The sequence below is a fragment of the Gardnerella sp. C0684A1 genome, from assembly GCF_055326835.1.
The window spans coordinates 1-57,671 of the sequence record NZ_JBLTSX010000002.1 but is presented as its reverse complement, the minus strand read 5'-3'; the positions used below and the strand labels follow the sequence as shown (position 1 = coordinate 57,671).

General features: G+C 39.9%; 43 protein-coding genes and 1 pseudogene (1 of these 44 running past the window's edge). 26 read left to right on the top strand and 18 right to left on the bottom strand.

Annotated features, from left to right (window positions below; translation table 11 throughout):
• Window positions 1-668: the 5' portion of a 4-hydroxybutyrate dehydrogenase gene (locus tag ACNEUN_RS01900; RefSeq protein ID WP_463630467.1), read on the bottom strand. Its footprint begins 463 nt before the window's first position; only the first 668 of its 1,131 coding nucleotides appear in the window; its start codon is at window positions 666-668; the stop codon falls past the left edge of the window.
• Between the two features lie 156 nt (window positions 669-824).
• Window positions 825-2,165 carry a H2O-forming NADH oxidase gene (gene nox / locus ACNEUN_RS01895; RefSeq protein ID WP_463630465.1) on the bottom strand — a complete coding sequence of 447 codons (1,341 nt, stop codon included), beginning with the start codon at window positions 2,163-2,165 and terminating at the stop codon, window positions 825-827.
• Window positions 2,166-2,520: 355 nt separating this feature from the next.
• On the opposite strand from nox, the gene ACNEUN_RS01890 reads away from it, so the two are divergent.
• The gene (locus ACNEUN_RS01890; protein WP_463630463.1) at window positions 2,521-3,126 is read left to right on the top strand and encodes a pyroglutamyl-peptidase I; all 606 of its coding nucleotides are present in this window, start codon (window positions 2,521-2,523) and stop codon (window positions 3,124-3,126) included.
• A gap of 46 nt (window positions 3,127-3,172) precedes the next feature.
• Window positions 3,173-5,380, top strand: coding sequence for a DEAD/DEAH box helicase (locus tag ACNEUN_RS01885; protein ID WP_463630462.1), 2,208 nt, complete (start codon window positions 3,173-3,175; stop codon window positions 5,378-5,380).
• Window positions 5,381-5,390: 10 nt separating this feature from the next.
• On the opposite strand, the gene ACNEUN_RS01880 is transcribed toward ACNEUN_RS01885, so the two are convergent.
• Entirely contained in the window at window positions 5,391-5,834 is a 444-nt protein-coding gene (locus ACNEUN_RS01880) for a toxin-antitoxin system HicB family antitoxin (protein ID WP_463630460.1), read from the bottom strand.
• A 345-nt stretch (window positions 5,835-6,179) separates the two neighbouring features.
• Here ACNEUN_RS01880 and ACNEUN_RS01875 point away from each other — a divergent pair, with 345 nt between their 5' ends.
• The 6 genes from ACNEUN_RS01875 to ACNEUN_RS01850 all read left to right on the top strand — a co-directional run bounded on the left by ACNEUN_RS01875 (window position 6,180) and on the right by ACNEUN_RS01850 (window position 13,760).
• A complete protein-coding gene (locus ACNEUN_RS01875; protein ID WP_463630459.1) occupies window positions 6,180-7,472 on the top strand; it encodes an ATP-binding protein in 1,293 nt (430 codons plus the stop codon).
• Window positions 7,473-7,632: 160 nt separating this feature from the next.
• Entirely contained in the window at window positions 7,633-8,337 is a 705-nt protein-coding gene (locus ACNEUN_RS01870) for a hypothetical protein (RefSeq protein WP_463630797.1), read from the top strand.
• Window positions 8,327-10,933 (top strand): HAD-IC family P-type ATPase, encoded by a 2,607-nt coding sequence (locus ACNEUN_RS01865; protein ID WP_463630457.1) that lies wholly within the window; start codon window positions 8,327-8,329, stop codon window positions 10,931-10,933. The genes ACNEUN_RS01870 and ACNEUN_RS01865 overlap by 11 nt, the downstream gene beginning before the upstream one ends.
• Window positions 10,934-11,051: 118 nt before the next feature.
• Entirely contained in the window at window positions 11,052-12,569 is a 1,518-nt protein-coding gene (locus tag ACNEUN_RS01860) for an L-serine ammonia-lyase (protein ID WP_463630795.1), read from the top strand.
• A gap of 180 nt (window positions 12,570-12,749) precedes the next feature.
• Window positions 12,750-13,157, top strand: coding sequence for an FKBP-type peptidyl-prolyl cis-trans isomerase (locus ACNEUN_RS01855; protein ID WP_463630455.1), 408 nt, complete (start codon window positions 12,750-12,752; stop codon window positions 13,155-13,157).
• Between the two features lie 123 nt (window positions 13,158-13,280).
• Window positions 13,281-13,760, top strand: a complete 480-nt coding sequence (locus ACNEUN_RS01850) for a GreA/GreB family elongation factor (RefSeq protein ID WP_427876662.1) — start codon at window positions 13,281-13,283, stop codon at window positions 13,758-13,760.
• A gap of 223 nt (window positions 13,761-13,983) precedes the next feature.
• Here ACNEUN_RS01850 and lexA read toward each other — a convergent pair whose 3' ends face one another.
• Window positions 13,984-14,703, bottom strand: a complete 720-nt coding sequence (lexA, locus tag ACNEUN_RS01845; RefSeq protein WP_463630454.1) for a transcriptional repressor LexA — start codon at window positions 14,701-14,703, stop codon at window positions 13,984-13,986.
• A 164-nt stretch (window positions 14,704-14,867) separates the two neighbouring features.
• Between lexA and ACNEUN_RS01840 the strand changes: the two genes are divergently transcribed.
• The 3 genes from ACNEUN_RS01840 to nrdR all read left to right on the top strand — a co-directional run bounded on the left by ACNEUN_RS01840 (window position 14,868) and on the right by nrdR (window position 16,202).
• Complete coding sequence (locus ACNEUN_RS01840) at window positions 14,868-15,194, top strand: LysM peptidoglycan-binding domain-containing protein (RefSeq protein WP_427876666.1); 327 nt, start codon at window positions 14,868-14,870, stop codon at window positions 15,192-15,194.
• Between the two features lie 118 nt (window positions 15,195-15,312).
• Window positions 15,313-15,588, top strand: coding sequence for a hypothetical protein (locus tag ACNEUN_RS01835; protein WP_463630452.1), 276 nt, complete (start codon window positions 15,313-15,315; stop codon window positions 15,586-15,588).
• 143 nt (window positions 15,589-15,731) lie between these two features.
• Window positions 15,732-16,202 (top strand): transcriptional regulator NrdR, encoded by a 471-nt coding sequence (nrdR, locus tag ACNEUN_RS01830; RefSeq protein ID WP_427876670.1) that lies wholly within the window; start codon window positions 15,732-15,734, stop codon window positions 16,200-16,202.
• Between the two features lie 62 nt (window positions 16,203-16,264).
• Here the strand turns inward: nrdR and ACNEUN_RS01825 are convergent, their stop codons facing one another.
• Both ACNEUN_RS01825 and ACNEUN_RS01820 read right to left on the bottom strand, forming a co-directional pair.
• Window positions 16,265-18,535 (bottom strand): HelD family protein, encoded by a 2,271-nt coding sequence (locus ACNEUN_RS01825; RefSeq protein ID WP_463630450.1) that lies wholly within the window; start codon window positions 18,533-18,535, stop codon window positions 16,265-16,267.
• Window positions 18,536-18,733: 198 nt separating this feature from the next.
• Entirely contained in the window at window positions 18,734-19,654 is a 921-nt protein-coding gene (locus ACNEUN_RS01820) for a hemagglutinin (protein WP_463630449.1), read from the bottom strand.
• 261 nt (window positions 19,655-19,915) lie between these two features.
• Between ACNEUN_RS01820 and ACNEUN_RS01815 the strand changes: the two genes are divergently transcribed.
• The gene (locus ACNEUN_RS01815) at window positions 19,916-21,358 is read left to right on the top strand and encodes an MFS transporter (RefSeq protein WP_427876676.1); all 1,443 of its coding nucleotides are present in this window, start codon (window positions 19,916-19,918) and stop codon (window positions 21,356-21,358) included.
• 97 nt (window positions 21,359-21,455) lie between these two features.
• On the opposite strand, the gene hrpA is transcribed toward ACNEUN_RS01815, so the two are convergent.
• Together hrpA and ACNEUN_RS01805 are read right to left on the bottom strand one after the other, a co-directional pair.
• Entirely contained in the window at window positions 21,456-25,598 is a 4,143-nt protein-coding gene (gene hrpA / locus ACNEUN_RS01810; protein ID WP_463630793.1) for an ATP-dependent RNA helicase HrpA, read from the bottom strand.
• Window positions 25,599-25,635: 37 nt separating this feature from the next.
• Window positions 25,636-26,340 (bottom strand): class I SAM-dependent methyltransferase, encoded by a 705-nt coding sequence (locus ACNEUN_RS01805; RefSeq protein ID WP_427876678.1) that lies wholly within the window; start codon window positions 26,338-26,340, stop codon window positions 25,636-25,638.
• A gap of 68 nt (window positions 26,341-26,408) precedes the next feature.
• Here ACNEUN_RS01805 and hflX point away from each other — a divergent pair, with 68 nt between their 5' ends.
• The 3 genes from hflX to ACNEUN_RS01790 all read left to right on the top strand — a co-directional run bounded on the left by hflX (window position 26,409) and on the right by ACNEUN_RS01790 (window position 30,789).
• Window positions 26,409-27,923, top strand: coding sequence for a GTPase HflX (gene hflX, locus ACNEUN_RS01800; protein WP_463630447.1), 1,515 nt, complete (start codon window positions 26,409-26,411; stop codon window positions 27,921-27,923).
• 274 nt (window positions 27,924-28,197) lie between these two features.
• Window positions 28,198-29,160, top strand: a complete 963-nt coding sequence (locus ACNEUN_RS01795; RefSeq protein WP_427876682.1) for an L-lactate dehydrogenase — start codon at window positions 28,198-28,200, stop codon at window positions 29,158-29,160.
• Window positions 29,161-29,304: 144 nt separating this feature from the next.
• Window positions 29,305-30,789: a sensor histidine kinase gene (locus ACNEUN_RS01790; RefSeq protein WP_427876684.1), complete on the top strand. Its 1,485-nt coding sequence runs from the start codon at window positions 29,305-29,307 to the stop codon at window positions 30,787-30,789.
• 160 nt (window positions 30,790-30,949) lie between these two features.
• On the opposite strand, the gene ACNEUN_RS01785 is transcribed toward ACNEUN_RS01790, so the two are convergent.
• From ACNEUN_RS01785 to ACNEUN_RS01770, 4 genes are all read right to left on the bottom strand, one after another.
• Window positions 30,950-31,216, bottom strand: coding sequence for a WhiB family transcriptional regulator (locus tag ACNEUN_RS01785; protein WP_427876686.1), 267 nt, complete (start codon window positions 31,214-31,216; stop codon window positions 30,950-30,952).
• Window positions 31,217-31,360: 144 nt separating this feature from the next.
• A complete protein-coding gene (locus tag ACNEUN_RS01780) occupies window positions 31,361-33,190 on the bottom strand; it encodes an FtsK/SpoIIIE domain-containing protein (protein WP_463630444.1) in 1,830 nt (609 codons plus the stop codon).
• Between the two features lie 98 nt (window positions 33,191-33,288).
• Complete coding sequence (locus ACNEUN_RS01775; protein WP_463630442.1) at window positions 33,289-34,788, bottom strand: LCP family protein; 1,500 nt, start codon at window positions 34,786-34,788, stop codon at window positions 33,289-33,291.
• A gap of 53 nt (window positions 34,789-34,841) precedes the next feature.
• Window positions 34,842-36,284 carry an LCP family protein gene (locus tag ACNEUN_RS01770; protein WP_463630440.1) on the bottom strand — a complete coding sequence of 481 codons (1,443 nt, stop codon included), beginning with the start codon at window positions 36,282-36,284 and terminating at the stop codon, window positions 34,842-34,844.
• Between the two features lie 300 nt (window positions 36,285-36,584).
• On the opposite strand from ACNEUN_RS01770, the gene ACNEUN_RS01765 reads away from it, so the two are divergent.
• Both ACNEUN_RS01765 and ACNEUN_RS01760 read left to right on the top strand, forming a co-directional pair.
• Window positions 36,585-39,872 carry a glycosyltransferase family 2 protein gene (locus tag ACNEUN_RS01765; protein WP_463630439.1) on the top strand — a complete coding sequence of 1,096 codons (3,288 nt, stop codon included), beginning with the start codon at window positions 36,585-36,587 and terminating at the stop codon, window positions 39,870-39,872.
• Window positions 39,872-41,461, top strand: coding sequence for a DUF5719 family protein (locus tag ACNEUN_RS01760; RefSeq protein WP_463630437.1), 1,590 nt, complete (start codon window positions 39,872-39,874; stop codon window positions 41,459-41,461). The genes ACNEUN_RS01765 and ACNEUN_RS01760 overlap by 1 nt, the downstream gene beginning before the upstream one ends.
• 25 nt (window positions 41,462-41,486) lie before the next feature.
• On the opposite strand, the gene ACNEUN_RS01755 is transcribed toward ACNEUN_RS01760, so the two are convergent.
• The gene (locus ACNEUN_RS01755; RefSeq protein WP_463630436.1) at window positions 41,487-41,915 is read right to left on the bottom strand and encodes a metallopeptidase family protein; all 429 of its coding nucleotides are present in this window, start codon (window positions 41,913-41,915) and stop codon (window positions 41,487-41,489) included.
• Between the two features lie 105 nt (window positions 41,916-42,020).
• Between ACNEUN_RS01755 and ACNEUN_RS01750 the strand changes: the two genes are divergently transcribed.
• Together ACNEUN_RS01750 and ACNEUN_RS01745 are read left to right on the top strand one after the other, a co-directional pair.
• Entirely contained in the window at window positions 42,021-42,836 is an 816-nt protein-coding gene (locus ACNEUN_RS01750) for an HAD-IIB family hydrolase (RefSeq protein ID WP_463630434.1), read from the top strand.
• Between the two features lie 137 nt (window positions 42,837-42,973).
• Window positions 42,974-43,927, top strand: coding sequence for a ComF family protein (locus ACNEUN_RS01745; RefSeq protein WP_463630433.1), 954 nt, complete (start codon window positions 42,974-42,976; stop codon window positions 43,925-43,927).
• Between the two features lie 3 nt (window positions 43,928-43,930).
• Here the strand turns inward: ACNEUN_RS01745 and ACNEUN_RS01740 are convergent, their stop codons facing one another.
• The 3 genes from ACNEUN_RS01740 to glgB are packed head-to-tail and all read right to left on the bottom strand — an operon-like array spanning window position 43,931 to window position 48,179.
• On the bottom strand, window positions 43,931-45,082 hold the full coding sequence (locus tag ACNEUN_RS01740; protein WP_463630431.1) for a sensor histidine kinase: 1,152 nt from the start codon (window positions 45,080-45,082) through the stop codon (window positions 43,931-43,933).
• Between the two features lie 50 nt (window positions 45,083-45,132).
• The gene (locus tag ACNEUN_RS01735) at window positions 45,133-45,888 is read right to left on the bottom strand and encodes a response regulator transcription factor (RefSeq protein ID WP_427876705.1); all 756 of its coding nucleotides are present in this window, start codon (window positions 45,886-45,888) and stop codon (window positions 45,133-45,135) included.
• 17 nt (window positions 45,889-45,905) lie between these two features.
• Window positions 45,906-48,179 carry a 1,4-alpha-glucan branching protein GlgB gene (gene glgB / locus ACNEUN_RS01730; protein ID WP_463630428.1) on the bottom strand — a complete coding sequence of 758 codons (2,274 nt, stop codon included), beginning with the start codon at window positions 48,177-48,179 and terminating at the stop codon, window positions 45,906-45,908.
• A 134-nt stretch (window positions 48,180-48,313) separates the two neighbouring features.
• Between glgB and ACNEUN_RS01725 the strand changes: the two genes are divergently transcribed.
• Window positions 48,314-48,910, top strand: coding sequence for a CarD family transcriptional regulator (locus ACNEUN_RS01725; protein ID WP_427876709.1), 597 nt, complete (start codon window positions 48,314-48,316; stop codon window positions 48,908-48,910).
• Window positions 48,911-49,037: 127 nt separating this feature from the next.
• Here ACNEUN_RS01725 and ACNEUN_RS01720 read toward each other — a convergent pair whose 3' ends face one another.
• Window positions 49,038-50,108, bottom strand: coding sequence for a metal ABC transporter solute-binding protein, Zn/Mn family (locus ACNEUN_RS01720; protein WP_463630791.1), 1,071 nt, complete (start codon window positions 50,106-50,108; stop codon window positions 49,038-49,040).
• A 150-nt stretch (window positions 50,109-50,258) separates the two neighbouring features.
• Here ACNEUN_RS01720 and ACNEUN_RS01715 point away from each other — a divergent pair, with 150 nt between their 5' ends.
• The 6 genes from ACNEUN_RS01715 (at window position 50,259) to ACNEUN_RS01690 (ending at window position 56,657) form a co-directional block, all read left to right on the top strand.
• Window positions 50,259-51,143, top strand: a complete 885-nt coding sequence (locus tag ACNEUN_RS01715; RefSeq protein WP_427876711.1) for a bifunctional methylenetetrahydrofolate dehydrogenase/methenyltetrahydrofolate cyclohydrolase — start codon at window positions 50,259-50,261, stop codon at window positions 51,141-51,143.
• Between the two features lie 117 nt (window positions 51,144-51,260).
• Entirely contained in the window at window positions 51,261-52,763 is a 1,503-nt protein-coding gene (gene rpsA, locus ACNEUN_RS01710) for a 30S ribosomal protein S1 (RefSeq protein ID WP_463630427.1), read from the top strand.
• Between the two features lie 134 nt (window positions 52,764-52,897).
• Window positions 52,898-53,620: a dephospho-CoA kinase gene (gene coaE, locus ACNEUN_RS01705; protein WP_463630425.1), complete on the top strand. Its 723-nt coding sequence runs from the start codon at window positions 52,898-52,900 to the stop codon at window positions 53,618-53,620.
• A 22-nt stretch (window positions 53,621-53,642) separates the two neighbouring features.
• Window positions 53,643-55,757: an excinuclease ABC subunit UvrB gene (uvrB, locus tag ACNEUN_RS01700; protein WP_463630423.1), complete on the top strand. Its 2,115-nt coding sequence runs from the start codon at window positions 53,643-53,645 to the stop codon at window positions 55,755-55,757.
• A 349-nt stretch (window positions 55,758-56,106) separates the two neighbouring features.
• Window positions 56,107-56,379, top strand: coding sequence for a type II toxin-antitoxin system RelB/DinJ family antitoxin (locus ACNEUN_RS01695; RefSeq protein ID WP_004137333.1), 273 nt, complete (start codon window positions 56,107-56,109; stop codon window positions 56,377-56,379).
• Entirely contained in the window at window positions 56,376-56,657 is a 282-nt protein-coding gene (locus ACNEUN_RS01690; protein ID WP_119527408.1) for a type II toxin-antitoxin system YafQ family toxin, read from the top strand. The genes ACNEUN_RS01695 and ACNEUN_RS01690 overlap by 4 nt, the downstream gene beginning before the upstream one ends.
• Window positions 56,658-57,099: 442 nt before the next feature.
• Here the strand turns inward: ACNEUN_RS01690 and ACNEUN_RS01685 are convergent.
• A pseudogene (locus ACNEUN_RS01685) lies at window positions 57,100-57,671 on the bottom strand (hypothetical protein); the annotation flags it as partial.

The window sequence follows — 57,671 nt, the reverse complement described above, 5'->3', positions numbered from 1 at the left end:
CTACTGCCTTCCTTCACAACTCGCATATAACTTTGCAAAATAAGTCCGCAAGCTTTGTAACTAAACATTTTTGTAAGCTCGGTTGCAATAGGGGAAAGTGCGGATTCAATCGAGTGCGTAAGAGCGTCGATAGAGCTGGTTGCAAAAACGTAATCCGGTAGGCTCTTTAATAATTCCGGAATAAGAACCGCGTCCGTAGCGTAGCAGGCGTCGTTTGCCAAGCCCTTCTTTGTGTTGCGCTTAGTAAGCGAGAATACGGCAACGTTCGTAACTTCGGAGCCTGTGCCGCAAGTAGTTGGAACAAGAATAAGATTAGCGCCTTTTTGTGCATGAATCTTTCCGTCAACTAAATCCTCAAGTGGGCTTGTTTGCTTCAAAGCGCAAACCTTGGAAATGTCCAAAACAGTGCCGCCGCCGATGCCAATCACGCGCTTTGGAGTAGTGTGAATGTCGCTAACAATTGCGTCAACCATTGCGTCGCTAGGCTCACCTTTGCCGTATTTCTCTTGGAAAATAACGTCGCAATCAAGATTCAAATCGCCAAAATAAGGCTCCCAAATGTACTGGTTTGTGATAACCAGATCGCCCTTGCTGAGCTTGAATTCTTGCGCAAAATCGCGCGCGTGCTCGAACTTGTGAATAGTTGGTTTAATAGAAAGCTGCTTCATCCCAGACTCCTTTGTTTTAATCTGCATGTCTTACGCTAATATGCGCGTTGTGTGCGCGCTTTTGTGCGCGGATGATTAAAAAACCAAGCAACTGCTACATTATAGAACAGATTGCTTGGTTTAATAAATGCGATTTAAGCTAATTGCAGAAGCTAATCATCCCTTCAACAAAGCCGTGTAAGCTGCCATCGTAATGTAATTGTATGGCTGGTTGAAGTGAGGCATAAAGAAGATGTCGCACAAAGCAAGCTCCTTAATCGTGACTTTCTTCTGAATGGCCAGCGAGAACAGGTGAATTGCTGCAGACATATCGTAGTTAGAAGCCAATTGGCATCCAACAATAACCTTCGTATCCTTCTTGTAAACGATGCGAATCTTCACCTTTGGATTCTCAACTTCCATAAACGCAGGCTTTTGAGTATCCTCGAAATCAACGTAATCAACATCCATGCCCTCTTTTTGAGCGGCAGTCAAGCTCAAGCCAGTGCAAACAAGCTTGTAATCGTAGATCATCATTGCACTAGAGCCTTGCACGCCCTCGGTTTCTACAGGAGTTCCGCAAACGTTGTGACCTGCAATCAAGCCACTTCTAACGGCGTTAGTGGCGAGAGCAATGTAGTTTACGCGGTCTCGAGCGTTGTCGTAGATTGTAGCGCAGTCGCCGATTGCGTATACGTCCGGGTCGGAAGTTTGCTGCTTCTTGTCAACTAGGAAAGCGCCGTTAGCATATTGCTTTAAGTGATCTTTGCCAAGCGCAACGTTTGGATGGAAGCCAATAGCGCAAATCACCATGTCTGCATCGTAAGTGCCTTTGCTTGTTTTAACAGCCTTGACTTCAGTTTCGCCAACAATTTCTTCAACGGTTTGACCAAGCTCAAACTTAATGCCTTTATCTTCCATAATTTTCTTCAAATTATCGGAAAACTCTGGGTCAAAGTAGCCGTTAAGAATATGATCTTCCATATCGATAAGAGTTACATTCTTGCCAAGTCGCTTAAAAGCTTCCGCAAGTTCAACGCCAATGTAGCCGCCGCCAAGAACCACAACATTATGGAAATCGCGCTCTTGAAGCTTTGCAATAACAGTTTGAGCATTCTGGAAAAGCTTTACCATTTGCACGTTTTCCAAATCAATGCCCTTAATGCGTGGTTTGTTTGGAAGGCTACCAGTAGCGAGAACCAGCTTGTCGTAAGAATCGTGAATAACAGTGCCGTCTTTAAGCTCGACTGTTACTTCTTTCTTTGCGTAATCAATGTCTAAAACTTTACTTTCGAGATTTACCTTAGCGCCTTTTTTAATGAAATCTTCTGGCTTCTGATAGAACAGTCCGTCGCTGCTTTGAATCTGCTTTCCAATCCACAAAGCCATGCCGCAGCCAAGGAAGGAAATATTGCTATTTTGATCGTAAATTGTAAGATCGTTTCCTGGGTAGCTCAAAATAGTGTTAGCGCAGGCAGTGCCGGCGTGATTTGCGCCAATCTGAATGATCTTCGTCATCGGTAATCTCTTTTCGTCGTTGAATCTAGTTTTATTTTGTTTATTTCTGCTGAAATTATGGTATGTGCTGCATTAACTACTTTGTTTAATTTACGCTGCGGCGCGAACGCACATCCAATGCATAATATTATTACATGAATGTGAGTCTTACCAATTTTGATTTTGTGCGTGTTGTGTGTGGAGTGTGTGATTATTTCACAATCTGACTATAACTAATCTTTTTGCGAACATGAATTACGTAGTAGAATCCTGAAGTTTGTATACTGTTTATATACAGTGACATTCACATATGTACAGTTTTTGTGATGCGTTTTAATGTTTTAATAAAGTGAGAGTTGTATGAGGTGGTATTGTAATGCGTATTTTGATTACTGGTTTTACGCCGTTTGATAATGAGTCTATAAATCCGTCGTGGGAGATTGCGCAATCAGTGCATGCACCTGAGGGCGTGGAACTCGTTCGTTTGCAGATTCCTACGGAGTTTAACAAAGGTGCGCAAAAAGTTATTGAGAAAATAGAGGAAGTTCACCCTAATGCTGTGCTTTCGTTAGGGCAATTTGGCGGTTCTGCTTGTTTTAACGTTGAGTATGTTGGAATTAACTGTAGAGCTGCGCGCATACCGGATAATAGTGGATATAAGCCTTGGTATGAGCCTGTTGTACAAGATGGTGATGTGGCGTATAAAGCGACTTTGCCAGTTGTGAATATAGTTGAGGCTTTGAATAAGGCAAAATTGCCGGCGTCTGTGTCTTTTTCTGCGGGCGCGTACGTGTGCAATGATGTGCTTTACAGTGTTTGTCATTATTGCCAGACTAGGAAATTGCCGATTAAGAGCGGTTTTATTCACGTTCCGTATTTGCCTGAGCAAGTTCTTGATAAGCCGAGTACGAGTTCTATGAGTTTAGCTGATATGCTTTGCGGTATTGAAATTGCGCTGCAAGTAATTGCGAGTGATTGCTAGTAGTTGAAGTAAAATTAGTTAAAATGTTGCAGATTTAAGGAGAAACATGAGAAGAGAATTTTCGTTTTCAGATGCTAGGAATCTTATAAGGCTGCATAAAAATTTGCAATACAATCTTGTTTCTTTAAATAATAAACAAGATGAAGCTAGGGCGCTTCTTGAGCATGTTGCACAAAAATATATATCTAATCAAGCTATCAGAATGGCAGAAAATGTTTCGATTGTAGAAGTTAATCGTGAGAAAAAAGGTATAAGAGTATCAATTCTTAAGAATGCTGGTTTTAATAATTTTGCTGATGTATTTAAAGCATCAGTGTATGAATTATCGGCTATTAGAGGTATTAGTGAGAATGGTGCAATTGAAATAAAAAGAATTGTCGATGAAACTGTAGAAGAATTAAAAAAGAGAGTTAAACTGAAGCTTAGTTTAAGCAATAAAAGTAAAGATGTAGAAGATATCATTCGCTTTGCGTTTCTTTATAGGTATACTAGTCGGTTTACGAATGTTAGTAATAGTTTAGCTGATAAGTATTTTCCTGTTATAGAGTTAGCTTTCGAACAAGCTAAACCAGCAAAGGGATTTTTGCGATGGGCTTTTGCGTCAGATGAAAATAGACAGCGCGCAATTGAAGCTTGTAAGTTTCTTAGTGATACATTAGCTGGTGAATATGGTCAACAAGCTTATCATTCTTTAGAAAATTTAGATAAGATACGTAATTTTAGCTGTGATCCGTGGTATGAATTGCAGAAGAATCCGATTCAATGTGCGAATGTTATTGAAGATCTCGTTCCTGGGCTATTGGGAAGTGTCGACGATTTTTATGGTTTACCTGAAGGACTTGCTGGTGAAGTTAAGAAACAGCCTATATTGTCAGATGGTTTATCATGTCAACTTAGACGATACCAACAATTTGGTGTGAAATATATTCTCCACCAAAAAAGAGTGTTGCTTGGTGATGAAATGGGACTTGGTAAAACTGTTCAAGCTATTGCAGCAATGGTTTCTTTAAGAAATGAAGGTGGTACTCACTTCATTGTCATATGTCCTGCAAGCATTATTGTGAATTGGTGCAAGGAGATTAAAAGATTTAGTAATTTAAGAGTAGTTAAGGTACATGGTTCTCAAAGAGATAGAGAATTTTCGTTACAAGATTGGATAAGTAATGGTGGTGTTGCTGTTACGACTTATGAAATGACATCATATTTTAACCTACCAGATAATTTTGAATTCTCAATGATTGCTGTAGATGAAGCTCACTATATAAAAAATCCAGAAACAAAACGCTATCAGAATACAAAATTAATTCTTAATCATGCTAACAATATTCTTTTTATGACAGGAACTGCTCTTGAAAATAAAGTTAGTGAAATGGTGAAACTTATAAAATTATTGCAACCGGATATTGCTGCAGAAATTGTTGGTACAAGAAGTTTTGTTCTTTCAGATCTTTTTAAAGAGAAAATAGCTCCTGTTTATTACCGTAGAAAACGAGAAGATGTTTTATTTGAACTTCCTGAGTTAATTGAGAATAAATCTTGGTGTCAGCTTAATGCAGAAGAAGAATCTGAATACGAAAAAGCTTTGATGAGTGGTAATTTCCATGCTATTAGGCGAGTTTCGTGGAATGTTGATGATATGCGCAACTCTAGTAAGGCAAAACTATTAAAAGAAATAGTCGAAGAAGCAAAATTAGAGGAGAGAAAAGTACTTATTTTTTCTTTCTATTTGGATACTTTGCATAAAGTAGTTGATGTGTTCTCAAACAAATGCATTGGTTTGATAAATGGTTCGGTTTCACCAGAAAAAAGAATAAAGATTATTGAAGAATTTGATAATGCACCAGCTGGAAGTGTGTTGGTGTCTCAAATCATGTCTGGTGGTACCGGTCTTAATATTCAATCCGCCAGTGTGGTAGTTATATGTGAGCCACAGCTTAAACCGTCTACTGAGAATCAAGCAATTTCCAGAGCATATCGTATGGGTCAATCTAGGGATGTGATTGTCTATCATCTTTTAGCTGAAAAAACTATCGATGAAGGAATTACAAAAGTTCTTGAAAATAAGCAGGAAATCTTTAATAGATTTGCTGATGAATCTGTTGCGGCTCAAAAAGTTGAAATTGATGAGAAAACATTAGGAAAACTCGTTTATGATGAAGTTAATCGTATTAGTAAGAGCAAAGATAATGTAAAAAATGTTTCCGAAGAAATCGAGAGTAATGTCGAAAATAATACTAAGAATGAATTAGTATAAGTATTTGTTTTTATGCTCGCTCAAGTACGCGCTCAATAGCGTTATTTTGTGAAAGAAGATACACGCAATACTGGTTCATGCTTATGCCTTCAGCTTGAGATTGTTCAGCCAACTGCCTGTGTAATTCTTTAGGAAGACGTAACTTGAATTGTCCGGAATAGTCATTTAATTCATGGTAAGACGGCTCTTTTATATTGATTTTGCTTGTAAGAGCTGCTTCAAACCAAGAATGCTTAGCGTCCTGCGCATTTGCTGCTGCTTCCTGTTCGGTGTCTCCTGAACTTATGCATCCTGGCAAATCAGGGTAGTAGGACACGAATCCGCCTTCATCGGGATCCTTTACAATCTCCAGCTTATACGGTAGTGACATGTAGTAGCTGAGTGTTTTATTTGTAAGTGTTTTGGCGTTGTTTTTGTGAGTGATATTTTTGCTAATTTTATTTGTTTTAGTCATATTTGATTTCATATTTTGCTGATTTTTTAAAAGTTTTATAAAAGTATAAGTGGTGTTATATGTGGTGTCAATTGTTGATAAATGAATGTTTCTTTACTGTAAAAAGGTGGATTTACGATTGGTCTTTATGTGACGCTTCTTCTTTTGTTAGAGAATTTGGATGATAAGTCGAGTGTGCGTAGGAAGTGACACATTGATGTGCGTGTGATAATAAAAACATTAGTACATTTAAATTACACGTAATATTCGGAATTTAGTCGACATGACGATTGAATACCGATTATAGATATTATATAATCTAATCGGAATTTAGTTGATAAGACGAGTAACTTGCGGAGACGGTCTATGATTTTTAATAGAAATAGATATACAGATGCCATTATTAGAAAAAAGTGGAACGGAAGAATTAAAATAATTACGGGAGTAAGAAGGTGTGGCAAAAGCACGATATTATTTGAGCTTTTTCAAAAGCATCTGCTTGAAACAGGAACGCCTCAAAGCAATATTATTTCTATAGCGTTGGATGACGATTTAAATAAGGAGTTTCGCGATCCATATAAACTTTCGGAATATGTTCGTAATATTTGCAGTAATACCAGTGAAAAATACTATCTTCTTCTTGATGAGATACAGTTTGCAATTTCGAGTGATGAACTGAAAAAAGGCAACGAGCCAATCAAGCTGTACAGTGTTCTGAATGGTTTTCTTCACATGAAAAATGTTGATGTGTATGTTACGGGTAGTAATTCCAAGTTGCTTTCTAAGGATGTCTCCACTGAATTTCGTGGGAGAGGAGACACGATTCATGTGTATCCTTTGTCGTTTTCTGAATATTTAACATTTTCAGGTAAAGATATGCATGATGCCTACGATGAGTATATCATGTACGGTGGCATGCCTTACATGCTTAGCTTAAGTAGTGATGAAGAAAAATATTTGTATCTTAATGAGCTTTTCGAAGAAATTTATTTTAAGGATATTGAAGAGCGCTATGATATTCGTCTTCCAGGTGTACTTAGGGAACTTACGAGTAGTCTTTGTTCATCTATCGGTTCATTGACAAATGCAAGTAAAATAGCAAGAACAGTGAACAGCAGGAAGGGAATCAAAACAGACTCAGAGACAATCAGCACATATCTTTCCTATCTGACGGATAGCTTCCTATTTTCTAAGGCGGAAAGATATGACATAAAGGGTAAACGGTATTTTGATTATCCGTCAAAATTCTATTGTAGTGATGTTGGTCTTAGAAATGTTAGGCTTGGACTAAGGCAGCAAGAAGAGACGCATATTATGGAAAATGCTATATATAACGAGTTATGTGTAAGGGGATTTCTTGTTGATGTCGGGAATATAGATGTTGTAGAAGAACATAAAAATGGAAAGCGAATGCAGAAGAATTTGGAAGTAGATTTTATTGCCAGAAAAGGGAGTAAAAAATATTACATTCAATCTGCACTAAATATGGATGATGAGAACAAGGAAGCCACCGAACTCAGGCCACTAAAGGCAATAGATGATTCCTTTAAGAAAATAATAGTTTCCAAATCTTACGGGAAAAGTTGGACTGACGAAAGTGGAATACTTAGGCTGGGAATAATGGATTTTCTTATTGATGAAAATAGTTTGGACAAATAACAAGGAATAGTTGTGAACAAATATAAATTATTTTTTCTAGGATTTGTTACGCGTTAAGTAATTATTGAATAGAAAATAAAGATGAAGAATTGATTTCATTTTGATGAGCAGTTTTACCTCAAAACAGCCACTTATGTTGAAGGTGTGGTATAAAAGTCTTATGTTTTCTAAACGCGCTGTTACCATTTTTGCGGCTGCTCTCGTAACTGCTTTAGCGCTAGGTACGTTGAGTGCCTGCGAGCCGAAGGGTAAAGCCGTTGGGGATACTGGACGAGCTGGAGACATAATCCACGATGGTGTGGATATTAACGATATTCATTTACTGGTGATTGGTTCTAAGTCTGAAGCTCTTGATGATGAGCTTTTAAGACAGTGCAAAATGTACGGAATCAGTGCAGCTTATGTGTCAGTTTCAGATATTAATAATCCTAATGAGGCAGCTCAGCAAGCTATTCGTTCTGCAAGTGAGCAGCCTGTGTCAATGATATTCATAAATTCTCTTGACGTTACAAAATTAGATTCAAATTCTCAAGTATCTAAAAAATCTAAAGAAAGTGCTGTAAACAAATCGGGTGAAAGTAAAGCGTGGATTTCTGCACTGCAATACGCGCGGTATGCTGGAGTTCCAGTTGCGCTAGTTAACCCTATAAAAGCTCCTAAAGACGAAACTTTATACGCTGCAACATTGCATATGAACGATGTTGCTAACGGCATTATTTATGAAACTGATTCGTCGAATCACAATGAACATTCAGATAGTAAAAACACTAAACTTTATCCAGAACGTTCATCTTTGCTCAGCATTGTTCGCGCAATAATCGACAATACGCCACACAGTAGGGAAGTGATTGTAAATGACAAGTAGCAAGCACAACTTAACCGCAAGTTCCGTTGAAAAAGTAAGTAATTCTTGTGTCTCACTTCCTGAAGTAGAAGTTTCTGGATTGAGTGACAAAGAAGTTGCAGAGGCGGTTTCTCGCGGAGATGTGAATATTACTTCTAAGCAAACTTCGCGTTCGGTAATAGATATTATTCGCGCAAATGTGTTCACGTTATTTAATGCAATCATTTTTGTGGCGATGATAGTTGTTCTTGCCACAGGTTCATGGAAAGACGCTGTTTTTGGAGTAGTAATTTTAGTAAATACTGGTATTGGTGTTGCAACTGAGCTAAAAGCTAAACGTACGCTCGATAGTCTTTCTATATTGATCGCTGCTCGCGCAATGGTTCGTAGAGGTGGAGAAAATATCGAGATTGCGCACAAAGATATTGTGCTTGGGGATGTTTTGTGGCTTAGAGCCGGTGAGCAGGTTCCAGCTGACGTAGAAGTGTTGGAATCGTGGGGATTGGAAATGGACGAGTCCATGCTCACGGGCGAGTCTGCTACAGTACGAAAAGCGCAAGGCGATAACGTTTATTCCGGGTCTACTGCAGTTTCTGGCATGGCCTTAACGCGTGTTACTGCCGTAGGAGAGTACAGTTACGCAGCAAAATTAGCAGCACAAGCAAAGGTGTATTCTAAAACGATTTCCGATTTAAGTCGTGGAATTAATACGATTTTGAAGTATATGACTATGGTTGTGGTGCCTTTGTGTGTGTTACTTGTGTGGTCGCAAATGCATAAGGTTGGCGGATTTGTTGAAGCATGGCAGACTGGCGCTTGGCGAGGAGCCGTTGTTTCTGCTGTTGCAGGCGTTGTTGGCATGATTCCAGAAGGATTGGTGTTACTTACTTCGCTTAATTTTGCGGTGGCTGCTATGCGACTTGCGCGTAAACAAACGTTAGTTCAGGAGCTGGAATCTGTAGAAACTTTAGCGCGCGTAGACTGCTTGAATCTGGACAAAACTGGCACTATTACTGACGGTGGTATTGCATTCGTTGGCGTAGAAAATCTAGATAATAATGCAGAAATATCTTTACAAACTAACTTACAAACCAACTTACAAACTAATCAGGCTTTATTTGACTTATCTAATGAAGAAAATCCAAACGCAACAGGCGTTGCGATTATGGAAGGGCTTGGCGCTCAAGGAGTCGCAGCTAGTGCGCATGTATCTAACCGACTTCCGTTCTCATCCGCTAGAAAGTGGAGTGCTGTGCAATATGTGCAAAGTAGTGGAGAATATGAAACTTGGTATATGGGTGCTCCGGAAGTATTGCTAAGCGCGATTAATTGTGCAAATTCTAATGAACTTTTAGCGAAAGTTAATTCTTATGCTGAGCAGGGTGAGCGTGTGTTGCTTCTTGCAAAAGCAAGTAGTGTCGAAAGTAGCGTCGAAAGTAGCATCACAGACACAGATAAAACTTTTGGCGATTCTCCTACTATTTGCGCAAGTGCCCAGCCTGTTGCTTTAGTTCGCTGCTCTGAGCGTATTCGTGAAGATGCTCGTAAGACTCTTTCATGGTTCCGTGAGCAGGGTGTACGCTGCCGTGTAATTTCGGGAGATAATCCTACAACTGTTGCGGCTGTTGCTGCAAAAGTTGGGTTAACAGGAGATAGCAAACCTATTGCAATGGATGCTAGAAAATTGCCTGAAGATATTAACGAACTGGCTAAAGTGCTTGAAAATGTTGATGTTCTTGGGCGTGTGCTTCCTAATCAAAAGAAGGCGATTGTTCAGGCACTTCACACTCAAGGTCATGTTGTTGCTATGACTGGTGACGGCGTGAACGATACGTTGGCTCTTAAAGAGGCTGATTTAGGTGTTGCTATGGGCAATGCTGCTCCTGCGGCAAAAGCTGTAGCTCAAGTGGTCCTAGTTGATTCGCGCTTCTCGCATTTGCCGGATGTTGTGGCTCGCGGTAGGCAAGTGATGGCAAATATGGAACGTGTGGCTGGCTTATTCCTTGTAAAAACTGTGTATTCTGCGCTTATTTCTGCAGGAGTGGTATTGCTCGGATTGCACTTCCCGTATTTGCCTCGTCATATTACTTACATTGGTTCTTTAACCATTGGTATTCCAGCATTTTTGCTCGCTTTAGCGCCTAATACTCGTCGCTATATTCCAGGATTCTTGAAGCGTGTAGTGCGTTTTGCTGTTCCTAGCGGATTTGCAGTAGCGCTTTCCGTGCTAGCGACTGCTGTTATAGCTCCTCGAGTTTTGGGGTTAAATCTTGACGATGTTGCCGCAAATAATTTGATAGCGTCTCGTTTTATTGTTTCAAACGTGCAAGCCTTGGCAACCGCTCGCAGTATTTGTTCCGTAATCGTATTTGTCCTTGGCATACTCGTGCTTGCAAGCGTTGCTAAGCCGTTGCGCTCGTGGCGAGGAATCATGGTTGCGTTATTTGCTGCAGCTGGAGTTGCTGGAGCTTTTATACCGTTTACTGCAAAGTTTTTCGAAATTCATGTGCCAACTGCGGGAAGTGCACTTACTGTAATGACAATAGCAGTTATATTATCGGCAGTATTTTGGTTTGTATGCGTGATTTTGGCAAAACTGATAGTGCGTAAGAAATAGTGCGTAAGAAAATAAAGAAAGAATCAAAAGAATCAGAAAACTAATCTATGTGAATTAGTGAGTGTGTCGAAGAGCTAGTAATGATGCTTACAATAGATACGTGTTCAGTATTTTAGAAATGTTTTCAGTAGGTGTCGGTCCGAGTTCTTCGCATACCGTAGGTCCTATGCGTGCGGCTTACGCATTCGTAACTTCCCTGCAAAAAAGTGGGAGTCTTAAAAATGTTGCGCACGTAAAGGTGACGCTTTATGGATCTTTGTCTTTAACTGGCTTAGGGCATGGTACCGATCGAGCGTCTGTTGCAGGTCTTGAAGGGAATCTTCCAGATAATGTAGACACTGAGCATATGCTTACAATTCGTGAAGATTGTAAAAAGACTGGTACTTTGAAACTTGCAGGAGAACATATTATTTCTTTTGATTACGACAATGATGTTGTTTTTGAAAAATGGAAGCGTATGGTTGCACATCCAAATGGAATGCGTTTTGTTGCAACGGATTCTGAAGGCAATAAGGTAGATGAGCAAGTTTGGTATTCCATTGGCGGCGGGTTTGTGCGTAAAGGTCGTTCTGATGACGCTATGGTTGGTCTACATGATCGAGTTACAGAGCAAGCTGAAAGCAATAAAGACGAAGGTAGTAGTAACGAAACTAGTCAAAACGAAACTAGTCAAAACGAAACTAGTCAAAACGAAAATAAAGTTGATACTTCAAATCAAACTAAAGACTCTACTGTACCTTATCCTTTTACTTCATGCGATGAGCTGATCGACATTTGCAGAAGAGAGCATATGCAAATCAGTGATGTTGTGTGGCAAAACGAGTTAGCTTTACACGAGGGTGATGCTGACTATGTGCGCAACTATTTACTTCACGTTTGGAATGTTATGAGCAAATGTGTTGAAAATGGCTGCAATTCAAAGCAGCCAATTCTTCCGGGCGGTCTTGATGTTCCTCGCCGTGCTCCTCATATGTATGAGCGTCTTGCAGCAAATTCAGATATGCTTCGCAATAATCGTAGACGTGCAGATGCAGCTTTGGAAACTTCTGATTCTGCATGGGTTAATCTTTTTGCGCTCGCAGTAAGTGAAGAGAACGCTGGAGGCGGCCGAATTGTTACGGCTCCTACGAATGGTTCTGCTGGTATTATTCCTGCAGTATTGCAGTATTATTGGCGATTCGTTGATTCAGCTAACGAGGACGGTGTTGTTAGGTTCTTACTAGCTGCTGGAGCTGTTGGTTATTTGTTTAAGCGTAACGCTTCAATTTCTGGAGCTGAAGTTGGTTGCCAGGGTGAGGTTGGTTCTGCATGCTCAATGGCTGCAGCTGGATTGTGTGAAGTATTAGGTGGTACTCCTGAGCAGGTTGAAAATGCTGCAGAAATTGGAATCGAACATCACTTAGGATTGACTTGCGATCCTGTTGGTGGATTAGTTCAGATTCCTTGCATTGAACGTAATGCTATGGCTGCAAATACTGCTATTAATGCGGTTCGTATGGCTATGCTTGGTGACGGTTCGCATATGGTAAGTCTTGATCAGGCGATTAAGACGATGAAAGAAACTGGTCATGACATGATGTCTAAATATCGTGAAACTTCAAAAGGTGGATTGGCTGTTAACGTAGTTGAATGCTAATTTGAGCATAAGTTCTTACACAATTTTTGTTGATTATGCTAGTCAACATGGTATATATTGTGAGTTTATACACAATCTCACTATAGTAGTGCACACGTAACGATTGAGTGCTAATCTAGGACAGGTTGATTATAGAAGTGTACACTGCTATGTGCTGTTTGGAGTTTTAAAGGAGGTAAAATGGCACAGGATATGCCAGAAGTGATTGCAGAATTTGGCACTACGCCAACGGTGACGTTCCCGGAATCTGAGCCGCCAGCTGGTCTCAAAGTTGTTGAGTTGGTGGAAGGCAATGGTCCATTGGTTCGTGCTGGAGACACTGTTACCGTAAATTATCACGGTGTTGTTTGGGGTGCTGAAAAGCCGTTTGATTCAAGTTTCGCACGTCACACGCCTGCCAGCTTCGGTATTGGTGTTGGTCAGGTTATTAAAGGATGGGATCGTACGGTTCCTGGTCATAATGTTGGCTCGCGATTGTTGATTTCTATTCCACCTGAGTATGGTTATGGTTCTCGCGGTGTTCCTCAAGCTGGTATTGGTGGCGGAGACACATTGGTATTTGTAGTTGATATTATTTCAACGCGTTGAGTACGTGAGTCATTGAGTGCAGGCTAATGCGGTGAATCTGCTTAGTGTGTTACTCGGTGACTCGTGTAATGGTTTGTTTAATAGTTTTTGATTTATAAGAGATTGTTGGATAAGGAGGTAGCAATGGCTGAAGAAAAAACTATTTTGCTTACGCAGGAAGCGTATGACAAGCTGAAGGAAGAGTTAGAGCATCGTGAAGGTGAATATCGAGAAGAGATTACCGAGCGTATCGCTGCTGCTCGAGCTGAAGGTGATTTGTCTGAAAATGGCGGTTATCAGGCTGCTCGTGAAGAGCAAGGAAAGAATGAGGGACGCATTAATGAGCTTATTGTGAAGTTACGTAATGCGAAAATCCTTGAAGCGCCTAAAGATGGCACTGTTGGTAACGGTTCTTTAGTTACAGTTGAGCTTGCTGGACGTGAAATGACTTACGTTCTAGGATCTCGTGATATTGCTGTGGCCACAGATTATGACGTTATTAGTCCAGAATCTCCAATTGGTGCAGCGATTATTGGTGCTCATACTGGAGACACTGTAAGCTATGCAGCTCCTAATGGTCGTGAGATTTCTGTGACTATTAAGGATTCTCATCCACTTGCTTAAGTTAATAATTTTGCTTTAGTTTTAGTATTTTGCAGATTGTTCCTCGAATGTTTCAATTTGATATATTCGAGGAACAATTTTATATTTTGATTAAGTTGATTAAGTTTTAATTTCAGCGTTTTAGTTTTTATTATTTTTTTTTATTTTTATGTTCAGAAGTAAAGCTAGTAATTAACTTTTATTAGATTATTTTAAGTTTAAGTAGACGCTAAAAATAGCTTTATTATATTTTGCGCAATACTGTAACTACTTTTCCCATAATAGTTGCGTGAGAGCCATCAATTGGAGAGTAAGCAGGATTATGTGGAATAAGCCATACGTGACCGTGATCGTTGCGGAAAGTTTTTACTGTAGCCTCGTTATCTAGCAAAGCCGCAACAATGTCTCCATTTACTGCTTCGTGTTGCTCTCTAACTACCACATAATCACCATCGCAAATAGCAGCGTCAATCATGGAATCGCCGTGTACTTCTAGCATAAAAAGATTTCCAGTGCCTGTAAGTCTTTCTGGAAGACGCATTACATCTTCAATATGTTGTTCAGCTGTAATAGGTGCTCCGGCTGCAATACGGCCAACCAGTGGAACGTCATGAGAGTTTATAACAGCTTCGCTGTCGTACATACTTATATCCACTGATCTAGCATCGCTTTTTATAAATTGTGGATTTTCCTCTTTGATTGAGGAATTATTCATAACTTCAATAGCTCTACCTTTATTCGCGCTAATGCGTATGTAGCCTTTAGTTTCTAGTGTTCTAAGTTGATGTTTAACTGAAGATGGACTTCTAAGGCCAACAGCTTCTCCTATTTCACGGAATGATGGTGGGAATCCGTGTTTGTTTATGCTGTTTTGAATGGCAGCCATGATGTTGCGCTGACGTTCTGTAAGTGAAATGTCACTATCTATTGTTGAATCGTTTGATTCTTTGTGCTCGTCGTTCATGGCTGCTCCTTTCGCTTTATATATAGTATCGCATATAGAAGAAAAAATCAAACATCTGTTCGACACGCCGTTGCAACTTTCGAACGAATGTGTCATTATTGATACACTTGTTCGATAGAACAAATGTTCAATTACTTCTACTTGGATATGAGGGAGGAAAGATTATGTACACAGTAACTGCAAGTAAGAGTAACAGTAGAAAGATGAATAAATACCGCAAAAGTATAATGGTTCATAGAGCAATTGTATTATTTGCACTTGTTGCGCTTGCTTTTATTTTCATACCTAAAAACGCAATTTCAGTAGTTCCAGAAAAATTAGTAACTTATACTGTTCGTCCAGGAGACACTTTGTGGCATTATGCTGCAACAATAACTCCTAGTGGAGGGAATGTAAGTGATTCAGTTGATCGTCTAATGCAAATAAACCATCTTGATTCAAGTGATATTTCAGTTGGACAAACAATAAATGTTCCTGTTGTAAATATGTAGATGTCATTTATTGTTTTATAACTATTTCTAATAGGGGATTGTTAATTAGAAAGATTGTTAACCAGAAATATTGTTAACTAAAGAATTGTCAAAATAATAAAACTAATGGGGGTATATTATGAGTGCAGAAGAAAGAGATAATAGAATAAGGCTGATTTCAGGCATACCATGTGTTGTTAATAATGATTTTGCAACATGTTTTGTGTTCCTCGATAGGGATATGGTTCTAGATTCTTATTCTAAAAATGATTACCACTCAGATGATTCGGGTTGTTGTACTAATTGCTGTAAAGATAGTTATTGCAATTTAATAAATCACTGTATTCTTTACGATGATTTAGATAGTAATTATATTGAGGATGATAGTGTTGTCGTGATCAAATTGGATGAATAGAATTGTAGAAATTACGTGATCTTTTTGTGGTATCAATAAATTTTTACTAAAAAAGCGCTTATATGTGCATAAAATATTGGTATAACTGTTAAATTTTGTTGTTACATGTACCAAGTTCGCATGATTTCTAGTATGCTGATTATATGCATTGTCCGTTTTGTAAAAATTCCGATACTAAAGTTATCGATACGAGAATTAGTGAAGATGGTTATTCGATTCGTCGTAGGCGTGAATGTCAGATGTGCGGCAATCGCTTTACTACAGTAGAAACTACACAGCTGCTAGTTATGAAACGTTCTGGTTCAATAGAACCTTTCGATCGTGCAAAAGTAGTTGCTGGTGTTGGCAAAGCATGCCAAGGACGTCCTATAGATTCTGAAGCGTTAAAAACTCTTGGAATGCGAGTTGAAGCAGATTTGCGAGCGAGAGGTTTAGCACAAGTAACTTCGGAAGAAGTTGGTAAAGCTATACTCAAGCCTCTGCGAGAACTTGACGAGGTTGCCTATCTTCGTTTTGCTAGCGTGTATCAAAACTTCACTGGATTGCAAGATTTTGTGCGTGCAATTGATGATTTGAAAAACGATAAGGCAGAAGCAGAAAAAGAAAATAACTAAAATCCTACTTTTGCACGTTAAAGGTGGGAAAGAGCAAAAGTAGGACATAGTCAAATTGTTTGCTAAAAATCTGCATCATTCTGTGTTTGCAGTATTAGCAGTTTCTGTGTAGGTCTCGTCATAGCAACGTAAAGATTGGCTGCGGCAGTTAAGCGTGATGCAGCTTCTTGTTCGATTTCATGAGGTTGCAGGAGTATAACTGCGTCATACTCAAGACCCTTAACGTCTTCGGCATTGCATACGCATATTTGCTTATCGTCATCATTCTGTTGTTCTATTCGCTTGCATTGAGAATCACTAAGATTATTACGAAGAGCATCATGAACAACTTGTTGTGTATGGCTTTGCAAATCATTTGGCGCAATAATTGCAACTCGTCCACTGCCGTCATCTGCAACGAATTGGTGGAAGAACTCTACGCAATAATTAGCAAGCATGCTGTCAAGATTTTCTTGGTCAGAAGCTATATGCTTTACCAAAGATCCTGGTACAGATCTCACTGCGCTTACGGTAGAAATATATAGTCCAGAATCTGTAGCGACTTTTCCGGCAGCTTCAGAAACTTCACGAGGATTCCTATAGTTAATCGTTAGTTCGTAAAGATCCCAATTTGGTTCACCAAAAATGCTGTTCATGTTTTTTTGCCAACGGCGAGTTCCGCCTAATGCAGAAGTCTGAGCTACATCTCCAACTATGGTAAATGAGCGCGAAGGGCAACGGCGAATAAGCATACGCCATTCCATTGCCGTAAGTTCTTGAGCCTCATCGACTACTACATGACCATAAGTCCACTCTCTATCTGAAGCAGCTTTATGAGCCATAATACTTGCGTCATCACCATTAATACTGTCAAGTAGCATGTCAGCAGTCACAATACCATTGCCGATACCTGCTTGAGCTAAAGTATCAGCTGCAAACTGCTGTTCTTCTAGCTTTTTAGCTTTTAGTTGTGCTTGCTGAGTATCAAGTTTAGGATCATGTCCTAAAAGCTCCATAGCTTCATCAAGTAATGGTATGTCTGAACGAGTAATTGGGCTTCCTTTTGGTCTAGTAAGAGCATTAATATCTTCGTCTTTTAGCCAAGGAGCATATGTGCGCAACTGTAAAGGTTTAGAGAAAAGCTGATCAATAAGCCATGTGGCATTCATAGGCAACCATGCAAGATTCAAAGTTACTCGAATCTTATCATCCATTCGAAGCTGAGAAGTTATATCGTTAATTTCAGCTTGACTAGGAGTGTAATCTAGTTGCTCAAGATACCTATTCCTAATAGCACTCAATGCGGATTTAACGAATGTATTGCGAGCCTGATTATGCGGCTGATGTGTACGTTGTGCTTCAAATTGTGCGTTTTTTATATCTTCGCAAAGCATTGGAATTGAAAAACCATTAATGCGCACAGTAGGAAGTTTCTTAGGAACTCGTATTCGTGCAGAAATAGCGTTAGCTATAACAGTTCGCATACGGTACATTCCTTTTAGCTTTGCAACATAAGGAGTATCTTCTGCAGTGGCTTGAATTCCAGGAATTAAATCAGAAATAGTACGACTTACTACGCCCGTTTCACCTAGAGAAGGGAGAACTTGATCTATGTAACGTAAAAACGCAGAGCTAGGTCCAACAATTAGAACGCCAGAATGTTCAAGTTTGCGACGATGAGTATAAAGTAAATACGCAGCACGATGTAAGGCTACAGCTGTTTTACCAGTTCCAGGTCCTCCTTGAACAACAATAGTGCGTTCAAGAGGAGCGCGAATAATACGATCCTGCTCGGCTTGAATAGTAGCAACAATATCCGTCATCTTTCCAGTACGACGGGATCCAAGTGAAGCAAGTAAAGCGCCTTCGCCTGTTAAAGTACCCTGTTGAGAAGCTTTACCAATCTCATCAGAATTAATATCAAGTACTTCGTCTTCTACTCCAACAACATCGCGGAATTTAAGAGTAATATGACGTCGTCTAACGATATTCCCATGGTGAGATGGTGTAGCTTCATAGAATGGACGCGCAGCTTCAGCTCTCCAATCAGTAAGAATAGGATCGTGATTCTCACTCAACAGTCCAATGCGGCCAATGTAGTGATGTGCTCCAAATACATCATCTAATCTGCCAAACACGAGTCTATCTTCTACAGCTCTTAGCTGAGAGAGTCGATCTTCGTACATTGTTGCGAAAGAATCGCGTTCGGTGCGTTGAGTAGGAGAACCGTGGGATCCTGCTGCTCTTACCGCGTCCAATCGTGCGCGAACAGTGCTACGCAAGTTATCAAGACGTCCATAGGCTAAGTCAACAGCATGCTGTTCTTCGCTAAGTTGTGAGGAATACGTAGACATAAGTGTCCGTTCTGCTCTAGGTACTTATTGCCAAAACTAGGCGTTTAAGTATATCTCGAGGCTTATACACACGGAATTAGTATGTTGTGACAGTTCAACATAAGAAGCGTATTTTGCGAAATTATATTAGCCAAGTAAATAGCTACAATATACTTACTTAGTTACTTAGTTAACTGAGTTAGTTATTCGCTTGCTTACTTACTTACGTGGATTGCCAAACCATATAGAATAAATTAGTGAAAAGTTACGATTTCCGTAAGTAGAGCATGAGTCACCTTCACCAAAACCTGCTTCTAATGCAGCAAGATTTGGCTGGTAAGGAGTGTAAATGTAAAGCAATGCAGTAGCAGTATTTTCTATATATACGTTGCTATGTCCACACGATTTATCTGGGGAATATTGAATAGAGTTAAGTGTATTTGGATGATAATTGTACTTATCGCTGTGCAGTAAATAATAACGATATCGTCTTGCTGCTCCTAATACTTGGTTGAAGAATCCAGCGAATTGAGGATCACAATTAGCATCATCTGGACAGCTTAATCCCATAGCTGACTTGTATTGGAATTCTTTAGGATTCGTATCTGTTAACAAGTGTTGCTCTTTTTGCAACATAGTTAGGAGTACTTTTTGACTTATATGACATGCTTTTGCAGACTTATATATTATATCTGCCGAATATTCATTGCTTACACCCTGATACTTTGAGCATAATGAGTCAGCCGGAATGGTTCGAGTATTAAAATATGCTTTTCGAAGACAATTTTTGCCTTTGCAGTTCGCTCCTTTTTTACGAACGAATTCGCGAACATCATCAAGGCTCATAGCATTATCATTAAAAAATTGAGAGTCAGAAATAATATTTCCAGGATTAAATTCGAAGTGTAACAGTAGTTGTTCCTGCCTATTTTTTGTAGAAATAATATTCTGTTCCCAACGAATCCAATTAACAACAGGAGTAAGAATAGCGATGGTAACAACGATAATAAGAGTATTACGAAAGATTTTACTAGAATAAATTTTAGTTAGTAAATTATTTTTCTTATTGAGAATATTGCTTTTTCTCGCACTACTACGGTTCCTGCGAATGAAATTATATTTATTTCTTCTACGAGCCATAATTATCCTCCTGTGCGACTTTTCTATTATATATAAATACAGTGCATATCATTCTGGATAATTATTACGTAACTTTTGATTAATCGAGTGCATGATATAGCAAATAGAGCATGTCTTCTTGTAACTATCAAACGATAGAATTATCGGACTATGAAGTTACGTATGACTATAGCAATTTGATTATGTTGTTTTAGTATTCTTTAAGATGCTTGTACATACTAAGACGTTGGACCATACTTTACGCTTTAGCAGGGGAGTGAAATGTCAGAGGCTAATACTCATAACATTGATTATGTGGTTAAAGATCCATACAGTGATCCAAAAACACGTAATAAAGTAGCGGTTCATTCGTTAATTCTATTATTAATCACATTCGTTATAGGTACTCTGTGTTTGCAAGGTTTTAATCTTGTTTACGAACAGGTTGGAATAGATGTAAAATCCTTAGATCAAGCCCCTCTTATAACAGGATTGCCTGGAATTGTATTAGGAATCGTTTGTTTTATTTATGGCTCGCTTGGGGATTTTGTATCACTAAGAAAACTTGTTACGATCGGCTTAACATCGCTTTTTATAGGCTCACTTTTTGGGTTTATAGCTAATTTTTATTTCACTCCAAATTTGTGGACTGTTATTGCGGCTCGTATTATGCAAACTACAGGAGAGCAGGTAGCTGGATCCTCCTTCCTAGTTATAGCAACAAAATATTTACGAAATGATCTGAAAGTTATTTTTTTCGGACTTTTCACTACAGCTTACCAACTTTCGGCATCTATAGGAGTATTCGCAGCTGGAATATTGAGTTCAATAGCATGGCAGTATCTATTCCTTATTCCTACTTTAACTATTTTCTTCCTTCCTGCGCTTCGACATTATTTGCCAACTCAGAATGGTAATGGTCAAAAAATTGATACAATCGGATTTATAATTTTTGGCTTTGCAGTAGCATCTCTTACGCTATTTACTTCGTATAAAAATGTTTTAATGCTTGTACTGGCGTTGGTTTTGTTCATAATTTTTGGTGTATATATTAATAAAGCTCGGAATCCTTTTGTTACTCCGGCATTCTTTAAAAATAAGCGTTGGCTTACTGGAATGATTTTGATGAGCATAATATACTTCACAAATTATTGCATTAGTCCAATGTTTAATAGAGTTGGCAAAACTATATATCATATGAGTACTGTTCAAGTATCTTCTCATCTTGTATGGGCTTTTGTAGTAGCTGCAGTATTTGGATCATGTTCAGGTCTTATAATCAGCCGAATAGGGCGAAAAACTGGATTAGTGCTTGCATTATTGCTGATAATGTTTGGCTGGTTTGGTGCTGCAATATTAATAAATACCGGTTTCCTTGCGCTTACTTTGTGCGCTTGTGTGTATTACGCTGGATGCGGATTAATATATTCTCCTATAGCTTCCACAGTTCTTTCGGCGCTTCCGGTAGAAGAATCAGGTCGTGGATGCGGTATGAACGATCTGGTAATTAATGTTTCTGCTTCTGTTGGCGTAGTTATTTTCGACGGTATTCTTGATAAAGATTTGTTGCGAGGTTATTCTATAACAGGAGCTTCTGGTATTTCGTCAGGATTTGCGAATATAGCTCTTATGTGCTCTGCAGTTGCTTTTGTTGGAGTAATAGTATTTACTGTTCGTAATTTTATGGTTAAAGAAAGTAATGATTTAGAAGTAGAAGAAGAATAGGTAGAATAATATTTCCTTTTCTCGAATACTTTTCGAATACTTTTCGAATACTTTGTGTTGTTTATTCTACATACCTACTTTTTACTTCATTTTGTTTTTATTTGGAATTCTTACCGTCATAAAGTTTACGCATTCTTTGTATGCTTATAGGATAAGCTGTGCCTAATTCTTGCGCCCAAAGAGAGACATAGAATTCTTCGCACATCCAGCGTAATTTCTCAGCGATTATTTGCGACTCGTCATGTGATGGTCCTGCTGGAATTTTCTGAGCGTCTTCTTGAGCTTTTACTACAAGCTTATGTGCTTCATCTGCTTGCCAAGCCCAACGCACATCACGATTTTTATCTGCTTTAGCTTTAGCAAGACGAATCACGTCTGCATGCAAGTAGCGTTCAATACTAGGTAGTGAATCGGATGGAGTTTTAGCAATAAATCCTTCGTACACAAGACTTGCAGTGTGTTCGCGTATTGATTGCAATACGGAAAGCAAAGGCAAATCAGCTTTTCCTGAAACAGCTTTACTCGATTCTGCTTGACGCTTTAATATTGCTATAACATCGTGCGCAACAGCATAAACAGTATCTTCATACACTTCAGACACGTTTGAAACTGCTTCTTTAAGCAAAATATCGTCTGTAATTTTTTCGGTATTAGGCAACAATCTTTTTACTGCAGCCATTTGCAAGTCTTCCGCTAAAGCCTTAGAAGTTGAGTAAGGTGCAGCTGCGAGTAGTAGAGCTTCAGATCCAAGCCAGCGAGAAGTAATGCGTTTATCGTCTAGACGCAGCATGTTTAACGCACTATCCCACACCATTTGCGATCGAGAAAGATTTGTAGCACCAGACTTGTGTAATAAATCAGCTCGTTCAATAACATTCCCGTATTGTGCAGCCATATTTGCTTTTCGATTTATTGCTTCTAAAGCTGATTTTTGAGCTTCTTTCGCAAATCGTTGCTGTAATGCAATTAATGATTTGTCGGTTCCAAGAATAGTAGGTTTTATGCGATTAGAATACTTGTTACGTCCTGTAGGTTTATTGCGATTTTCGTTAGTTTTTCGTTCCTCAACGCTAAAAGTTATACGAACGTAAGGTGATAGGCGATTCATTTGTTCATCATTAAACACTTCAGGATGTATTTGCGCTCCAACTACGCTAATTGCAGCTTTAGTGAAAACTTCTCTAAAATCTGGCCAGATCAACCTATTTTTATTTATGTTTGTTCCTGTTTCTTCAATTCCAGGAAGTTCATCGTAATGTTCGTCAATCCACTCGCGAATTTTTTTAGCAGTATCAGGAGCTGGAACGAACTGTACTCGTAAAGCTTTAGGCAAAGATTTGATCATGCTAATAATAAGCTCGTCAAGCAAGCCTGGAACATTCCAACTAAACTCTTCAGGAGTTAAACGCGAAAGCGTGTGAAGAGGCACGTGCACTGTTACGCCATCCAAAGGATTAGCTGGATCATAAATATAACTTAAACGAAGTCTTATAGGCTGACCGTCTGTGCCAATCGTGTTCCAATGATCAGGATAATCAGCTAAATCAGTGCTTTGCGTAGTTTGTAAACGTTCAACTTCATCTGGATTAAAATCTAACTTGTGCGGATCTTCTTCGCGGTTATCTTTCCACCATTTTGCAAGAGCTGCGATAGTAGTTGCTTCTTGAGGAAGACGAGTGTCGTAAAAAGTAAATAAATCTTCGTCGTTTACAGTTTCGCTTATTTGACGAGTGCGATTTGCTTGATTATCTGCGTCTTCAAGCACATTGCGATTATTTAAAATAAACTCATCGTGTGCAAAACGTTGTTGTACGTCTGCTTCAACTAAGCCTTGACGAATCATAATCATTCGAGCTTCGTAAGGATTAACTCTAGCCCATTGAACTGTGCGATCTTGAACAATAGGCAATCCGTATAGTAATACTTTAGATTTTGCTACAGCAGCACCTTTAGAAGCGCTCCAATGAGCGTCAGAATACGTGATTCTAGTTAGATTTTTAGCAAGAGGCTCAGCCCAAGCAGGATCGATTTGCGCACAATATCTTGCCCAAAGTCTAGATGTTTCAACTAATTGTGTACACATAACCCATGAAGGAGTTGTTTTAGAAACGGCTGAAGCTGGGAATATTGCGAATCTTCCTCCGCGCGCGCCTTGATAATCGTTTTTAGCCATTTTTTGAGCGCGTTTCATAGCTCGAATTTTTGCTGATCCATGCAAATTAGCAAAATCTGAAGCTTTTGGTTCGCGCACTACTTGCATTCCCAACATAGAAAGTAAGCCTGCAAGCATCGACGAGTGTATGCCTTGCGAATCCCAAGAGCAGCACAAGCTGTGAGCAGCCTGCTGATTATTAGGAAGCTGACGAATTTCCAAAGATGGCCTTTTAGATGGAATAGGCTCGCCAACTTTATAATGCAATTCTTTACACAAGTCTTGAAGTTGATTAACTAAATCTTTCCACTGTTTTAAACGCAAAAAGTGGAAGAATTCCGCTTTACAAAGTTTGCGAAGAGCATTATTGCTCATGTTTCCGTCTGCTTGGAAAATATAATCCCAAATATTTAAAGCAGTTAAGAAATCGCTTGTTTCATCCGCATAACGATTATGAAGTCTATCCGCTTCTTCACGCTGTTCTTCCATACGCTCGCGCGGATCTTGCAAACTCAAAAACGCAACAATTACAAGCACTGCAGCAAGAGTATTCGGAGTGGTTTTACGCGCTGCTTCAATAATCATGCGTCCTAAACGAATATCAATCGGCAATTTTGAAAGCTCGCGGCCAATATGAGTTAAAGTGATGAAACCTGATTTTCTGCTTATTGCGCCAAGCTCGTTAAGTTCATTAAAGCCGTCGCTTACTGCTTTCATATCAGGAGGGTCAATAAAACCGAAATTCGTAATATCTTCGCCAGTTTTAGCAACACCTACTGAAAGCATGTGTAATACTACTGATCCAAGCGAAGTACGCAGAATCTCAGGATCGGTAAAACGAGGGCGAGTTTCGTAATCTTCTCGCGAGTAAAGTCTAATAGCAATTCCGTCTGCGATTCGTCCGCATCTTCCAGAGCGCTGATCTGCGCTCGCTTGAGAAATTGGCTCTATAGGAAGCCTTTGCACTTTTGCAGACTTAGAATATCGGCTAATTCTTGCAAAACCAGGGTCGACAACGTATCGAATCCCAGGAACAGTAAGCGAAGTTTCAGCAACGTTCGTAGCAATAACGATGCGTTGATGAGAGTGATGTTCAAATACGCGATGCTGATCTTTTGCAGAAAGACGCGCAAAAAGTGGCACTATTTCAATAGCATCCGCTCGCTTCATATCACTTGCTCGAGTGCCAAAATACGAGCGTAATCCTGATTCAAATTCGCGAATATCGCGCTCGCCGGAAGCAAAAACCATAATATCGCGAGCGCCTTGATCGTGGCTCGAATGAATAACTAATTGAGCGCATGCGCGTGTTACTGCAGATGTCATATCTTCATCTGCAATATCATCTCGATTGCTTTCGCTAGATTGGCTTTCTGCAACAGTTTCCTCATCCATTGTTATGTCTGCAAAGCCGGGGACATGTCGCATAAGTGAAGGCGCAGATCCAAGCGGCTCATAAAGCACTCGCACAGGGTAAGTGCGTCCAGAAACTTCAATAACAGGAATTTTTATGTGTAAAGCTTGCTCAAAATGTTCACGGAATTTTGCAGAATCTATTGTTGCTGAAGTAATAATTAGTTTCAAATCGCGTCTTTGCGGAAGTAAAGTTGTTAAATATCCTAGCAAAAAGTCAATGTTAAGACTGCGTTCGTGGGCTTCGTCAATAATAATCGTGTCGTATTTAGTAAGAAGAGGATCTCGCTGAATTTGCGCAAGTAAAATACCATCAGTAACAATTCGAAGCTTTGTTTTAGGTGAACTTTCGTCGGTAAAACGCACTTGGTAGCCGATTTCTTCGCCCAATTTTACTTCCATTTCGCTTGCGATTCGCTCAGCAACAGTGCGCGCAGCTAAACGGCGAGGCTGAGTGTGTACTATTTGTTTACCTCTTCCGCCTCTTCCAAGTTCAAGCGCCATTTTTGGGATTTGCGTAGTTTTACCGGAGCCGGTTTGTCCGGAAATAATCACGACTTGTGAAGACTTAATTGCTTCTATTATTTCGTCGTGTGCTGCGCAAATAGGAAGCTCAACAGGGTAGTCGAATTTCATAGTGTATTTATTTCTTTTCGTAGATTTTCGCTTCTTAATACTTTTTAATACTTCTTTTTAGTACTACTTTTAGTACTTACTTTTTTAGTACTTCTATAATTCGGTATCCTTTGGAACTTGCGTATTTTTCTACACTATAAGTATTTCCAAGCTGTTCTGAAAGCCAGGTTATAAGCGAATCTGATCCAAGATTTTTTTGCACAACCAAGTATGCTGCTCCTCCAACTCGTAATCTTGGAATCCAGGTAAGTAATATTTCATGCAATATTTCTTTACCCACTCGAATAGGTGGATTTGACCATATTATGTCAAAATCTTTAAATTCTTCTTCGTTGCTTTCTTCTAATGCGTCTTTTACAAGAGCTGTACGAATATGCTTTAAGCCAGCAGATTTTGCGTTAATTTGCGTTAATTCTAGCGCGCGTTCGTTTACATCAATAGAAACTATTTCCGCGTTTGGTGATTCTAAACCTAGTGCTACCGTAATAGGTCCCCAGCCGCATCCAATATCGAGAAATCTGCCTGTCTCTGGAAGTTTAGGAGCATGCTTTAGTAATACTGAGGTTCCTAAATCGAGTCTTGAAGCGCTAAAAACTCCGTTAGAAACCTGCATATTTGCGTCATGTCCTCGCAAAGTTACTTTCAAACTGCGTCTTTCGTCATTTGATGCAGGAGTTGCAGAGAAGTACTGTTCGCCGCTTTTCTTTACTGATTTAGTTTTAGGTTGATTCTGAGGCTGTTTTTTAAGCTTATTCTGTTTCTGATCCTGGTTTTTAATCATTGTACTTATTCATTGCTTAGCATTTAATATGTCTTCTAAAATCACAATAATAAAACAAACGTTGTAAAATGCGATTAAGTAGAACAACGAAGGGTGCATCTTTGGTAAATAACGTAGATATCAGTAGTAGCAATGTGAATAGTGAGCATAATGATGTGCTTTCTGGTCATTCTGATGTGCTTCTAGACACTACTTCAAACAGTGAGAAGCATGATGAAGCGTGGCAGGAGCGTGAATCGCGTAATGCTCTTAAAAGAGTTACGGGTTTAGGAGAGCTGCAAGACGTTACTGAAGTTGAATATCGTAAAGTTCGTCTTGAAAAAGTTGTATTAGTTGGCGTGTGGTCAAGCGCGCGAGGAACGCTTTCTCAAGCAGAAGAATCTTTGCGAGAGCTTGCGGCGTTGGCGCAGACTGCGGGTGCTGTTGTGTGTGATGGCATGTTGCAGCAAAGATATAGGCCAGATGCTGCAACTTATGTTGGTTCAGGTAAAGCGCGCGAACTTGCAGCAGTAGTTGCTCAGCATGATGCCGATACGATTATTGTTGACGATGATCTACCTCCTAGCCAGCGTAGAGCTTTGGAAGATGCGACTAAAGTTAAGGTTGTTGATCGCACCGCTGTTATTTTGGATATTTTTGCTCAGCATGCAACCAGTCGTGAGGGTAAAGCTCAAGTTGAGTTAGCGCAATTGCAGTACATGCTTCCTCGTTTAAGAGGCTGGGGTATGGCTCTTTCTCGTCAGGCAGGTGGTAGAGCTGCAGGAGATGCTGGCATTGGTTCTAGAGGCCCTGGCGAAACTAAAATCGAGATGGATCGTCGTGCTATTCGCAATCGTATTTCGAAATTGAGAAATGATATTGCACATATGGCTCCTGCTCGAGACATTAAGCGTGGTTCACGTAGACGCCAGGCAATACCAACTGTTGCTGTAGTAGGATATACGAATGCTGGTAAATCCTCTATTATTAACAGGCTTACTGGTTCGGAAGAATTAGTAGAAAATGCATTATTTGCCACTCTTGATACTGCAGTTCGTCGTTCTCAAACGCGAGATGGTAGAAATTACACTTTAGTAGATACTGTAGGTTTTGTACGTAGACTGCCTACGCAATTGGTAGAAGCGTTCAAATCTACTTTGGAAGAAGTTGGTCAGGCGGATGTAATTTTGCATGTTGTTGACGGCTCGCATCCTGATCCTTCTTCTCAAATTGATGCTGTAAATGATGTTCTTTCGCATATTGATGGAGTTGAGGATATTCCTCAGATTATAGCATTTAATAAATCTGATTGTATTTCTCAGCCAATGCGCGATAGGCTATCTTCGCTGTATCCAAACGCATATGTTGTTTCTGCTGCTACTGGAGAGAATATTGATTCACTATTAAATAATATTGAGTCCTTACTTCCTTCTCCTAGAGTTAGAGTAGAAGCGGTACTTCCTTATACTGCTGGTTCTTTGCTTTCTTCTGTTAGAGAAAATGGTGTTGTCGAAAGTGTTGACTATAGAGATGATGGCGTTGCGTTAGTAGCTTTTGTAAGTGATTCGCTGGCTGCAAGAATAATGCAAGTTGCTATTTCTTAGTTGCTTTTTCACATTTTATAACTTTTGATTTTGATTATCGAATTGTAAAGTATAGTAATTAATAGTGCTATTAGGTACTAAATGTGGTATTTATAGTTACTTTTTTGCTATGTTATGTTAATTTAACTGTTTATTGTTATAAGTTCCAATGGTGCTATTAGAGTGAAAGTGTTTGTACCAATGGCTCTTAATGTGAGAGCAGCTTTCATGTTTGCTATGGCATATTTTGTCATGCCTGAAAGTGAAATCGGTTGTTGAAAAGAGGTTAGTTCTCATGGTAAATTCGCAGGTTAAGCCAACAAAGCTGGCGATTATCGGTGCTGGTGCAGTTGGTTCGACGCTCGCTTTCGCTGCTGCTCAGCGTGGTGTTGCCCGTGAAATTGTTCTTGAGGATATTGCTAAAGAGCGTGTAGAAGCTGAAGTTCTTGATATGCAGCATGGTTCAAGCTTCTATCCTGCAGTGTCTATCGATGGTTCTGATGATGTTGAAATCTGCCGTGACGCTGATATGGTAGTTATAACTGCCGGCGCTCGTCAGAAGCCAGGCCAGAGCCGCCTCGATCTTGCTGGTGCCACTATCAATATTATGAAGTCAATCATTCCAAACGTGGTAAAGGTTGCTCCAAATGCTATTTACATGCTGATCACCAATCCTGTGGATGTGGTTACCCATGTGTCAATGAAGCTTTCTGGTCTTCCTTCTAACCAAATCTTTGGTTCTGGTACCAACCTTGATTCCGCTCGTCTTCGTTTCTTAATTGCTCAGCACACCGGTGTTAATGTTAAGAACGTTCACGCATACATTGCTGGCGAACACGGTGATTCCGAAGTTCCTCTGTGGGCTTCTGCAACCATCGGTGGCGTTCCAATGTGCGATTGGAATGCTCTTCCAGGTCATGAGCCTCTTGATGCTGCTAAGCGTGAGGAGATTCATCAGGAAGTTGTTAACGCAGCTTACAAGATTATTAGCGGTAAGGGTGCAACAAATTATGCTATCGCAATGTCTGGTGTTGACATTGTTGAGGCTGTTCTTAACGACACTAATCGTATCTTGCCAGTTTCTTCCTTGTTGAAGGATTTCCATGGTATTTCCGATGTGTGCATGTCTGTTCCAACTTTGTTGAACCGCAATGGTGTAAATTCTTGCTTGAACACTCCAGTTTCCGACCGCGAGTTGGCAGCTTTGAAGCGTTCTGCTGACACTTTGCGTGAAACTGCTGCAAAGTTTGGTTTCTAATTAAAAACTAAATTTAAATAACTAAATTTTCTATTAATTTTATAAGCTGCTTCCGGCGTAAGCTCGGGGGCAGCTTTTTTATGAATATTACTGCAACATACCAAATTGGCTTATTGTTTATGAGCTAGATATATTATTGTCACTATGGCTGATTTCTCTCATATTCTTGCTACTCGACCGGATTTTGATGAGTCTGACCGCGAGTGTTTACACCATTTGGTAGCAGATTGGCAGGTAATTGCTGACTTAAGTTTTGCTGATCTTCTGTTGATTATTCAAAATGGTGATGGTGATTATGTTGTTGCTGAACAGTGCCGTCCATCAACAGCAATTACTATTCGTACTGATGATTTGCTTGGCAAAAAAATGGATAATTCTTTAACGGAAGAATTGTCAGAAGCAATGAGATCAGAAACAATTTTCCATTCCTCGATTTTACGATCTATAGGAAGAGCAACAGTTTGTAACGTTTATGCTCCTGTGCACCATAACGGTAAGACTTTGGGTTTGGTTCTTCGAGAAACTAACTTAGCTACTCGAGAATCAAATGGACGATATGAAATGGAAAGTATAAACGCTGGTAAAATTTTATTCGATATGATTTCTAGGGGTCAGTTCCCTTATAAAGATTCAGTTCTTAACCAGCGTCATAATGCTCGTGTTGCTGATGGTTTTATAGTTTTGGAAGAAAGTGGAATAGTGAGATATGCTTCTCCAAATGCTATAAGCTGTTTCCGTCGTTTGGGTGGTTTAGATACCATGCAAGGCGAGTATTTAAGCGAATTTGCTACAAGATTATTGCATACAAACGATATGGTTCCAGAAAGTTTGCCTCTTGTGTTAACAGGTAAGGCAGATGTTGATTGTGAATTAGAAGCGAACCATTCTATTATTTCTATGCGCTCTCTTCCTCTTTATGGTCCTAATAATCGTATTGGTTCTGTGGTTTTATGCAGAGACGTTACTGAAGTGCTTCGTAGAGAGCAGGAATTGCAAACTAAGAATGCTACTATTTCTGAAATACATCACAGAGTTAAGAATAATCTTCAAGCAGTTTCAGCTTTGTTGAGATTACAGGCTAGGAAAACTAAGTCTGCGGAAGTTAGAAAGGAACTTGAAGAAGCTCAGCGTCGTGTTCAAACGATTGCTATGGTTCATGAAGGTTTAAGCCAGACTGCTGACGAGATCGTTGATTTTGATAAGGTTATTTCTAACTTACTGAAAATGTCTATTGAGCTAGCGTCTCAAGATCAAAATATTGATATCAATTTTATAGGCAAATTTGGTATGCTTGCGGCTCAAGACGCTACTCCGCTTTCCCTTGTTCTTACGGAATTAGTTACTAATTCCGTAGAGCATGGTTTTGAGGGAAGGACTGAAGGTCATATTACTATTTCTGTAGGTCGTGGCGGAGATAATCTTAATATTATTGTTGAAGATGATGGCACTGGTATAGAAAGTGAATCATCTCACGGCATGGCTCGTTCATCTGGATCTGGTTTAGGAACGCAACTTATTAATACATTTGTTACTAACGATTTTGGCGGTACTGTCCGTTGGGAACCTCGCCGAGACGGTGGTACTAGAGTTGTTCTTGATATTAAGCTGCGTGTGCCTGGAATAGAGTAGTAGAAACAACTATACGAGAATATTTTAATTGTTGGCTATTGTTCTGCAGTAGCCAACAATTTATTTTATCCACCTAAAGTTTTATTAATTTAGTAGAGTATCGGTTTATTAGATTTGTAAGTTTCTGAAGTAAAAACCAAACTATAAACTAGTCTATAAACTAATCTAATTGACTACGGCGAGCTCTCAAAGCACGACGTTTAAGCGATCTGCGTTCCTCTTCGCTCATACCGCCCCAAACACCAAAGTCTTGACTTGTTTCAAGAGCACACTTAAGGCAAGCGTCAGCTACATTGCATGATCTACAAACAGATTTTGCTTCTTCTATTTGCTGGGAAGAAGCTCCAGTATTTCCAACTGGGAAAAACAGTTCGGGATCTTTATCTCTGCATGCTGCTTTTGTTCTCCAGTCAAACGCACTGCTCATGAGCGAATAGCCTCTTTCCTTACAAGTTTTAGAAAGCTTAAGAGAAAATATCAATTTTATTTCCCCCGTATGTAAGGAAAGCATGAATATTTATTTTTTTCAAGGCCTTTCACATATTTGTTTTAAATTTAATCAATTTTTTTCTTAATTAATTAAAATTTGCGCTTTTCTTGCACTTCCTGGAGTTATGATTACACATCTTCCTGGCAGTTGATAATCTTCAGTAGTAAGAGACTGACTTAATGATGATGGTATGCCAAGAAGAGCATCAGTTCCCGTATCTCCAGTAGGAAATACTATTCGTACAGGAGCTTGATCTGGTATTCTTAAGAATCTTGCAGAATGAATTCCCAATATGACTGGTATTTTTGAAGAGCTTATTCTTGATTGAAGGTTTTGAGCGTGAAAATCTGAGTTTAATGGGTTTAAACTCATATCAGCATCGTCTACAATTATGATTTTATTTTCATCATAATTATCTGGCAGTGTTGAGGTGTCAGTTGCGCAATATAGTTGCGTTTGTAAATTTTTCGCTATTATTCTAAGTAGGTTCGTTTTTCCTCTACCATGCCCTCCAATAACAGCAATATTTCCAATATGTGTGTTCAAAAACGCTGGTATTAAATGAATCCCATCATCTTGTATTCCTATAATAGGATTATTTATCATACTTTCAGTATTCTTATTATTTCTCTCAATACAATGCATAATATCGCTTTGCTTTATAGCAGAGGGGAGTGGAGCACTAAATAACTCTTCGCAATATTCATTATGGTAGAATCTTCCAGATAATCGTATTGCTTGAAGTAATAGTGCAGGATTGTTGCTTTGCGCACAGCGAAGCGCTTTAATTCCATCTCCAGTATTGTAGTAAGCTCCTCCAGGAAGTTGTGGACTAATATGCGCAGCGCATGAAGAACCTAGAAGTTCATGAGATTGTGCTGAATCTCGTACGCGAAGACAAATATTCATATTTATATTTGCTTTCATATCAGCGTTTACTTGTGCCATAGGATTTTGCGTACAGGCAACTAAGTGCATTCCTAAAGATCGTCCTACTGAAGCTATACGAATAAGTCGATTTAAATAATCTGGCAGCTTATCTCTAAGAGCATGAAATTCATCAATCATTATTACAAGAACTGGTTGAACGGGAGTAACTTTACTCATATCACTACAGCCTTGCTTAGCAACTAAACGTTCTCTTCTATCTAATTCCATTTCAAGACCTCTAAGTGCTCTTGCTGCATGTTCTAAATTCAGGTCGCCAACGTTTCCCATGCAATGCGGTAAATTTGATAGAAGATCAAAAGTAGCTCCTCCTTTAAAATCCATAAATACGAAACGAAGTTGATTTGGAGAATATCGGAAAGCTAAAGACAAACACCAGGTGGTAAGAAGTACTGATTTTCCTGAGCCTGTTGTTCCTGCTACTAGAGCGTGTGGCCCGTTATTTACTAAATCTAAATGAACGTAACCGTTGTTTCCTATGCCAATTTCAGTATCTAAACTTTTATATGGATTTTTATTTTCTAACCATGAGCTGGCTACTTCTTTCCACGGCGGAATACGTAGCTGTAGCGTTGATAATTTGCGGAAAAGTATAGTTTCTAAGCTTACTGGAGCTACGAAATCAGGTATGCGTTCAGTAATATTTTGTGAATAATCGTTTATTCTGCTAATAGTATTATCGCCGTACATTTTTTCATTAGCATTTGATTCGACTTTATAATTTTCTGCTGCATTTGCACTTTCTGAGCGTTTTTGAGAATAGTACTGCAATATTTGTGGCATAAGACTTGCTGCATACATCATTATGCTTGGTATTACCATAGCTAACATCATCCAACTGTGTTGCATCCATGCCATTACAGCAATAGCAATATTTGCTAGTATTGGCATAACACTTGATGTTATTTGCATAATAAACACTGCACGTTCTAATTTATTATTTTTATTCGCGTTGTATTTCATAAAGCTATGATGCGTGCAATAAAAGTATTACACAAGAAAAATTTTGCATTGTGGATACAGCCTTGAACGTGAGCAAAGTTTTAAAATGCAAAACTCAATTATTTATTTTGCAATTCTGCCAGTGTTCCTACAACGCCTGGAGCATGCTCGCCAGAAGCTAATTGGTTGAAAAGATCAAGATTCTTCGCATCATCTAATAGTACTGAAGATCCAACTCCAGGAACTCTGTAATCAGGATTAGTCCAATAAACAGTTCCGGTTATACCATTTGATCCTGTTGCGTCTTTAAAAGCTTGACTCATTTGCCATAGGGTAGCAGGATTTGATTTTTCGTCAAATACTATTGAAGATAATCCAGCTTCTGCAACGCTTTTTACTTTCCCAAAATTAGTAAGAGTTTCTTTAGAAAGAGCCTTCTTTATTATTGCAGAAATTACCATACGTTGACGTGCTGCGCGACCAAAGTCTGATTGCGGGTCTGAATATCTCATTCTAGAGAAAGCTAGAGCTGCGTTTCCATCCGAATGATGGCATCCAGCAACCCAATTCATGCCACTTCTAACATCATTTACTGTGCGGTTGTAGCACAAATCAATTCCGCCTAAAGCGTCCACTACTTTAGTTAATCCGTTGAAGCGTACTTCTGCCACATGGTTAATATGGTGTCCTGTAATTGTTTCAACTGCAGAAGTTAAAGCTGATTTTCCTAAAAGCTGAGCAACAGCATTTATTTTCATTCGCTTATTGTTTATAGTTACGAGCGAATCTCTAGGAATAGAGATAAGAGAACTGTGTCCGCTGGAAGGTTTCGTTAGAACTAAAATAGTATCTGTACGGAATCCTGTAATATATTTTGCTTCCTCACCTTCGCGTTGATCTGATCCTAATATCAGCCACGTAGTTCCTTGAGTGTCTGGCATATCAGTAAGCCACTTATCGCGCTGCATTCTTGAATCAACCCAATGCCATGCGTAAAAACCGCAACCTGTAAGAATCACAAGTAAAAGTACGAAAATAATACTTAAGGCTCTTAATATCTTGCGTTTTCTAGTAGTGCGAGGCGAACGTGGAAGTATATTGCCAGAATTTAGTGGGTGAGGCGTATTGTGTACAGTTCCCTCAAGTATTCTCGGCTGATTTTCTTGAAATGCAGGCTGATTATACTGCTGCTGCGCATAGTTTTGTGCGTAGTTTTGTGATTGTGATTGATATTGCGGTTGCGATTTAGCGGAAACCTGAGCATAGGCCTGAGCTAATGTAACTGGAGATGCAATATTTTTAGCAGCATTGGAAGAAGCGTTTAATTTAGCAGCATTAGAAGAGCCTGCTGTGCGACTTCTAGCCGTTCTAGGCGAAAAACTAGGTGGAGTATACGTATCATTCGTTTGCGAATCAAAATTTTGATTCGCAAACGAACCGTTTTGCGCATATTCTGTATAATTTTCATACTCATTTAATTCAGCTTGAGAGTTCTCGCCCGGAATGCCTGGTGCGCCTTGAGTTCCTTGAGTTCCTTGAGTTCCTGGATCGCCTGGAGTGTAAGAGAAATTTTGATGATTACTACCATATTCTGGGTTATTCTCATAATCCTGAAGCATATTCCCTCCTACACAAAAGGCAATCGCTAGCTAATTACGTACCGTTTACGTACTTATTTAGCAGTTTTGTGAGGTGCGCAAATCGTGTTATTTACGTACTTGTCAGCATAGCCAACATATTGACCGCTAACAGGATCAATAATTGTACCGTTCTTAGGATTTACAACGCCACCAGTATTAGGATCAATAAGCTGTCCTCTGGAATTCTTAGCTAAACCAGTTTCAGGATCTACAGGCCCCAGATTGCTGCTGTTTGAAGAAGACTTGCTGGAAACTCTGTTCAGACGATCGTTTTCGCTTTCGTTAGAGTCGTTATCTTCCGAATTGTCTGCACTGTTAGAATTCTTACTGCTGCTGTCTTTGCTCTGCTTATGCGAATCTGTAGCCATTGTAACAGGCTTATCTTCACGCATAAGATTCCAAACGCTTTCAGCATCTTTTGACCAAACAACGCGATTCTTATCTAAAGGATCAGTAATAATCGGCACTGTTCTAGCATAAATATGTGATGCATCAAGCTTTCGCATACTAAGCGCAAGGGATACAAGAGTTGAAGGGTTAGCTAATCCTTCGCTCATATTTAATGCGTTTAATGAAGATTTTGCTAGCTGATACAGTTCGCTAGATTGCGTGAACAAATTTTTAGAAGAAGCTTGTCTTACAAGCTGTTTTACTAAATACTGTTGTCGCGTTGTACGCATTATGTCAGATCCGTCACTCATAGTGTCATGACGCATACGTGCGTATTGGGTTGCTTGCCTACCATCCAAATGCTGTAAGCCCTGCTTGAAATTAGCTCCCGTGTAGCGGTCGCGAGTATCTGCCGGAATGCACATGTCAACGCCGCCGACGGAATCGATCATATTACTCAAACCGCTAAAATCAGCAATAATAAAGTTACTTATATGCAATCCTGTTAAAGCATTCACAGCTTTAAGAGAGCAGGATGCTGCAGAAGATAAATCTCCACCTTTTGCCCAACCCAAGGCAAAAATAGAATTAAACATAACGTGTCGTCTAGCAGGAATAGTGCCACGTGTTGTTTCGCAAGATGGAGCATTAACCATGGAATCTCGTGGAATCGACACAATATTCATGTATGAGCGATCTGCGCTTATCTGCACAATCATTGTAGTGTCTGACTGATGGTCAGTTGCATCTCCGCCGCCACCAAAGCTACGGTTTGCTCCTTCGCGAGTATCTTGACCTAAAACTAAGAACGTCACTGTTTTTCCGTAGTTTGCATCAAGTGCTTCATGAGCTTGCTTATCGTTAGAAATAACGTTTACTACGCGAGCTTTTATAGTTGAAGAAAAATCAAACCATACTGCAGCAAAAATACTCGAAAAGAAAGTTAATACAGCAATAATGAACATGCATATTACAGTTCGTGCGTGGTTCGTCAAGCGATAGCTGAGGCTATGATGCGGTGCTTCTGAATCCCAATCATCATCTGTTGGGTAGTGCATTCCCTCAGGATACCGTGAAGTTACCATGGTACCTTCTTTCGAGTACTACAATATTCTCTGAATATTCAAGTGTTATACGTGATTTTGTGTTCTTAAAGTAGTGCATACTCAACTGAACACATATGTCACACCACTATAGTGCATTGTGGTGAAATTTAGCGCATTTTTCCACATATTTTTTACTTATGGCGTGTCTTATTTTTAATAAGAAATTTGATAAGAAAAATTCAAAATAATAATAAAAATTTTTAGATAAATTCTACATTTGATAATAAATAAGTGTTGTAGAATTGATAGGATACATACCCCCTGCGTACACTGGTGAATATGAGTTCAATAATCGCTGATGCAAATACACTTGAAAATCAAGTGTTGCAACTGCTTTCCGCCGAAAAAGAGGCTCATCCTCGAGAAGTAGATGCTTCGATCATGGCTATGATGTGTGTGGAAAGAGACACGCGCTTCTATGGTGACACTTTACGCGCTGTTCTTCACCAGTCAGTTTTACCCAAGACTTTGGTGGTTGTTGATTGTGCTCATCGAGTTGAAGAAATCGTTCAAACATCAATAGATATCACTCTTGATACAACTTTAATTACTGATTTTATATCTTCTGAAAATATTGCCGAAAGTTCTAATAGTAAATTTATGCGCGATGGAGTAAGTAATATTAAAAGTAATACTCCTAAAGATTCTCGCAGCATTCGTATTATTATAGTTCCAGTCTCTTTTGCTAGATCTTTCGGTGATGCAATAGAAAAAGCCTTACGTCAGCTTCTTCCGTTACGCGGCGTTAAAGCCCTTTGGTTGCTTCATGATGATTCTCGTCCTGCCGATAGCCGTTGCTTAGAAGAATTGCGAGATACTTGGCGTAATACTCCTACCGCTTCTGTTCTAGGTGCTAAACAGGTAGATTGGCAAGGAAAGATTTTACACAATGTCGGAATGTACGCTTGGAATCATGGAGTTCACACTTTAACAGTTGATGGTGAACAAGATCAAGAGCAGTACGATGGACGTGGAGATGTGTATTCTGTTTCCCTTTCTGGCGCTTTAGTCACATTAAGCGCATGGCAAACTATGCGCGGTACTCAGCCTTGGATGACAACTTTTGGAGAATCTAAAGATTTTTGCAGAAGAGTGTGTGTAAGCGGCGGTAGGGTAGTTGTGGTTCCTCGCGCAAAAATAGCTCATAGGCGTGCTCGTTTTGAAGGACTACGTACTAGAAGTGGCGAAGCTCGTTCTGCAGAAAAATCTGGTATAAATCACGGAGTTATGTCTGTTCTTATCGCAAAGCAAAGATATAAATATACTGACATGCGGATTGTATTCTGGCCATTATTATGGATTTTAAGTCTTCCTTCTGCTTTAGTACTTGCATTAAAAGATTTATTTATTAAACGTCCTTATTCCGCATGGGCACATCTAATTCTTCCTTGGATTATTGTTATGCATCTTCCTCAAGCTATATTTGCTCGTAGAAGAGTGGCTAGATCCACAAGAGTTTCAACTAAACGCTTATCTGCTCTTATTGCAGATCGTCATCAAATTGCTCGTTGGCGAGATAGAGTTTTATCTTACCAATCGCAGCTAAAATGTGTTCTACTTAGTCCGCTTGCAAGACGACACCTTCATATGAGAGTTTTAAGAAGGTGGAGTGCTGTTACAGTTTCTTCTCTTATACTTCTTGCAGTAACTTTGTGGCTTTATGGTGCTCCTTGGCGAGAAGTTATTGCAGGAGCGTCATTATATTCCGACCAGTGGCTTCCTACTGGGGCTGATTTTTCTAAGTTGCTTAATGCGGCTGTTGGCTCCTGGATTCCAGACGACTCTTTCGGACCGGCTTTGCCTCCGTCATCTTGGTTAAGTGTGTGGACTTTAGCGTCTATACCTGTTGGTTTTAATCCACTTTTAGCAATAAGCCTAATGTATTTTATGGCTGCTCCTGCTATGTGTTTGAGTTTTTGGGCGCTCGCAGGCGTATTCACACGTTCTGATTTAGTTCGAGTGTGCTCTGCGATTTGCTGGACTATGCTTGCTATGGCTTTTGGATTATTTGCACGCGGCGATTTGCCTATGTTAATGACGATGGTTTTCTTACCTGCTGCGTTTGCGTTCGCGTTCCATGCTGTAGGAATGTATGTTACTGAAGATCCTGTTTTGCCTGTTCCGTCTGTGCAGTGTGCTGCGTGTGCCGCATTATGCTTTATGATTCCTGTTGCGTGCGAGCCTCAGCTTCTCCTCCCGTTGATTTGTATCTTTATTGTGGCTCTTATTATGGTTCGCTCTCACAGATTCATGCTTGCTCTGATGCCTGTGCCGGCCGTACTGATTTTGCTTCCAACTTTGGGCAGCGTTTTAAGGTATTTTTCCACTGGGTTATGGCGACAAATGTTTGCTAGTGCTGCGTTGCCGTTACAAAGTGTTAATGGTACTCCTGATTCGCTTGGATATGCTCAGGTATTGTTAAGAGCTTTTAATATGAATAGTAATCATGGTATTTCGCAGTCTATGCCTTTGCTTAGTTTGCGCGGAATTATTATGATTATTTTTGCTACCTTAGCTGTTGTTATGGCTGTAGTTTCTCTACTTTTGCCGTTTGCTTTGCGAGTATCAAGAATGATGTGGGCTGTTATGCTTAGCGGAATTATTCTTTCGCTTGTAGCATCCCGTATTACTGTTGCAGTTGATGTTAATGGTAGTGTTGCAGCAAGTGTACTGCCCGGTGTTGCGTTAACGGCCTTAGGTGTTCTTTCATGCATGTGTATGGTTGCAGGTCAAGCAGTTCGACGTTTTGAACCGTTAAAAAAGAAACGCACTAATAATTCTGTTCCAGAAGGCGGATATAAAACTCGTGCCAGTAGGCGTGCTGCTATGAGACGTTCTGCAGCCTTGCTTCTTCATAAGATTATTTATGTTGCTCGTTGCATACTTGCGTTTGGAATGTTAATTATGGCTGTGCTTTTAGGCTTATTTGCTGTGCTCAGTGGGCCTGTTGCTTCTGTAAACGCGACTAATTCTGGACTCCCTATGGTAGTTACCGATTACTTGGATAAGAGTAGTGAAAATAGAATATTAGCTTTGCAAGTTCATGGTGATTCTAAGGTATCTATGTCGGTTATGCGTACTGTGCGTGGAGATTCTGTTGATGTTTCGCCTGCATTAAGAGTAAGAACTGCAATATACGGTGAGTCATCTAGTTTTAAAACTTTATCTCGATCGGCTGCAAAACTTATGTCTCATGCAGATAATGGTGCTATCGATTCTCTAAAACAGCTGGGAATTGGCGGTATTTATGTAGTTAATTCAAGCAGCATGAGTAATAATTTACGTAACGATACTAATCGTCTTATTGCTAATATTAACGCTTCAGAAAGTACGCAGCTTGTAGTGAATTCTTCAAACGGAGCATATTGCCGTTTTGATGGAATGCCTTCTAAGAGTTCATTGTCTAAGACTTCTCCGTTCTTTAAAGCCAGACTACTTGTTTGGAGAACTCCTTGGGCTGTTATTTCAGCGCTTGTAATACTTTTGTACTGCATTGTTGCAGTGCCTCGTTTTGGATCTAATACTATGCTTAAGCGTTCTGACGATGAGTATGAGGAGGGTTGTTAATGAGTTGGTTTAAGGACTCTCGTGAATCACGTAATAAGCATGCTGAAGCGAAAGACGCTACTGTTTCTAAGCAACGTAAACACAGTGTATCAGTTTTGTTGCTTTCTATGATGAGTGCTCTTCTTTTTGTTGTGCCTTCAGTAGTGTTGTCTGTTGTGAGTCCTATGAAATCTTTAGTCGATTCTGCATCTTCATCAGGTTCAAGTATTGAGCATCAGGTTAGTGCCACAAGTTTGCAAACTGTTTGCCCTTCTAGAATTTCACTTCCTGATCTTACAAAATACGGTGATAGTCAGTTTCACGAAACTGAAGGAAATATTAAAGCTGTAGCTAGGTATGGTGCTTTCGGTGATGTTTATAGTGCTCAAGTAAATGGTATTAATTCTAAAGATGATCAGTATACTGATTTAAAAACTGCTGATGCTGACGATTATTCTTCCGCTCTTTTTGCTGAATCTACTGTAGATAATGAAGCTCAGATTTTAAAGGGGAATCTTTCTGAAGCTTCTTCTGGAACGGGAATTGCTTCAGCGTACGCGTCTTGGGCAACTCAAGGAGATATGAGAGGTATTGCAGCTTCTACTTGCAGTAATCCTTCAATGAGAAGCTCATTCCTTATTCCTGAATCTAAAACTGGAGTGTCTATTAAACTTGTAGTTGTTAATACTTCTTCAAAAGCTACAGTTATTAACGTTAGTGCATGGTCTTATGAGCATGGAAGCCAACCTGTTAATCTTTCAACAGGAAGTGCTTTTGCAGTGCAAGCTAAAAGTAAAGTATCTTTTGATGTTTCTGCCGCAATCTCGCATTCAGAAGGATCATATATTCAAGTAGTTAGCGATCAGACGCCAGTTGCATCTTATGTAGATGTTATTCGTTCTGAAGGATTATCTCCTAAAGGCATTGATGTTATTAAAACTTTAAGTCCGAGCTCAAAAACTTCTATTATGCCAGGGGTTCTTGCACAAGATCAGACAAAATTGTACATATGGCCGCAAAAATCAGGTCATGCTTCTATTTCATGGCTTGCTTCGAGCGGAGTGCAAAAGATTAAAGATATTGATGTTACTTCTAATAAAGTTCAAGTTGTGGATCTTGGCGTAGCTCCAGATAATGTTAATGCGCTAACTGTAGACAGTAATGTCGATTGCTATACTATGGCTCAGGTTTCTCGAGATGGAAGCGCTGGACAGTCAGATGTGGCTTATATTACTGCTGTTCGTAACCAAGGAAATAGTGTAATAGTTTCACCACTATCTGCAGCAGAAACTACTATGTATGTTGCTTCTGAGAATAATCAAAATTCTTCATTTGCTATTAATGCGTATAATTCTCGAGGAGAACTAATAGCTTCTAAGCGTTACGATGTTACTCCTAATTCTGTTGTTGAAATTAAAGGCAACGATATTAATGATAAATCCGTTATGTACACGCTTAAGTCAAAAGATTCTCTTTCTTGGGGAGCTAGGTTAAACAGTAAAGTCCTTAGTGATGAGAATATTGCTTCAGTTGCATGGCTTTCTCCGCACAGTTTAGAATCACAGCATATGAATATTCGTGTTTCTAATGATCCGCGTATAGTTCACTAAATTTAGCTTTTGCGTGCATCAGAATTTATATTCCCCAATCTGGGTCTATTTCTTCAGGCCTTCTTCCATATAGTTCTGCTAGGCGTTGAACTATTTCGTCTCTAATTGCGTACTGTAATTCTGCTCTACTAGTTACGTGCGTGCACAAAGGTAATCTGTATAATACTATTCTTGCAGGTATTCCTCGATTTGCTGGGAATGATTGAGACATAATCCTGCGACTAGGTTCCCACAAAACTGGTTGGGAAGGTGGTACGTCTTCTACAGCAAACTGAACATTTTTCGTAAGCTCATGCCAAGCTCCGTTAAGTCTTCTAATTTGCCCAGCAACCATAGAATCAAACATTCCACTTGCTGTTCTGTATCGTGGCAGACGCGTACCAAACATTGGTGTTCTTATACCTCTACCGTGTCTGTTACGGTATATTTTCTGTTCCCAAATTAAATCTGCCATAATTTAATTTTACTGTATAAAATACATACAGCAACGTGTTAAGCGTTGCAATATAAGTACAATGTGAAATACTAGAACAGTAGGCATACTCAAGGAGGAAGCGCAATGGTTGAGGCGATGGTGCATGATTGGCGAGAATCTAATCTTGCTGAGCGTATTGCGCAATCCTCAGTTATTGCTTTTGATTTAGACAATACTTTGGCGTGTTCTAGAAAACCGATGGTACCTGAAATAGCTTCAGTATTAAGTAAGTTGATTAATATTATGCCTGTTGCGATTATTACGGGTGGAAGTTTAGAGCTTGTAAAAAGCCAGGTAATTGATGTGCTTAAAAATAATACTTGTCTTACTCATTTGCATATTATGCCTACAAATGGAACAAGCTATTACCGTATTGATTCTGATGGTATTTTGCGTTGCGTATACGAGCATAAAATAGATGAAACGCGTGCTAAATATGTAATAAGCGTTATGCGAGATTGTGCTAAAAATATGGGACTTCTTAAAACGCCTGGGGATAGCAATCTGTGGGGTGAGCAGATTGAGTATAGGGGTAGTCAAATTACTTTTTCTGCATTAGGTCAACTTGCGCCTTTAGAAAGTAAAAAAGCTTGGGATCCTACTGGAAAGTTGCAGTCTGAATTAACTGCAATGGTTGCTGAAGCGCTTCCTGATTTTGCAGTACGAGCAGGAGGGGAAACTAGTGTTGATGTTGTTAGTAGGGGAGATAACAAAGCTGAAGCGCTTAATTCATTAGCGCAATCTTTTGAAGTTGATATTTGCAGTATTACGTTTATTGGCGACAGGATGACTCCTGAAGGTAATGATTATCCGACTTGTTTGACTGGAGCTTTGGCTGTGAAAGTAAGTAATCCTTCAGATACGTTGGAATTGTGCAAAAAGGTACTTGCTTTTTTGTGATTTGATATTTGCGAGTTTGCTACACTAAAATTCTAAAATTTGCAATACTATTTTTTTATTGTGGATAAAACCTACCCTGTATCCACATAGGGTATTTTTTCTTGTAAGCGTTTTTAGTAGTTTTTAAACTTGTTTTCATGGTTGGGGGATTGATTACGCGTCGATATGCGGGAGATCGACACGTAGTAGATGCAGTGCGCAGGTTGATGGGGACTGCGCACTGTACTTTTTCTTCAAAAGGAAGTGAGAATGAAAGTCAAATCGAAAATAAAATCGAAAATAATAACGTAAGTAATAACGTAAGTAATAACGAAAATTGCGTTGAAAATACTGAAGTAAATTCTATAACTGAAGTTAGTTGGAAAAGCGTAGTAGTTGCATTATTTAATACTTTACTTCCTCGAGGCTGTGCAGGTTGCGATTTTCCAGATACAGTTTTATGCAATAAGTGTTATGAAGAATTTGCGTCTTGGCAAGTAACATCCTTATCTAGCAGCATTACTGGTTGCCGTTATTCCTGCGCTAAATATGATGGAAATGTTAGAAGAGCAATATTGCGTTGGAAAGATCACGACGATGTAGCTTGTGATGCAATTTTTGGCACTTTACTTTCGAATTTGATAGTACGAGTTATTCGAGAATACGTGAGTAATTATTCGAATAATAAATTCAATAATGTTTTGAATAACAGAATTCTTATTATTCCTACGCCATCAGCATCTAAATCATTTCGCAGACGTGGAAGAAAACATGTGGATCCTGTAGCGAAAATAGTTGCAAGAAACTTAAATAATTCTGGTATTCCTGCGATTTTTTCGAGTCCTCTTAAAATGAATTCCTTCGTGTCAAATAAATCTGTACAAACTTCTGGATCTTCTGGTAGAGCTGCTCGCGCTTTGAATGCTTTTGTTGTAAAGAAAAATATACTTTCGAAAACTGATCATCCTATTTTCGCAATTGTTGTTGATGATATTGTTACTACTGGTTCAACTATGAACAGTTGCGTTCGTACTTTAAATGATTCTGGTATTAGAGTGCTTGCTGGGTTTTCGCTAGCTGCTGTGTCTGATACTCGCGATGATGAAACTTAAAAATTACTTTTTACCAGATACGTTATAGTTTAGTGGAAGAGTGATTTCAAAATTTGGCCCACGTTTATCGTCAACAACTTTTACTGTTCCATTGTGTAATTCTGCTGCCCATCGTGCTATAGAAAGCCCAAGTCCAGTTCCGCCTGATTCGGTGCCAATTCTTTGATTTCCTTTTACAAATCGTCTGAAAATCTCAGATCTCTGCTCTTTTGGAATTTGCTTGCCAAAGTTTATAACATTACTAACTAAAGTATTATGTTCTTTATCTTCTTTGGAGCAAATAAGAACATGCGTATTATCTGGTGAATGTTTCAGAGCGTTTGAAATAATATTTGTAAAAAGTTGAGAAAGTCTATTTCTGTCTCCAGTAAGTTTAATATTTTGCTCAATTTCAACTTCAATACTGTGATTGTGTCCAGCATCCGCAACTTCAAGCGGTTCAATAATTGTATCAAGGAATTCTGAAACATCAAAAGTTGTAATATTTAGACTTTCAGCTCCAGCTTCTACTCTAGATAAATCAAGAAGAAATGTGATTAAATCTGCTAAGCGGTGGGTTTGGTTCAATATTGAGTCAAAATTAGCCGGAGTTGCTTCAATAACTCCATCTGCAAGATTCTCTAACATTGCTTGTAAAGCAGAAACTGGTGTACGTAATTCATGACTCACATTAGCTATTAACTCTCTTCGCATTTGATCATCATGTTCAAGTTCTTCAGCCATTTCGTTAAAAGCTAATGTTAGTTTTCCTACTTCATCTCTACGATTTTCTATTGCGACTCTAACTGAATAATCACCATCTGCCATTGCTTCAGAAGCATCGCGCATTTGTCTTAATGGTGCAGTTAGTCCTCTTGAAAATGTGTATGTTATGCCTAGTGCTACAGCAAGAGTAAGAGGCATAGCAATCCAACCATTTAAGCCCATTTTTAGCAGGAACCAAGCCATAACAAAAGCTATTGCTGTAGCTACTACAATAATTGCGGAAAGTTCACCTTTTAATGATGAAAAGAATCCTACAGGCCTATGAGGATACGTGTGACTTGTTTTATGAGATAAATGATTTTTACTAAATCTGTTATCAGAATTGTTTAGTTTTGAAGTAGACACAAAAGTTATACGCGACGTTTCTTCTTGCTTTGCTTTAGTAGTCATTATGATTCTACCTACTTTTCTCGCTGTCGTCGCGATTTCTAAGACTTCTTCTAAGACTTAGTTTGTGATTGTAATATTTGATCATAATCAGGCATAGGAGGTTCAAAAGCGTATCCTATACCGTGCACAGTTCTAATCCAATTAGAACCAATTTTATGTCTTAAAGATTTAATATGAGAGTCAACAGTGCGAGTTCCAGAAGCGTCAGGCCAATCCCATACTTTTTCTAATAATTCTTCGCGCTTAAAAACTGTATGTGGTTTTCGTGCAAGCATTGTAAGCAAATCAAATTCAGTAGGAGTGAAATGAATCTCTTTATTGTCTAACAGTACTGAACGTTGCTTAGGTTTAATTACTAAGTTTGCGAAAGTTATTGTACGTTCTTTTTCAACAGTCTTAGCTATTTGAGTTGCTCTTTCTACTCTTCGTAGCAGAGCCGCACATCTAGCAATAAGCTCTCTAGGAGAGAACGGTTTAGTCATATAATCGTCTGCGCCGGCACTTAAACCTACTATTTTGTCTGATTCGGCATCTCTAGCAGTTAGCATAAGAACTGGTACAGGTCGCTGCGCTATAATCCGCTTTGTTGCTTCTATTCCGTCCATAATTGGCAGCATTACATCCATAATAATAAGATCAGGATGTAATTGCTGAGCTGCTCTAACAGCAGACGCTCCATCAGATGCTACTCGAGCTACCCAACCTTGTGCAGCTATTCGCTGCGCTATAGCTGTGGCAAGATCTGGCTCATCTTCCACAACAAGTATTGTGCGAGTAACTCCGTTACCTGATGGAGCGTTCAGCATGATACTATAAAAACCTTTCAGTGCTTTACTGGCTTTAAGAATACTGCGCCAAGAGCAGGTACAGTAATTCTTGCAGAGTATGGTCGCGAATGATATTCTTCAGCTGCAGCAGTAAATGTGCCATTGTGAATATCAGAACCGCAATACTTTGCATCATCTGTAGTTAGTATTTCTTTCCACTGGCCGCCCTTTGGCAACGCAACCTGGTAGTCTTGCCAAGCTTGTCCAGAGAAGTTAACTACTACTACGATTTCTTCGCCATCGTCACCGATACGCATATAGCTTAAAGTATTATGATCAGAATCATCACTTGTAAGCCACTGGAATCCATCTGGAGTGAAATCTTGGCTCCAGAATGCACGTGAGCTCTTATACAAAGCGTTAAGATCAGCGACTAACTTCTGCACTCCCTGATGGAATGGCCATTGAAGTTCATTCCAATTAAGTGACGTGTTGAAGTTCCATTCGCTAGACTGACCAATTTCGCCGCCCATGAATAGCAAGTTCTTTCCAGGATGAGACCATTGGTATGCAAGCAGTGCGCGCAATCCTGCGAATTGCTGCCATTCATCGCCAGGCATCTTTCCAAGAAGTGAACCTTTACCGTACACAACTTCATCGTGGCTTAATGGCAAAACGTAATGTTCAGAATACGCATAAACCATAGAGAATGTAATCTCATTGTGATGCCAACGACGATTGATAGGCTCCTCTTTAAGATACTGAAGAGTATCGTGCATCCATCCCATGTTCCACTTCAAACCAAAACCAAGACCGCCCATATCGGTTGGTGCTGTCACACCTTGATAAGCAGTGGACTCCTCGGCAATCATCATAATGCCAGGATTATTCTTGTAAGCTGTTGCATTTGCTTCCTTGATGAAATCAATAGCCTCAAGATTTTCGCGTCCTCCATACATGTTCGGACGCCACTGACCAGCTTCACGGCTGTAATCAAGGTAAAGCATTGAGGAAACTGCATCAACTCGAAGCGCATCAATATGGTATTCGTCAAGCCAGAAGCAAGCATTTGCTACAAGGAAGTTCCTTACTTCATGACGTCCAAAGTTGAAGATGTAAGTGCCCCAGTCTGGATGTTCTCCACGCAGTGGATCTGGATCTTCGTACAATGCCGTACCGTCGAAGCGTCCGAGAGCAAAATCATCCTTAGGGAAGTGCGCTGGAACCCAATCCATAATTACGCCGATACCGGCCTTGTGAAGCTTATTAACCAAGTATTTGAAATCGTCAGGGGAGCCTAGGCGAGAATCGACTGCATAATAGCCCGTGACTTGGTAACCCCAAGAACCTGAGAATGGATATTGCGCAAGTGGCATAAACTCTACGTGAGTAAAGCCTTCTTGCTGAACGTAATCAACGAGCTTATCAGCCAAATCCTTATAATTCTCAAGATCTCGGTTCCAGCTATTTGCTTGAATTTCGTAAATACTTATAGGACCGTCGTGAGTATTAGTCTTTGCGCGATTCTCAAGCCATTCACTGTCATGCCACTTAAACTCGGAATCAACAACAACAGAGCCTGTATTAGGTGGTACTTCATGAGAGCGTTCCATTGGATCGGCTTTCATGATCCAATTTCCAGCTTGTGTCAATATTTCGAACTTATAAACTTCTCCAGCAACTACACCTGGAATAAACAATTCCCAAATTCCTGAAGACCCAAGTGAACGCATAGCGTGACGACGACCGTTCCAGTAGTTGAAGTTGCCAACTACTCGTACAGCTCGAGCATTTGGAGCCCACACTGAGAACGCAGTACCTGTAACTTTCTTAACCATCTTTCCAGTTTCAGGCGAGACTAGTCCCCATGTGTCAGTGATGCTCTTTACATGAGCGCCAAGGGCTTCCCAAAGGCGTTCATGTCTTCCTTCTCCAAAGAGATACATATCAAGTTCGCCAACTTGTGGAAGATAGCGGTATGGATCGTCATCTACGGACTCAGTGCCATCTACTTCTACAGTTTTTACACGGTAGCTAGGAACAGACCATTCTTTTGTTTTCGTGTGCTTAACAGCTGGAACAACGGCGGTGAAAATACCGTTATACTCATGCTTTGCTTCGTATTCACCGCTTTTGGTGAGAATGGTTACTTTCTTGGCCATCGGTCGTAAAACACGAACGGTAGCAGTGCCAGCACCCTTGTCGGTTCCTAAGTGTCCGCCCAGAACCTCGTGTGGATTGTAGTATTCTGCATTGCTCACCGCAGCAAGCACATCCTGTCGGACTGCTACTGCGACTGCATCTTCATTGATGTTAGTAACTGTACTCATGTGCACTATCATACATCATTCTTGAATTATGTCGTAAGCGTTTTGACATATAGTAAAAAAATTGTAAAACTTTTTTCAAGTCGCACCCTTGTGGAAAACTTATAAGAGTTTTTTCTGTGTTTACGGAGGGTTCTGTGGATTATCAAATCGGCGATATGGTCGTCTATCCTCGTCATGGCGCTGCTCGTGTTGAAGAGATCAGTGAGCGTACTGTGAAAGGAGTTACTAGGCAGTATTTGCGTCTAGTTGTACTGTCTTCCGACGGCTTAGAGATTAATGTGCCGGTGGATAATGTTAAAAAAGTTGGCGTTAGAGACATTGTTGGCGCGAAAGAAGTTGCAAAAGTATTTGAGATTTTGCGCACACCAATTATAGAAAAAGAAATGAATTGGTCTCGCCGTTATAAGTTGAATGTAGAAAAAATAGCTACAGGTGACGTTAATAATATTGCTGAAGTTGTGCGTGATTTATCTCAGCGCGATGTTGATGAGCATGGATTGTCAGCTGGAGAAAAGCGTATGCTTGTGCGCGCAAGAAGTGTTCTTATTTCAGAAATTGCTTTGTCTGAAAAGATTGATGAGCATGAAGCTGAGCGTTTGCTAGATGTAAATCTTGGTTATGAGAGTCCAAAGCCTGGAGATGAAGAACATCATACTATGGCTCCGCAAGAGGCTGCAGCTGATACTCTTGCTTTGCTGTCAGCTAGAAATAAGAAGTCCAAAAAGAAGTAATTAATAATTTAATTAATAATTAATAATTAATAATTAAATCTGTGAAATACTTCATTCTATAGTTTTAAAAAAGCCAGGAAAAACTTCCTGGCTTTTCTTATCTTATTTTCTAATTTTATTTACTAATTTACTTTCCTGGATCCTGCTGACCTTTGTTTGAATTTGGTTTTCCGGCTTCAACAGGATGTGGATTTTCAGTTATAGGTTCTTGTGCATCAGTATTGTCAGTTTTCTTATCCTCATCTTTTGCTAAAGCTTCACGAATAGTCTTTGTGTTGTTTGCGGCATTATTCATGTCGTCACAAATTTTAGTAATCCATTGATCTAAGCTTTTAGCATACGATGGCATTAATTCGCTTACTGAAACAGTACTCGTGTAGCTACGTCCAGCTATGCCAACTAAACGGTTATAGTTGTCGTCGCTTTGCTGAGTATCGTTAATCAATATGTCTATATGTCTACCTTCAATCAACTTCTGAAACTCATCTATACTCGATTTGTCTGGAAGATTTCCTTGATTGATTGCATCTGAATAGCTTTTTGGAGTGCTATCTTTAAGACCAATATCTGACATTAGCCAGAATAAGATCGACGAAGTTGAAGCGTACTGCAAGCTTGAGTGTTCTTTAGAGAATTTCTTTATATATTCTTCTAATTTCTTTTCACGATCTTGCCATTGGCTAAGTCGATCGTTAAAAACTTTTCGTTTATCAGGTTTCACTCTTGTTAATGCTTCTGTTACTGCGGATGCCACTGCGTTTCTCGCATCATTTGAGAACCATAAGTAAGGATTATCTCCATTCAAGGCTCCTACTGTGGATGCTGCACTAATAAACTCTGCATTCTTTGGACGTATTTTTGTAATCCAATCGTCGTAGCCTGCTCCATTTACTAGAAGCACTTGCGCATCCTGTATGTCTTTGGAATTTTTACTATTTGGTTTAAACGAGGAAATATCGGTATCACTACCTGAAAGTATGGAAGTAACTTTTACGTCATCTCCACCAATTTCTTTTGCTAGGCTTCCCCAAGTGTCAATAGTGGAAACAACAGATATAGGTTTTTCTGCGGTTTTCGTTTTCTTTGGTTTTGTTTCTTGCGACCCGCATGCTGCTAAACTTATTGCCATTGCTGATGCTATTACGCACGCTATGGCTGTTTTTGCAACATTGCATAATGTATGAGTAACGGTACGCATCATTGTCGCTCCTTCAGTACATGGTTTTATTTGGGCCTACGATTTGTCAGTAGTGTCGCATACCTCTATACTTCACGATAGCCTATTCATACGAATTGTGCGAGTTGGATTACGAGAGTTGTAGTGCATAATTCTTGAGAGGTGATATATATGACTGTTATTTTGGATGGCAAAGCTGTTGCTGAAAATATTAAGCACGATTTGCGTGAGCGTGTTAAGAATTTACATAAACTTGGGATAGAACCTGGTCTTGGTACATTATTAGTCGGTGAAGATCCTGGCTCTTTAAAATATGTTGCTGGAAAGCATAAGGATTGCGAAGATGTCGGTATCCGTTCAATTAGGTGCGATTTGCCAGAAACTGCAAGTCAAGAGGATATTTTACAAGCTGTAGAGAAGCTTAATAATGATCCTGCTTGTACTGGTTTTATTGTGCAATTGCCGTTGCCTAAAGGTATTGACATGAATAAGGTTATTTCATCAATTAATCCTGCAAAAGATTGTGATGGAATGCATCCTTATAATCTTGGCGAATTAGTAACTCATATTTCTGGAGATATTAACACGCCTCTTCCTTGCACTCCACGCGGTATTTTAGCTCTTCTTGATGCGTACAAAATAAATCTTAATGGTAAATCTGTTTGTGTTCTTGGAAGAGGGATTACTGTTGGTCGTACAGTAGGTCTTTTGCTAACTCGCAGGGGAGTTGACGCTACTGTAACTTTATGTCATACGCATACTAAAAATCTTCATGAGATTATGCGTCAATCAGATGTGATTATTGCTGCTATGGGCAGCGCTGGTTTTGTGAAACCTTGCGACGTAAAACCAGGTGCAGTGCTTGTTGATGTTGGAGTATCACGAGTATTTGATGAAGATGCTGGAAGATACAGAATAAAAGGCGATGTTGATATAGCTTGTAGAGAGATATCTTCTGCGTATTCTCCAAATCCTGGAGGAGTTGGTCCTATGACTCGCGCAATGCTGCTTGCTAACGTTGTTGATATTGCCGAGCGTTCAACACGCCCGGAGTAAAACGTAGATTTTGGCTAGGGCTGCTTATAAACTCAGTAAGAGTGCGCGCGTAAGCGTGTATTTACTATAACTAAATATCGAGTAATATCCACCCCAAGAAGAAACCACTAATAGGTAATGGCAGAGAATAATAACGAAGTCGCCAAGGTTGCGATTAATGATATTGGCACCGAAGAAGACTTCATCAAGGCAGTCGATTCAACCATCAAGAATTTCGATGATGGTGATTTAGTTGAAGGTACCGTCGTAAAGATTGATCACGACGAGGTATTGTTGGACATCGGCTACAAGACTGAAGGTGTAATCCCTTCCCGTGAACTTTCCATCAAGAAAGACGTTGATCCAGATGATGTTGTCGAAGTTGGCGACACCATCGAAGCCCTTGTTGTCACTAAGGAAGACAAGGAAGGACGTCTGATTCTGTCCAAGAAGCGTGCACAGTATGAGCGCGCTTGGGGCGATATCGAGAAGATTAAGGATGCTGATGGTGTTGTTGAGGGCACTGTCATCGAAGCTGTTAAGGGCGGCTTGATCGTAGACATCGGTTTGCGCGGCTTCCTCCCAGCTTCCTTGGTTGAGATGCGTCGCGTTCGCGATCTATCTCCATACATTGGCCAGAAGATCAAGGCTAAGATTCTCGAACTCGATAAGAATCGCAACAATGTTGTACTTTCTCGTCGTCAGTATCTCGAGGAAACCCAGTCTGAAGTTCGCGAAACCTTCCTTTCGCAGCTTAAGAAGGGTCAGATCCGTGAAGGCGTTGTGTCTTCTATCGTGAACTTCGGCGCATTCGTTGATCTCGGCGGTGTTGACGGCCTCATTCATGTGTCTGAGCTTTCCTGGAAGCACATCGATCACCCATCTGAGGTTGTTAAAGTTGGCGACAAGGTTACTGTTGAGGTTCTCGACGTTGATCTCGATCGCGAGCGTATTTCCCTCTCCCTTAAGGCAACTCAGGAAGATCCATGGCAGCGTTTTGCTCGTACCCATGTTCCTGGACAGGTTGTTAAGGGCAAGGTTACTAAGATTGTTCAGTTCGGTGTGTTTATCTCCGTTGAAGACGGTATCGAGGGCTTGGTTCACATTTCTGAGCTTGCAAACCGTCACGTAGAAAACCCAGAAACTGTTGTTAAGGCTGGCGAAGCAGTGTTCGTCAAGGTTATTGATGTTGATCTTGATCGTCGCCGCATTTCCCTCTCCTTGAAGCAGGCTAACGAGGCTGTTGATCCAAATTCTGAAGATTTCGATCCAGCTCTCTACGGTATGCCAGCTGAGTACGATGCTGAAGGTAACTACAAGTATCCAGAAGGATTCGATCCAAACACTAACGAGTGGATGGCTGGTTACGAGCAGCAGCGTGAAGAGTGGGAAGCACAGTATGCTGCAGCTCACGAGCTTTGGGAAGAGCATAAGGCTTTTGCTGCTAAGGAACTTGAAGCTGCTGCTGAATCTGCTGCTGCTGACGGTCAGCAGGAAGAAGCTGAAAAGAAGCCAGCTAAGGAAGAAAAGAAGGAAGAAGCTGCTTCCAACTATTCTTCTGAGGCAACTTCAGAAGGCACTTTGGCTGATTCCGATCAGCTCGCAGCTTTGCGCGAACAGCTTTTGAGCGAAAAGAAGTAGTTTCTACTTTCTACTAGAAGCTTATTAAGAATTGCCCCGGTGAGTAATCATCGGGGCAATTTTGTAATCGAGTTACTTCTAGTGGAATATAAACGAGAACAAGCGGATATAAGGGGATTATTTATAATTTATATATGACAATAATGCGGATTGCTGTAACTGGCGGAATTGCAGCCGGAAAATCTACTGTAGTAAATCATTTGCGTTCGCTTGGTGCGTTTGTTATAGATTACGATGTTTTAGCGCGTAAAGTAGTGGAGCCAGGAAGCGCAGTGTTACAACAAATTGTAGGCATTTTTGGGGAAAATGCCGTTAAGAATGATGGCTCTTTAAATCGAGCGTTTATTGCTGAGCGTATTTTTGGAGATGGCGATGAACGTAAGCAAGCGTTAAGTAAGATTGAGTCTATAATTCATCCTGCTATTTATGATTGCGCAAAGCTTTTAGAAAGCGAGTATAAAAGTGAGTGTGATAGTAAAATTTCTAAGGAAAATTGCAATTCTAAAGAAAATCGCAATGAGATAAGCAGCATGAGATCTGTTATTGTGCACGACATTCCACTTCTTGCGCAAGTAATCGACAGCATTCCATTTAGTTTTGATCATATTATTACTGTTGAAGCGCCTCGAGAAATTCGCGTTAAGCGAATGATAAGCGAGCGAAATATGACTGAGAGTCAGGCTTTAGCGCGCATAAATAGTCAACTTCCAAGTAAAGTTCGAAAAGATATGGCGGATTTTGTAGTTGATTCCACTAAACCAATGGAATCTATGCTTAACAGTGTTGATAATACGTTGAAATCATGGTTGCGTGAAATAAACAATAAAAGCGCTGAAATAGCGAAACTGGGGAAGTAAAAAACTGGGGAAGTAAAAGATTATGTCGAATAAAATTCAGCGCACAAACAAGCCTTTTGTAGTAAAAGCGCCGTATGCGCCTTCGGGCGACCAGCCGCAAGCAATAGAAGAGCTGGCGAATCGCATTGAAAACGGCGAAAACGACGTTGTTTTAATGGGTGCTACGGGAACTGGTAAAACTGCTACAACCGCTTGGCTTATTGAGCGTTTGCAACGACCGACGCTTATTATTGAACCGAATAAAACATTGGCAGCTCAGCTTTGCGCGGAATTTCGTGAGCTTATGCCAGATAATGCTGTGAGCTATTTTGTGTCTTACTACGATTACTATCAGCCAGAAGCGTATATTCCGCAAACAGACACGTATATTGAAAAAGATTCGAATATTAACGACGATGTTGAGCGGCTTCGTCACGCTGCTACAGCGAATTTGCTTACTAGACGCGATTGCGTTGTTGTTGCTACTGTTTCTTGCATTTATGGACTCGGTACTCCAGAGGAGTATGCCGAGCGAATGCTTATGCTAAATGTTGGCCAGCAGCTTGAGCGAGACGATTTATTACGTCAATTTGTGAGCATGCAATACAAGCGCAATGACATTGCGTTTACGCGCGGAACTTTTAGAGTGCGCGGTGATACGGTTGAGATTATTCCAGTGTATGAAGAATTGGCTGTGAGAATTGAGTTCTTTGGTGACGAAATTGACAGAATTACAATGTTGCATCCGCTTACTGGGGAAGTAATTCGCCAGGAGAGTAGCGTTCATATTTTCCCAGCGTCTCACTACATTGCAGGACCGGAGCGCATGGAGCGCGCGCTTGAGGCGATTGAAAAAGAGCGCGACGATAGAGTAGCGCAGCTTAAAAAGCAGAATAAATTGCTAGAAGCTCAGCGTTTGGAAATGCGAACTACGTACGATTTGGAGATGCTGCGTCAGGTTGGTGTGTGCCCAGGAGTGGAAAATTATTCCAGGCATTTTGACGGCCGCGATGCAGGTACGCCTCCGCATACGCTTCTTGACTTTTTCCCAGACGATTTTTTGCTTGTTTTAGATGAGTCGCACGTAACTGTTCCGCAAATCGGAGCTATGTATGAAGGCGATGCTTCGCGCAAAAGAACGCTTGTAGAGCATGGCTTTAGGCTTCCTTCTGCAATAGATAATCGCCCGTTAAAGTGGAAAGAATTTTTGGAGCATGTTGGTCAAACTGTGTATCTTTCTGCAACGCCTGGAGATTACGAGCTTGGGCTTTCGGATGGCGTAGTCGAGCAGATTATTAGGCCTACAGGTTTGCTTGACCCTAAGATTGAGGTTCGTCCTGTAGAAGGTCAAGTTGACGATTTGCTTGCGGAAATCAAGGCTAGGGTTGCAAAAGATGAGCGTGTGCTTGTTACTACGCTTACAAAGAAAATGGCCGAAGACTTAACTGATTACTTTTTGGAGCTTGGTATTAAAGTTGAGTACTTGCATTCGGATGTTGATACTTTGCGCAGAGTGGAGCTTTTGCGCGAGCTTCGCGAAGGCAAAATTGATGTTATTGTTGGCATTAATTTGCTTCGTGAGGGTTTGGATTTGCCGGAAGTTTCGCTTGTTGCGATTTTGGATGCAGATAAGGAAGGCTTCTTAAGATCTTACCGTTCGCTTATTCAGACGATTGGACGCGCTGCTCGTAACGTTTCTGGAACTGTGCTTATGTATGCGGATACTGTTACGGATGCTATGAGCAAGGCGATTAGCGAGACGGAGCGTCGCCGCGAAAAGCAAATCGCGTATAACAAAGCTCATGGAATTGATCCTAAGCCTTTGCGAAAGAAGATTAGTGATGTGAACGACATGCTTGCTAAAGAAGATGTTGATACTCAAACTTTGCTAGCAGGCGGTTACAGGAATGCTAATAAGGCTGGGAACTCGCATTATGGAGTGCCAAAAGAGCCGAATCTTGGGCAGCAAAGCAAAGAAAAGCGTATGGCGAATATTTCTGCGTTGCCACAAGATGAGATTATTTCTCTAATTAAGAATTTGAGCGAGCAGATGCATACGGCGGCAGAACAGTTGCAATTTGAGCTTGCAGCGCGATTGCGCGACGAAATACGCGATCTAAAGAAAGAATTGCGTCAAATGGATGCGGCTAATAAGTGATGGTAATAAGTGAGCATGATTAATCGTGAGTTAATCGTGCGAAATTTGTGTTTTTATTTTTTGATACGCGTAGAAAATAAGAGTTTTTGGTATAATTAATCGTGAGTTAATCGTGAGTTAATCGCAGCGCATAAATCCCATAAATTAAGGTGAGTAATTTGCAACAATCAATGTGCTCGACTTATTATTTTAGCTCGCCTTAATTGTTTTGGTGTGACTTGTTGTTTGCGTTTGCAATTCCTATTCAGTTGGATTACTTTAGTTAGTCTGAATTATATACAATGCAATGACAATATGTTGAAGATAGGCGAATATTTGCGTATAGTAAAAGAAGATGGAGGTATTGTATATGACTACTACGAATTTAAATATCAGAACAGATAAGGTAATTAAAGAACAAGCTGATAAGATTTTTTCACAACTCGGTCTCAATATGACAACAGCGATTAACATGTTTTTGCGAACAACTATTCGCGAGAATGGGATTCCATTTTCTCTTAAATTAGAGGTTCCAAATGATACAACAATTGCTGCTATTGAGGAGGGTAGGCGGATTGCCTCCAATCCTAGTGTAAAGGGTTATCGGAATATGGAAGATCTTAAGGCGGCTCTTGATTTATGAAATATGAAGTAAAATTCACGAATCAATTCAAAAAAGACCTTAAATTAGCTAAGAAACAAAATAAAAATACGGATAATCTTTTAAAAGTAATTGATGTTTTAGCTAATGGTGGTGTGCTAGAAGCTAAATATTGTGATCACGCTCTGACTGGAAAATATAGCGGAACAAGAGAATGTCATATTGAACCAGATTGGCTTTTAGTTTATGAAATTAAGAATGAAGTTCTTGTTTTGATGTTATATAGGCTTGGTACACATTCAGAATTGTTTAAGAAATAAAATAATACATTTTTAAATTTACAGCTTTTATTGCTAAAGGGTTTAATGCGAAGCGGCTTTAAGCTGGTTCTTGGCGATTTTTGAGTGTGTTTTGGCTGTTTGGGGAAACATGTCGACGGTGTAGGGTTGAGTGCACAGGATGTTAACGTTAAAAGGTGCACACACTTTGCACCCAGCCGTTTATGTGGGGAAGTGTGGTTTAAGAGCAATTTTTATATTGCAGTTCTGTCAAAAATTGTTTTTATTGATTTTATTATCGTTTATTTGAATATATTTAAAGATGGTTCTTCTTAAATAAGATATGTTCTGAATCACAATACAAGAGTTTGTATGTGTAAGTGAGCAGCGATATAGAAAAAGGAGCTGAGTTTGTGGCTCAGCTCCTTTTTCTAATTATTTTCAATTATTAGTTTACTTTTGTTTAATTTTGTAGGTGAACTTTTTACTCGCGATTCTTCTTGCGAGAGAAGAATGCTGCTGCAGCTCCAAGTACACCAATCATTGCGCTGATTAATCCTGCTCGTTCCACTTCAGCACCAGTCTTTACTAATTGGGACGAATGCTTTGCAGGAACCTTGTTGCCGGACTTAGTAGATGCGTTGGAACCTGAAGCACCAGTGGATGCATTACCAGCGTTGCCGTTGCCAGCATTACCGGTTTCAGCGTTACCAGCGTTGTTAGCATTATCAGCGCTACTTGATTCATTGGTGCTATCTTGAGCGCCGGAATCTGTAGAGCTGCTACCACCAGTAGTAGATCCGCTATCTGAACCGCCATTATTAGACGTGGAATCGTTACCCGAATCAGAACCAGAACCAGAACCTGTTCCAGAACCAGAATTTCCGCCGTTGTTTCCGGCTTTACCAGTGGTTTCGTCGGAAGCGGTGTTACCCTTCTTATCTTTAGCTTTTACATCACTATTGTCTTTGACTTTGTCTGCTGGAATAGTGACTTTACCAGTGTTTTCGTCAACGGTTACGCCGTCTGGAGTGTTATCACCCTTCTTCCACTTAC

What these genes read in the sequence shown, in the direction of transcription:
- nox (WP_463630465.1), bottom strand. Translation starts at nt 2,165, where the DNA reads ATGACGAAGATCATTCAGATTGGCGCAAATCACGCCGGCACTGCCTGC.
- ACNEUN_RS01890 (WP_463630463.1), top strand. Translation starts at nt 2,521, where the DNA reads ATGCGTATTTTGATTACTGGTTTTACGCCGTTTGATAATGAGTCTATA.
- ACNEUN_RS01885 (WP_463630462.1), top strand. Translation starts at nt 3,173, where the DNA reads ATGAGAAGAGAATTTTCGTTTTCAGATGCTAGGAATCTTATAAGGCTG.
- ACNEUN_RS01880 (WP_463630460.1), bottom strand. Translation starts at nt 5,834, where the DNA reads ATGACTAAAACAAATAAAATTAGCAAAAATATCACTCACAAAAACAAC.
- ACNEUN_RS01875 (WP_463630459.1), top strand. Translation starts at nt 6,180, where the DNA reads ATGATTTTTAATAGAAATAGATATACAGATGCCATTATTAGAAAAAAG.
- ACNEUN_RS01870 (WP_463630797.1), top strand. Translation starts at nt 7,633, where the DNA reads ATGTTTTCTAAACGCGCTGTTACCATTTTTGCGGCTGCTCTCGTAACT.
- ACNEUN_RS01865 (WP_463630457.1), top strand. Translation starts at nt 8,327, where the DNA reads ATGACAAGTAGCAAGCACAACTTAACCGCAAGTTCCGTTGAAAAAGTA.
- ACNEUN_RS01860 (WP_463630795.1), top strand. Translation starts at nt 11,052, where the DNA reads ATGTTTTCAGTAGGTGTCGGTCCGAGTTCTTCGCATACCGTAGGTCCT.
- ACNEUN_RS01855 (WP_463630455.1), top strand. Translation starts at nt 12,750, where the DNA reads ATGGCACAGGATATGCCAGAAGTGATTGCAGAATTTGGCACTACGCCA.
- ACNEUN_RS01850 (WP_427876662.1), top strand. Translation starts at nt 13,281, where the DNA reads ATGGCTGAAGAAAAAACTATTTTGCTTACGCAGGAAGCGTATGACAAG.
- lexA (WP_463630454.1), bottom strand. Translation starts at nt 14,703, where the DNA reads ATGAACGACGAGCACAAAGAATCAAACGATTCAACAATAGATAGTGAC.
- ACNEUN_RS01840 (WP_427876666.1), top strand. Translation starts at nt 14,868, where the DNA reads ATGTACACAGTAACTGCAAGTAAGAGTAACAGTAGAAAGATGAATAAA.
- ACNEUN_RS01835 (WP_463630452.1), top strand. Translation starts at nt 15,313, where the DNA reads ATGAGTGCAGAAGAAAGAGATAATAGAATAAGGCTGATTTCAGGCATA.
- nrdR (WP_427876670.1), top strand. Translation starts at nt 15,732, where the DNA reads ATGCATTGTCCGTTTTGTAAAAATTCCGATACTAAAGTTATCGATACG.
- ACNEUN_RS01825 (WP_463630450.1), bottom strand. Translation starts at nt 18,535, where the DNA reads ATGTCTACGTATTCCTCACAACTTAGCGAAGAACAGCATGCTGTTGAC.
- ACNEUN_RS01820 (WP_463630449.1), bottom strand. Translation starts at nt 19,654, where the DNA reads ATGGCTCGTAGAAGAAATAAATATAATTTCATTCGCAGGAACCGTAGT.
- ACNEUN_RS01815 (WP_427876676.1), top strand. Translation starts at nt 19,916, where the DNA reads ATGTCAGAGGCTAATACTCATAACATTGATTATGTGGTTAAAGATCCA.
- ACNEUN_RS01805 (WP_427876678.1), bottom strand. Translation starts at nt 26,340, where the DNA reads ATGATTAAAAACCAGGATCAGAAACAGAATAAGCTTAAAAAACAGCCT.
- hflX (WP_463630447.1), top strand. Translation starts at nt 26,409, where the DNA reads ATGCGATTAAGTAGAACAACGAAGGGTGCATCTTTGGTAAATAACGTA.
- ACNEUN_RS01795 (WP_427876682.1), top strand. Translation starts at nt 28,198, where the DNA reads ATGGTAAATTCGCAGGTTAAGCCAACAAAGCTGGCGATTATCGGTGCT.
- ACNEUN_RS01790 (WP_427876684.1), top strand. Translation starts at nt 29,305, where the DNA reads ATGGCTGATTTCTCTCATATTCTTGCTACTCGACCGGATTTTGATGAG.
- ACNEUN_RS01785 (WP_427876686.1), bottom strand. Translation starts at nt 31,216, where the DNA reads ATGAGCAGTGCGTTTGACTGGAGAACAAAAGCAGCATGCAGAGATAAA.
- ACNEUN_RS01780 (WP_463630444.1), bottom strand. Translation starts at nt 33,190, where the DNA reads ATGAAATACAACGCGAATAAAAATAATAAATTAGAACGTGCAGTGTTT.
- ACNEUN_RS01775 (WP_463630442.1), bottom strand. Translation starts at nt 34,788, where the DNA reads ATGCTTCAGGATTATGAGAATAACCCAGAATATGGTAGTAATCATCAA.
- ACNEUN_RS01770 (WP_463630440.1), bottom strand. Translation starts at nt 36,284, where the DNA reads ATGGTAACTTCACGGTATCCTGAGGGAATGCACTACCCAACAGATGAT.
- ACNEUN_RS01765 (WP_463630439.1), top strand. Translation starts at nt 36,585, where the DNA reads ATGAGTTCAATAATCGCTGATGCAAATACACTTGAAAATCAAGTGTTG.
- ACNEUN_RS01760 (WP_463630437.1), top strand. Translation starts at nt 39,872, where the DNA reads ATGAGTTGGTTTAAGGACTCTCGTGAATCACGTAATAAGCATGCTGAA.
- ACNEUN_RS01755 (WP_463630436.1), bottom strand. Translation starts at nt 41,915, where the DNA reads ATGGCAGATTTAATTTGGGAACAGAAAATATACCGTAACAGACACGGT.
- ACNEUN_RS01750 (WP_463630434.1), top strand. Translation starts at nt 42,021, where the DNA reads ATGGTTGAGGCGATGGTGCATGATTGGCGAGAATCTAATCTTGCTGAG.
- ACNEUN_RS01745 (WP_463630433.1), top strand. Translation starts at nt 42,974, where the DNA reads ATGGTTGGGGGATTGATTACGCGTCGATATGCGGGAGATCGACACGTA.
- ACNEUN_RS01740 (WP_463630431.1), bottom strand. Translation starts at nt 45,082, where the DNA reads ATGACTACTAAAGCAAAGCAAGAAGAAACGTCGCGTATAACTTTTGTG.
- ACNEUN_RS01735 (WP_427876705.1), bottom strand. Translation starts at nt 45,888, where the DNA reads ATGCTGAACGCTCCATCAGGTAACGGAGTTACTCGCACAATACTTGTT.
- glgB (WP_463630428.1), bottom strand. Translation starts at nt 48,179, where the DNA reads ATGAGTACAGTTACTAACATCAATGAAGATGCAGTCGCAGTAGCAGTC.
- ACNEUN_RS01720 (WP_463630791.1), bottom strand. Translation starts at nt 50,108, where the DNA reads ATGCGTACCGTTACTCATACATTATGCAATGTTGCAAAAACAGCCATA.
- ACNEUN_RS01715 (WP_427876711.1), top strand. Translation starts at nt 50,259, where the DNA reads ATGACTGTTATTTTGGATGGCAAAGCTGTTGCTGAAAATATTAAGCAC.
- rpsA (WP_463630427.1), top strand. Translation starts at nt 51,261, where the DNA reads ATGGCAGAGAATAATAACGAAGTCGCCAAGGTTGCGATTAATGATATT.
- coaE (WP_463630425.1), top strand. Translation starts at nt 52,898, where the DNA reads ATGACAATAATGCGGATTGCTGTAACTGGCGGAATTGCAGCCGGAAAA.
- uvrB (WP_463630423.1), top strand. Translation starts at nt 53,643, where the DNA reads ATGTCGAATAAAATTCAGCGCACAAACAAGCCTTTTGTAGTAAAAGCG.
- ACNEUN_RS01695 (WP_004137333.1), top strand. Translation starts at nt 56,107, where the DNA reads ATGACTACTACGAATTTAAATATCAGAACAGATAAGGTAATTAAAGAA.
- ACNEUN_RS01690 (WP_119527408.1), top strand. Translation starts at nt 56,376, where the DNA reads ATGAAATATGAAGTAAAATTCACGAATCAATTCAAAAAAGACCTTAAA.